General features: G+C 66.2%; 51 protein-coding genes and 1 other RNA gene (2 of these 52 only partly in view). 27 read left to right on the top strand and 25 right to left on the bottom strand.

Features of this window, described 5'->3' with window-relative positions:
- The 3 genes in view from ARC78_RS01955 to ARC78_RS01945 are tightly spaced (each overlapping or abutting the next) and all read right to left on the bottom strand, a layout consistent with a single transcriptional unit that may run on beyond the window.
- A protein-coding gene (locus ARC78_RS01955; RefSeq protein WP_054657071.1) for a type IV pilus inner membrane component PilO crosses the window boundary here: on the bottom strand, positions 1–588 show its 5' portion. 78 nt of this gene lie to the left of the window's left edge; the window shows 588 of its 666 coding nt (coding positions 1–588); it begins with the start codon at positions 586–588; the stop codon falls past the left edge of the window.
- Positions 585–1,313, bottom strand: a complete 729-nt coding sequence (locus tag ARC78_RS01950; protein WP_054657069.1) for a PilN domain-containing protein — start codon at positions 1,311–1,313, stop codon at positions 585–587. Before ARC78_RS01950 ends, ARC78_RS01955 begins: the two co-directional genes overlap by 4 nt.
- Positions 1,313–2,371, bottom strand: coding sequence for a pilus assembly protein PilM (locus tag ARC78_RS01945; RefSeq protein WP_054657067.1), 1,059 nt, complete (start codon positions 2,369–2,371; stop codon positions 1,313–1,315). Before ARC78_RS01945 ends, ARC78_RS01950 begins: the two co-directional genes overlap by 1 nt.
- 217 nt (positions 2,372–2,588) lie before the next feature.
- On the opposite strand from ARC78_RS01945, the gene ARC78_RS01940 reads away from it, so the two are divergent.
- Positions 2,589–5,015 (top strand): penicillin-binding protein 1A, encoded by a 2,427-nt coding sequence (locus tag ARC78_RS01940; RefSeq protein WP_054657065.1) that lies wholly within the window; start codon positions 2,589–2,591, stop codon positions 5,013–5,015.
- An 81-nt stretch (positions 5,016–5,096) separates the two neighbouring features.
- The gene (locus ARC78_RS01935) at positions 5,097–5,717 is read left to right on the top strand and encodes a hypothetical protein (RefSeq protein WP_054657063.1); all 621 of its coding nucleotides are present in this window, start codon (positions 5,097–5,099) and stop codon (positions 5,715–5,717) included.
- A gap of 237 nt (positions 5,718–5,954) precedes the next feature.
- Here the strand turns inward: ARC78_RS01935 and ARC78_RS01930 are convergent, their stop codons facing one another.
- The 9 genes from ARC78_RS01930 to ARC78_RS01890 all read right to left on the bottom strand — a co-directional run bounded on the left by ARC78_RS01930 (position 5,955) and on the right by ARC78_RS01890 (position 16,281).
- Positions 5,955–7,229 (bottom strand): citrate synthase, encoded by a 1,275-nt coding sequence (locus ARC78_RS01930; RefSeq protein ID WP_054657061.1) that lies wholly within the window; start codon positions 7,227–7,229, stop codon positions 5,955–5,957.
- A 274-nt stretch (positions 7,230–7,503) separates the two neighbouring features.
- Entirely contained in the window at positions 7,504–7,746 is a 243-nt protein-coding gene (locus ARC78_RS01925; protein WP_054657059.1) for a type B 50S ribosomal protein L31, read from the bottom strand.
- Positions 7,747–7,834: 88 nt separating this feature from the next.
- A complete protein-coding gene (locus ARC78_RS01920; RefSeq protein ID WP_054657076.1) occupies positions 7,835–8,770 on the bottom strand; it encodes a nucleoside hydrolase in 936 nt (311 codons plus the stop codon).
- 65 nt (positions 8,771–8,835) lie between these two features.
- The gene (gene recG, locus ARC78_RS01915; protein ID WP_054657057.1) at positions 8,836–10,968 is read right to left on the bottom strand and encodes an ATP-dependent DNA helicase RecG; all 2,133 of its coding nucleotides are present in this window, start codon (positions 10,966–10,968) and stop codon (positions 8,836–8,838) included.
- Between the two features lie 435 nt (positions 10,969–11,403).
- Entirely contained in the window at positions 11,404–11,787 is a 384-nt protein-coding gene (locus ARC78_RS01910) for a RidA family protein (RefSeq protein ID WP_054657055.1), read from the bottom strand.
- Positions 11,788–11,983: 196 nt separating this feature from the next.
- Positions 11,984–14,143 (bottom strand): RelA/SpoT family protein, encoded by a 2,160-nt coding sequence (locus ARC78_RS01905; RefSeq protein ID WP_054657053.1) that lies wholly within the window; start codon positions 14,141–14,143, stop codon positions 11,984–11,986.
- A gap of 107 nt (positions 14,144–14,250) precedes the next feature.
- The gene (rpoZ, locus tag ARC78_RS01900) at positions 14,251–14,550 is read right to left on the bottom strand and encodes a DNA-directed RNA polymerase subunit omega (protein WP_054657051.1); all 300 of its coding nucleotides are present in this window, start codon (positions 14,548–14,550) and stop codon (positions 14,251–14,253) included.
- Positions 14,551–14,679: 129 nt separating this feature from the next.
- A complete protein-coding gene (gene gmk, locus ARC78_RS01895; protein ID WP_054657049.1) occupies positions 14,680–15,306 on the bottom strand; it encodes a guanylate kinase in 627 nt (208 codons plus the stop codon).
- A gap of 114 nt (positions 15,307–15,420) precedes the next feature.
- A complete protein-coding gene (locus tag ARC78_RS01890) occupies positions 15,421–16,281 on the bottom strand; it encodes a YicC/YloC family endoribonuclease (RefSeq protein WP_054657047.1) in 861 nt (286 codons plus the stop codon).
- Positions 16,282–16,389: 108 nt separating this feature from the next.
- Here ARC78_RS01890 and rph point away from each other — a divergent pair, with 108 nt between their 5' ends.
- From rph to pepQ, 7 genes are all read left to right on the top strand, one after another.
- A complete protein-coding gene (gene rph / locus ARC78_RS01885) occupies positions 16,390–17,118 on the top strand; it encodes a ribonuclease PH (protein ID WP_057505615.1) in 729 nt (242 codons plus the stop codon).
- Entirely contained in the window at positions 17,115–17,501 is a 387-nt protein-coding gene (locus ARC78_RS01880; RefSeq protein ID WP_054657045.1) for a VOC family protein, read from the top strand. The genes rph and ARC78_RS01880 overlap by 4 nt, the downstream gene beginning before the upstream one ends.
- Positions 17,498–18,100 (top strand): RdgB/HAM1 family non-canonical purine NTP pyrophosphatase, encoded by a 603-nt coding sequence (rdgB, locus tag ARC78_RS01875; protein ID WP_057505614.1) that lies wholly within the window; start codon positions 17,498–17,500, stop codon positions 18,098–18,100. The genes ARC78_RS01880 and rdgB overlap by 4 nt, the downstream gene beginning before the upstream one ends.
- A 13-nt stretch (positions 18,101–18,113) precedes the next feature.
- Positions 18,114–19,319 carry a radical SAM family heme chaperone HemW gene (hemW, locus tag ARC78_RS01870; protein ID WP_057505640.1) on the top strand — a complete coding sequence of 402 codons (1,206 nt, stop codon included), beginning with the start codon at positions 18,114–18,116 and terminating at the stop codon, positions 19,317–19,319.
- Between the two features lie 79 nt (positions 19,320–19,398).
- A complete protein-coding gene (locus tag ARC78_RS01865; RefSeq protein WP_057505613.1) occupies positions 19,399–21,858 on the top strand; it encodes a DUF1631 domain-containing protein in 2,460 nt (819 codons plus the stop codon).
- A complete protein-coding gene (locus ARC78_RS01860) occupies positions 21,855–22,202 on the top strand; it encodes a PilZ domain-containing protein (protein ID WP_054658244.1) in 348 nt (115 codons plus the stop codon). Before ARC78_RS01865 ends, ARC78_RS01860 begins: the two co-directional genes overlap by 4 nt.
- A gap of 83 nt (positions 22,203–22,285) precedes the next feature.
- A complete protein-coding gene (pepQ, locus tag ARC78_RS01855) occupies positions 22,286–23,620 on the top strand; it encodes a Xaa-Pro dipeptidase (RefSeq protein ID WP_054658242.1) in 1,335 nt (444 codons plus the stop codon).
- Between the two features lie 67 nt (positions 23,621–23,687).
- On the opposite strand, the gene ARC78_RS01850 is transcribed toward pepQ, so the two are convergent.
- Together ARC78_RS01850 and ARC78_RS01845 are read right to left on the bottom strand one after the other, a co-directional pair.
- Complete coding sequence (locus ARC78_RS01850) at positions 23,688–25,013, bottom strand: aminopeptidase P N-terminal domain-containing protein (protein WP_057505612.1); 1,326 nt, start codon at positions 25,011–25,013, stop codon at positions 23,688–23,690.
- 8 nt (positions 25,014–25,021) lie between these two features.
- The gene (locus ARC78_RS01845; RefSeq protein WP_054658240.1) at positions 25,022–25,567 is read right to left on the bottom strand and encodes a YecA/YgfB family protein; all 546 of its coding nucleotides are present in this window, start codon (positions 25,565–25,567) and stop codon (positions 25,022–25,024) included.
- Positions 25,568–25,692: 125 nt separating this feature from the next.
- Here ARC78_RS01845 and ARC78_RS01840 point away from each other — a divergent pair, with 125 nt between their 5' ends.
- The 8 genes from ARC78_RS01840 to ARC78_RS01810 all read left to right on the top strand — a co-directional run bounded on the left by ARC78_RS01840 (position 25,693) and on the right by ARC78_RS01810 (position 29,851).
- A complete protein-coding gene (locus ARC78_RS01840; protein WP_054658238.1) occupies positions 25,693–25,914 on the top strand; it encodes a TIGR02449 family protein in 222 nt (73 codons plus the stop codon).
- Complete coding sequence (locus tag ARC78_RS01835; RefSeq protein WP_054658236.1) at positions 25,911–26,210, top strand: cell division protein ZapA; 300 nt, start codon at positions 25,911–25,913, stop codon at positions 26,208–26,210. Before ARC78_RS01840 ends, ARC78_RS01835 begins: the two co-directional genes overlap by 4 nt.
- An 84-nt stretch (positions 26,211–26,294) precedes the next feature.
- Positions 26,295–26,479, top strand: a non-coding RNA gene (gene ssrS, locus ARC78_RS16220) — 6S RNA.
- A gap of 94 nt (positions 26,480–26,573) precedes the next feature.
- Entirely contained in the window at positions 26,574–27,161 is a 588-nt protein-coding gene (locus ARC78_RS01830) for a 5-formyltetrahydrofolate cyclo-ligase (protein ID WP_054658234.1), read from the top strand.
- The gene (locus tag ARC78_RS01825) at positions 27,158–27,640 is read left to right on the top strand and encodes an EVE domain-containing protein (RefSeq protein ID WP_054658232.1); all 483 of its coding nucleotides are present in this window, start codon (positions 27,158–27,160) and stop codon (positions 27,638–27,640) included. Before ARC78_RS01830 ends, ARC78_RS01825 begins: the two co-directional genes overlap by 4 nt.
- Positions 27,641–27,751: 111 nt before the next feature.
- Positions 27,752–28,399, top strand: a complete 648-nt coding sequence (rpiA, locus tag ARC78_RS01820; protein WP_054658230.1) for a ribose-5-phosphate isomerase RpiA — start codon at positions 27,752–27,754, stop codon at positions 28,397–28,399.
- A gap of 84 nt (positions 28,400–28,483) precedes the next feature.
- Entirely contained in the window at positions 28,484–28,936 is a 453-nt protein-coding gene (locus ARC78_RS01815) for a DUF192 domain-containing protein (protein WP_054658228.1), read from the top strand.
- Between the two features lie 66 nt (positions 28,937–29,002).
- Positions 29,003–29,851: a SirB1 family protein gene (locus tag ARC78_RS01810; RefSeq protein WP_054658226.1), complete on the top strand. Its 849-nt coding sequence runs from the start codon at positions 29,003–29,005 to the stop codon at positions 29,849–29,851.
- A gap of 98 nt (positions 29,852–29,949) precedes the next feature.
- On the opposite strand, the gene ARC78_RS01805 is transcribed toward ARC78_RS01810, so the two are convergent.
- Positions 29,950–30,141, bottom strand: coding sequence for a rubredoxin (locus tag ARC78_RS01805; protein WP_054658224.1), 192 nt, complete (start codon positions 30,139–30,141; stop codon positions 29,950–29,952).
- A gap of 69 nt (positions 30,142–30,210) precedes the next feature.
- Between ARC78_RS01805 and thiE the strand changes: the two genes are divergently transcribed.
- Together thiE and hemL are read left to right on the top strand one after the other, a co-directional pair.
- The gene (gene thiE / locus ARC78_RS01800; protein ID WP_057505611.1) at positions 30,211–30,831 is read left to right on the top strand and encodes a thiamine phosphate synthase; all 621 of its coding nucleotides are present in this window, start codon (positions 30,211–30,213) and stop codon (positions 30,829–30,831) included.
- Between the two features lie 35 nt (positions 30,832–30,866).
- Positions 30,867–32,159: a glutamate-1-semialdehyde 2,1-aminomutase gene (hemL, locus tag ARC78_RS01795; RefSeq protein ID WP_057505610.1), complete on the top strand. Its 1,293-nt coding sequence runs from the start codon at positions 30,867–30,869 to the stop codon at positions 32,157–32,159.
- Positions 32,160–32,230: 71 nt separating this feature from the next.
- Here the strand turns inward: hemL and azu are convergent, their stop codons facing one another.
- The gene (gene azu, locus ARC78_RS01790; RefSeq protein ID WP_054660904.1) at positions 32,231–32,680 is read right to left on the bottom strand and encodes an azurin; all 450 of its coding nucleotides are present in this window, start codon (positions 32,678–32,680) and stop codon (positions 32,231–32,233) included.
- A gap of 149 nt (positions 32,681–32,829) precedes the next feature.
- On the opposite strand from azu, the gene ARC78_RS01785 reads away from it, so the two are divergent.
- The gene (locus ARC78_RS01785) at positions 32,830–33,423 is read left to right on the top strand and encodes an HAD-IA family hydrolase (protein WP_057505609.1); all 594 of its coding nucleotides are present in this window, start codon (positions 32,830–32,832) and stop codon (positions 33,421–33,423) included.
- Positions 33,424–33,499: 76 nt separating this feature from the next.
- On the opposite strand, the gene ARC78_RS01780 is transcribed toward ARC78_RS01785, so the two are convergent.
- Positions 33,500–39,400, bottom strand: coding sequence for a fibronectin type III domain-containing protein (locus ARC78_RS01780; protein WP_057505608.1), 5,901 nt, complete (start codon positions 39,398–39,400; stop codon positions 33,500–33,502).
- 732 nt (positions 39,401–40,132) lie between these two features.
- Positions 40,133–41,362 (bottom strand): acetylornithine transaminase, encoded by a 1,230-nt coding sequence (locus ARC78_RS01775; protein WP_057505607.1) that lies wholly within the window; start codon positions 41,360–41,362, stop codon positions 40,133–40,135.
- Between the two features lie 75 nt (positions 41,363–41,437).
- Here ARC78_RS01775 and ARC78_RS01770 point away from each other — a divergent pair, with 75 nt between their 5' ends.
- A complete protein-coding gene (locus tag ARC78_RS01770) occupies positions 41,438–42,310 on the top strand; it encodes an ion transporter (protein ID WP_057505639.1) in 873 nt (290 codons plus the stop codon).
- Between the two features lie 129 nt (positions 42,311–42,439).
- Here the strand turns inward: ARC78_RS01770 and ARC78_RS01765 are convergent, their stop codons facing one another.
- Both ARC78_RS01765 and ARC78_RS01760 read right to left on the bottom strand, forming a co-directional pair.
- Positions 42,440–43,258: an SDR family oxidoreductase gene (locus ARC78_RS01765; RefSeq protein WP_054660728.1), complete on the bottom strand. Its 819-nt coding sequence runs from the start codon at positions 43,256–43,258 to the stop codon at positions 42,440–42,442.
- 87 nt (positions 43,259–43,345) lie between these two features.
- The gene (locus ARC78_RS01760) at positions 43,346–44,008 is read right to left on the bottom strand and encodes a protein kinase family protein (protein WP_057505606.1); all 663 of its coding nucleotides are present in this window, start codon (positions 44,006–44,008) and stop codon (positions 43,346–43,348) included.
- Positions 44,009–44,129: 121 nt separating this feature from the next.
- On the opposite strand from ARC78_RS01760, the gene ARC78_RS01755 reads away from it, so the two are divergent.
- Positions 44,130–46,133 (top strand): bifunctional DedA family/phosphatase PAP2 family protein, encoded by a 2,004-nt coding sequence (locus ARC78_RS01755; RefSeq protein ID WP_057505605.1) that lies wholly within the window; start codon positions 44,130–44,132, stop codon positions 46,131–46,133.
- 149 nt (positions 46,134–46,282) lie between these two features.
- On the opposite strand, the gene ARC78_RS01750 is transcribed toward ARC78_RS01755, so the two are convergent.
- From ARC78_RS01750 to ARC78_RS01740, 3 genes are all read right to left on the bottom strand, one after another.
- Positions 46,283–46,891 carry an LON peptidase substrate-binding domain-containing protein gene (locus ARC78_RS01750; protein ID WP_089153158.1) on the bottom strand — a complete coding sequence of 203 codons (609 nt, stop codon included), beginning with the start codon at positions 46,889–46,891 and terminating at the stop codon, positions 46,283–46,285.
- Between the two features lie 76 nt (positions 46,892–46,967).
- The gene (gene mpl / locus ARC78_RS01745; RefSeq protein WP_241772620.1) at positions 46,968–48,341 is read right to left on the bottom strand and encodes a UDP-N-acetylmuramate:L-alanyl-gamma-D-glutamyl-meso-diaminopimelate ligase; all 1,374 of its coding nucleotides are present in this window, start codon (positions 48,339–48,341) and stop codon (positions 46,968–46,970) included.
- Between the two features lie 288 nt (positions 48,342–48,629).
- Positions 48,630–49,193 (bottom strand): adenylate kinase, encoded by a 564-nt coding sequence (locus tag ARC78_RS01740; protein ID WP_054659115.1) that lies wholly within the window; start codon positions 49,191–49,193, stop codon positions 48,630–48,632.
- Between the two features lie 149 nt (positions 49,194–49,342).
- Between ARC78_RS01740 and ARC78_RS01735 the strand changes: the two genes are divergently transcribed.
- Both ARC78_RS01735 and ARC78_RS01730 read left to right on the top strand, forming a co-directional pair.
- Entirely contained in the window at positions 49,343–50,599 is a 1,257-nt protein-coding gene (locus ARC78_RS01735) for a 6-phosphofructokinase (protein ID WP_054659113.1), read from the top strand.
- A 5-nt stretch (positions 50,600–50,604) separates the two neighbouring features.
- On the top strand, positions 50,605–51,210 hold the full coding sequence (locus ARC78_RS01730) for a YiiX family permuted papain-like enzyme (protein WP_054659111.1): 606 nt from the start codon (positions 50,605–50,607) through the stop codon (positions 51,208–51,210).
- A gap of 47 nt (positions 51,211–51,257) precedes the next feature.
- Here ARC78_RS01730 and ARC78_RS01725 read toward each other — a convergent pair whose 3' ends face one another.
- Positions 51,258–51,767, bottom strand: a complete 510-nt coding sequence (locus tag ARC78_RS01725; RefSeq protein WP_425478335.1) for a hypothetical protein — start codon at positions 51,765–51,767, stop codon at positions 51,258–51,260.
- A 248-nt stretch (positions 51,768–52,015) separates the two neighbouring features.
- Between ARC78_RS01725 and ARC78_RS01720 the strand changes: the two genes are divergently transcribed.
- The 3 genes from ARC78_RS01720 (at position 52,016) to ARC78_RS01710 (ending at position 55,995) form a co-directional block, all read left to right on the top strand.
- A complete protein-coding gene (locus ARC78_RS01720; protein WP_057505604.1) occupies positions 52,016–54,043 on the top strand; it encodes a sodium-translocating pyrophosphatase in 2,028 nt (675 codons plus the stop codon).
- 145 nt (positions 54,044–54,188) lie between these two features.
- On the top strand, positions 54,189–54,734 hold the full coding sequence (ppa, locus tag ARC78_RS01715) for an inorganic diphosphatase (protein WP_054660091.1): 546 nt from the start codon (positions 54,189–54,191) through the stop codon (positions 54,732–54,734).
- Positions 54,735–54,876: 142 nt separating this feature from the next.
- Positions 54,877–55,995, top strand: a complete 1,119-nt coding sequence (locus tag ARC78_RS01710) for an HDOD domain-containing protein (protein WP_057505603.1) — start codon at positions 54,877–54,879, stop codon at positions 55,993–55,995.
- 203 nt (positions 55,996–56,198) lie between these two features.
- Here the strand turns inward: ARC78_RS01710 and ARC78_RS01705 are convergent, their stop codons facing one another.
- Positions 56,199–57,183, bottom strand: partial view of a TonB-dependent receptor gene (locus ARC78_RS01705; RefSeq protein ID WP_057505602.1) — the 3' portion only. It continues 1,856 nt past the right edge of the window; only the last 985 of its 2,841 coding nucleotides appear in the window; the start codon falls outside the window, past its right edge — the gene reads right to left on this strand; it ends in the stop codon at positions 56,199–56,201.

Genomic DNA, 57,183 nt, shown 5'->3' with positions numbered 1-57,183 from the left:
GGTCTTGACCGTACCGGAAAGTTCCAGGGCACCGCTGCGCGCCGAGATTCCGACCTTCGGATCCTTCGGCTTCAAATTGATGTCATGCATCGTCAGGATCACCACGCGAGGCAAGGACGCCACCCCACTGACAAACGCACCGAACTGGTGATAACTGCCCACCAGCCGCAGTGCGATCGGCTTCTCGGCGTAGAACTCCTTGGGAGACTCCGCGCCCGGCTGGAACAATTCGTTGTTCAAGCCACTGGACAAGGCGGTCTGTGAAACGTCGATGATCAGGTCCGGCATTTCGGTCTTGCTGGGCAGCTGCCGCAGCATCTGCTGCAACACCTGCTCCATCTGTGCCAGCTGCTGTTTCAGGGGCTCCAGATTCACCGCTTTTTTCTGTTCGGTTTCAAACTGGGTACGGAGCGTAGACTCCTTGCTCTCCAGCCCCTCCAGCTCCTCCACCTTGCCCCGGATCACCAGCAGATAGGACAGAAGCAGGATCACCAGCGTGAGCAGTGCGCAAAACACCATCTTGGCCTTCTGTGGCCAGTTGCCGATGTTGTTGAAATCGAGCTCTTTGAGATTGACCTTCTGGCTCATGACTTTGCCTCCTTCTGCGGCGCCGCCGCAGCCGGCACGTCAGCAGCTGCCGGGGCCGATGTCGCGGTGTCGGATGCAGCAGGAGTAGCCAGTACAGTCCCGGGGGCGGCATCGGCAACCGGAGCAGCCGAATCTGTCTGCGCATTGGGGTTGTCACCAGGCGCGGGCAGTTTCACCTTCAGCATGAACACATACGGCAAGGACTTGATATCCAGCGCACTGCCGGAGTTGGCCTCCTGCGCTTTGGCCTCGATGATTGACAGCTCCGGATTGGTCATCCAGCCCGAGCTCTCCAGGTTGCGCATGTAGGTACTGACCCGCGCGTTGGATTGGGTTCGCCCCTCGAGCGTCAGGATGTCGCCCTCCTGTTTGAGCGCGGTCAACACCACCCCGTCCGGGATGGTCCGCACCAGCGAGTCGAACAGATGCACCATCTGCGACCGCTTGCCCTGCAATTCTTCAATCACCTTCTTGCGCGCAAGCAGGCGATCCTTCTGGCGGTCAAGGCGCTCGATTTCCTTGTTCTGCTCCTGGACCTTGGCGATTTCGGCCTCAAGGAACGCATTGCGCTCGTTCTGGCCACTGATCTGACGGTCGTAGTAGAACCAGCACAGCAGGGACAGCAACACGCCCGCCACCGCGGCAAAACCCAACATCCCATAGAATTCGCGCTGCCGCTGTTTGCGTCGTTCAGCGCGCCATGGCAATAGATTTATCCGTGCCATCAGTCAAACCCCCGCATGGCCAGGCCGGTTGCGATCATCAGGGCCGGAGCATCCTGGGCCAGCGCATGGGCCTGCACTTTCGGCCCCAGCGTCATCTGCGACAACGGATTGGCAACCGAGGTGGCCACGCCCAGCTGCTCTTCCACCAGCGCCGGCAACCCGGCAAGCGCGGCGCAGCCGCCTGCAAGCACGATGTGATCGACGCGGTTGAATTCGCTGCCGGCGTAGAAGAACTGCAACAGACGACTGATCTGCTGCACGGTCGCTTCCTTGAACGGCTCCAGCACTTCAATTTCGTAGCTGTCCGGGAGCCCCCCCTGACGCTTGGCCAGGCCCGCTTCTTCATAGCTGAGACCATAGCGGCGCATGACTTCGTCGGTGAGCTGTTTGCCGCCGAACACCTGCTCGCGGCTGTAGAGGCTGCGACCGCCGCGAAGCACGTTCAGGGTCGTCATCGTGGCACCGATATCCACCAGCGCCACAACCCCGTCACTGGCCACCGGCAACTCGCTGGCGACAAGCGCGAAGGCGTTCTCGATGGCGAATGCTTCCACGTCCATGACCTTGGCCGTCAATCCGCCCAGCTCCAGCGCGGACTGACGCAGTTCCACGTTCTCGGATCGGGAAGCGGCCAGCAGCACCTGGACCATTTCGGGGTTGTTCGGCACGGGACCCAGCACTTCAAAATCGAGGTTCACTTCCTCGATCGGGTACGGAATGTAGTTGACCGCTTCCAGCTCCACCTGGGCTTCCATATCCGACTCGTCCAGATCGGACGGCATCGGGATCACCTTGGTGATCACGGCGGAGCCGGCAACCGCTGCGGCCGCGTTCTTCGCCTTGCTTCCGGAGCGGGCTACAGCGCGCCGGATGGCTTCGCCCACCGCCTCGACCTCGACGATGTTCTTTTCCACGACCGCGTTCGGCGGGAGTGGTTCCACGGCGTAATGTTCCACACGAAAACGGTTACCGCTGCGGACAAGCTGAAGCAGCTTTACCGCAGTCGAACTGATGTCAACGCCGATAAGCGGCGGCTGACTTTTTGGGATAAGCCCCACGGTTTCTCCCCTGCCGACGGGCACTTGGACGCAAGTGTTGCGCCCGCGCATTAATAATGAATTTTTCGCAATTGGCAACCGCAGTGATACGAAAGGCGACGTGCCCCACAGATCAGCCAACAGATCCCCAACCACTTCTCCCCGGAGGCGGCCCCAGCCGTCCCCCTGCATAATCTATACTCTGCGGCCACGAAATCCGCAATCGGGACTCCCCTAGATGCCACGTTTTCGCCGCTGGCTACGCTGGCTGCTGGCCCTTTTTGTCGCCCTCGCCCTGGTGGGAGCGATTGCCGCAGGCGCCTTGTATTACGTCGTTTCCTCGAAATTGCCCGATGTACAGGCACTGCGCGATGTCGAGCTGCAGGAGCCGATGTACGTATACGCCAGCGATGGTCGTTTGATGGCGGTTTTTGGCGAAACGCGCCGCTATCCCGTACAGATGAAGGACGTGCCCGAGCGCCTGAAGCAGGCCTTTCTGGCCACTGAGGATGCGCGTTTCTACCAGCACGACGGCGTGGACTACAAAGGCGTGGGCCGCGCGGTGTGGCTGCTGGCCACGACCGACGCCAAGCGCGTCCCGGGCGGCTCCACGATCACCCAGCAGGTGGCGCGGCAGTTCTTCCTGAGCTCCGAGTACAGCTATACGCGCAAGCTGGCCGAGATTCTGCTGGCACGGAAGATCGAGAACGAGTTGAGCAAGGACGAGATCTTCGAGCTGTATCTGAACAAGAGCTTCTTCGGCAACCGCGCCTATGGCATTGGCGCGGCCGCCGAGTACTACTACGGCAAGAAGCTGGACCAGCTGAGCCTGGACGAGATGGCCTCGCTGGCCGGCATTCCGAAATTCCCCTCAAGCGGCAATCCGATCAGCAATCCCGAACGGGCCCGCCAGCGCCGCGACAACTACGTGCTGCAGCGCATGGCCGAACTGGGCTTCATCACCCAGGCCGAGGCCGATGCCGCCAAAGCCGTGCCGATGCATGCCGCGCCGCACGAGCCGCCAGTGCAGGTCTACGCGCCGTATGTGGCCGAGCTCGTCCGTCAGGAGATGATCGCCCGATACGGCGGCGACGTGCTCAACAAGGGCTACCACGTCACCACCACCATCAATGGCGAGTTGCAGGAAGCCGCCAACCAGGCGGTGGCCAATGGCCTTCGCGTCTACGACCATCGCCATGGCTGGCACGGCGTGGAACAGCATTTCGATGTCGCCGCCAGCGACGATGCCGCTGCGCTGGCCCGCCATATCAGTGCGATTCCGGCGCAATCGGGCTTGCTGCCGGCCATCGTCTCGGCCACCCATGCCGATGGCGGGGTGAGCGTAGTGCTGGCCGACCGTACCGAGCTGACGCTCCCGGCCTCGGCCACGCGCTGGGCCAACAAGACACCCGCCAAACTGACCACCCGCGGCGACCTCATTCGCGTGCGTGCAGGCGAGAAGGAAGGCGAATGGGTGATCGACCAGATTCCGCGCGGCCAGGCGGCGCTGGTTTCACTGGATGCCGACTCCGGGGCGCTGCGCGCGCTTGTCGGCGGTTTCAGCTTCGCCGGCAACAAGTTCAATCGCGCCACCCAGGCCCGCCGCCAGCCGGGCTCCAGCTTCAAGCCGTTCATCTATGCGGCCGCGTTCGACAAGGGCTTCAACCCGGCCTCGATCGTGCTCGATGCGCCCGTGGTGTTCCGTGATCGCCGCGGCAAAACGTGGCAGCCCCAGAACGATGGCGGCGGTTTCCGCGGCCCGATGCGCCTGCGCGAAGCACTCGTGCAGTCGCGTAACCTGGTTTCGGTGCGCCTGCTGGACAGCATCGGCGTGGACTTCGCGCGCAAGTACATCAGCGAATTCGGCTTCCAGGAAGCCGAACTGCCGCCGAACCTGTCGATGTCACTGGGTACCGCGTCATTGACGCCATTGTCGGTGGCGCGCGGCTATGCGGCATTCGCCAATGGCGGCTCGCGCATCGACACCTGGATCATCGACGAGGTTAAAGATCGCGACGGCACAGTGATCTTCAAGGAAAATCCCGCATTAGCCTGTCGCGGCTGCGGCGGCGCGGGCCCCAGCACGACACCTGCAAGCCAAGTGGTCGATGGCTTCAACTTCGGTGCTGAAGCCGCGCCAGTCGCTGCCACGTCCGATCCGGCCAAGCAGGAATCGACCACGCCTGCCGCGCCGGCCAACCCCGATGCCCGCATCGCACCGCGCGCCATTGATGAGCGCACCGCCTATCAACTCAACTCGATGATGCGCGATGTGGTCCAGCGCGGCACCGGTACCGCGGCCAAGGTCCTGGGTCGCGAGGACGTCGGCGGCAAGACCGGCTCCACCAACGACCATCGCGACGCGTGGTTCTCCGGTTTTGGCGGGCCGCTGGCCACTACCGTGTGGGTGGGCCGTGACGACTTCCGCTCACTGGGCTATCGCGAGTACGGCGGTCGCGCGGCCTTGCCGATCTGGATCGACTACATGCGCGTGGCACTGAAAGACGCCCCGATCGCAAAGAACGACCCGCCATCGGGCATGGTCGAAGCCACGCTCAATGGCGCCACCGAATGGATCAAGGTCGAGGATCTGGATCGCATGCAGGAATTCGACTTTGACCAGCAGGAACAGCAGGCCGACGACGCCGCGTTCGACATCTTCTGATCCCTGTCCGGGGCGGTGGAGCTCTCCGCCGCCCCGAGCGCCTACAATCAGGCAGTCCGTCGCCCATGGGACTGTCCGTTGATGAAGAACCGGCCGCAGCGCAGGCCCCTGCACACCGTCCGCAACCGTGTGCGGATCGCCCAGGAGGCCGCTCGCCTGATCACTGAAAGCGGCATCCATGACTTCGAGCAGGCCCGGCGCAAGGCCGCCGAGCGGCTTGGCATCCACGACGAGACGCTGCTGCCACGTCTGGCCGATGTCGAGCAGGCAGTACGCGAGCATCAGCGGCTGTTTGGCAGCACCACGCAGCCCGGCGCGTTACGCCAGCGCAGGGAATCGGCATTGCAGGCGATGCAGTTTCTCCACGCCTTCCGGCCACGCCTGAGCGGCGCGGTGCTGACCGGCGTGGCCGGCGACAACAGCCCCGTCATCCTGCACCTGCACAGCGACGACACCGAAGCCGTCCAGCATTTCCTGCACGATCAACACATTCCCGCCGAGGCCAGAACCTGGTCACTGCAGCTGGCCGGACAGACTGGACGACGACACTATCCCGGCTGGGAATTCACCGCCGATGGCATCGCCTTCGAGCTGGTGGTGCTGCCCGAGGATGCGCTGCGCCACCCCCCGGCCTCCGCCGACGATGGCAAACCATTGCCACGGGCCACGCTGGCCCAGCTGCGGCAGCTGCTCGCGGAATAGGCCGGATCACCGCAACGCCTCCAGGCAGGCTCTTCGTGTGGGTAGCCGGCAGATCCGGCACTGGTCAAATTTTCATCGCGCCTGGCAGAACCTTGCAGCACATGGCCTGCGCAGCCTTATCCACAACTTGCACAATCACCCTCGCACAGCCTGTGGGGATATCCGGGCAACGAAAAAGCCCCGCCGGAGCGGGGCTTTTCGCGATGATGATGGCGGCGCATCGCTGCGCCGTCAGCATTATTCGTAGTCGCGCACGGCGTGACCGGTGTAGACCTGGCGCGGACGGCCGATCTTCATTTCCGGATCGACCTGCTGTTCCAGCCAATGCGAGACCCAACCAGCGGTGCGGCCCAGGGCGAACATCACAGTGAACATCTCGGTCGGAATCTGCAGCGCCTTGTAGATGATGCCGCTGTAGAAATCGACGTTCGGGTACAGCTTGCGGGCGACGAAATAGTCGTCCTGCAGCGCGGCCTGCTCCAGCTTGACGGCCACGTCCAGCAGCGGATCCTGCACGCCCAGCTGGCCCAGCACCTGCTTGGTCATCTCACCGATGACCTTGGCGCGCGGGTCGAAGTTCTTGTAGACGCGGTGACCGAAGCCCATCAGGCGGAAGCCCGAGGTCTTGTCCTTGGCCTTGAGCACGGCGGACTCGACGTTGTCGGCCGAACCGATCTCTTCCAGCATCTTCAGCACCGCTTCGTTGGCGCCGCCATGTGCTGGGCCCCACAGCGCGGTGACGCCAGCGGCGACCGAGGCGTACGGGTTGGCGCCGGTGGAACCGACCAGACGCACGGTCGAGGTCGAGGCGTTCTGCTCATGGTCGGCATGCAGGATGAACAGCAGGTCCAGCGCCTTTACCACGTCCTTGTTCAGGTCGTACTTGCCATCGGCCGACTCGAAGGTCTGCTTCAGGAAGCGGCTGACGTAATCCAGCGAGGTGTCCGGCGTGTTGGCCGGCAGACCGTTGCCATGACGATAGATCAGCGCCGACAGCGTCGGCACCTTGGCGATCAGGCGCACCGCGGCCTGACGGCGCTGCTCGGCATCGGACAGATCCAGCGAGTCGTGGTAGATCGCCGACAGCTGCGCGATCGAGGCAGCCAGGATCGCCATCGGATGGGCGTCCTTGGCAAAGCTGCCGATCAGCGTGTTGATCGAAGCATCAACGCCAGCTTCCGCACTCAGCTCGGCTTCGAAGGCCTTCAGCTGCTCGGCATTCGGGCGCTCGCCGTTGATCAGCAGGTAGGCGACTTCAACAAAGCTGGACTTCTCGGCCAGCTGTTCAATCGGATAACCGCGATACAGCAGCACACCATTGTCACCATCGATATACGTGATGGCCGACTTGCAGCTGGCGGTGGCGGTGTAACCGGAGTCGTAGGTGAAGAGACCGGTTTCTTTGGTCAGCTTCGAGATATCGACACAGTCATTACCCAGAACGGGTTTGACTACAGGCAGAACAACCGACTTGTCGCCGGCGTTGAGCGTGACCTGATCAAGATCGGACACAGTGTGCGCTCCTCAAGTGGAAGGCGCCTGTCCTGACAGAGAGGAAGCGGGCAGACGCGTGAATGAAGTCCGCGGTTTTCCACCGCGGTTCACGTCATTATCGCACAGCAACATTTGCGGGTTGCGATGACGAAAGTCTTATAGAAAGACCATGGCTGCGACACAGCGTCGCAGTGACGGCCAATCCGACCTCATCGCAATTCAGCCGTACGACAGACAACACAAAACAACGGCCACGCAGAGCGCAGCCGTTGTTTTGGCAACAACAACCAGATTAGCGCGCGTAACGCTTCTGGAACTTGTCGATGCGGCCGCTGGTATCGATGACCTTGTGCTTGCCCGTGTAGAACGGATGCGAAGCAGAGGAAATTTCAACCTTGACCAGCGGATACTCTTCGCCGTCTTCCCACTTGACCGTTTCCTTGGAGGACATGGTCGAACGGGTCAGGAATTTGAAATCGGAAGTGACGTCGTGGAAAACGACGTTGTGGTAATCAGGATGGATATCGGCCTTCATGGGCTCACACCGTGCGGGCTGGTGGTCAAGAGCGGCATTATAGGCTTGGCTTGCGACGATAGGCAAGCCAAGTCCATACAGCCTGGGTTTACAGGCCCAGTGCGGCGCGCACCTGGGCCTCGAAACGCCCCTGCTCGTAGCCGATCAGCAGCGCGGTATTGTCCGGCGCTCCGGTCTGCCGATTCCAGTCCACCACGGTGGCGCCGCGGCTGCGGTTGCCAGTGAGCTCGACCGCCAGCGGACGCTGCTCCACCCGCGTCGCCCCTTCAGGCTGCAAAGCCCACGCCATCGCCAAGGCGTCGGCCGCGTACCAGTACTCACCACGACTGTCCTCGGACCACAACCGCGTCTGCCGCGAGATCAGTTCGTAGAAGCGTGCCTTGTCGGTATCGGCGGCCAACCACTGTTCGACATCACGATGCAGCAGGCCATGGGCGATGGTGGCTTCCCAGTCGGCGACGTCCGTATGCGGGAACATCGAAAACACGATGTGCGCGGCTTCCGGATCAAACGCGATGTTGAACTCAGCCACCGGGGTGATATTGCCATGGCCGTTGATTGCCCCGCCCATCACCACAAAGCGCTTGACGCGCTTTGGCAAGCTCGGATCAAGCTTGAGTGCCAGCGCGATGTTGGTCAGCGGCCCAAGTGCGACCAGCAGCAGCTCGCCGGCATATTCGTGCGACAGACGCAGGATCGCCAATGCCGCGTGTTCCGCCTGCACCTTGCGTGCGGTCAACGGCAGATCCACATCACCGAACCCATCACGCCCATGCACGTGGGCGGCATCTTCTGCCGGATACACGAGCGGATCGGCCGCGCCGGCAAATACCGGCACATCCTCGCGATCGGCCACTTCGCACAGCTTCAATGCATTGCGCACGGTGTAGTCCAGACCGACGTTGCCGGCCGCCACCGTCAGACCGACGACGTCGTGGCGGTCGTCGGCAAACGCCATCAGCAAGGCCAGCGCATCGTCCACGCCGGGATCGGTATCAATCAGCAACGGAATCTTCTTGCTCATCTTGTGCTTCACATCGGATCGATCTTTGAGCATGGCAGTTTGGCCATGACAGGGGAAGCCTGGGTTCAGGCCGCCGCATATCGCGCCGCGCCACCAATCCAGCGCTGCACGACGCGTTCGGCCAGCGCCGGCGACTCGGCCAGCAGGCGATCGGCAAGGTCATGCACGACAGGCAACAGACCCGCATCGCGGGCCAGGTCTGCGACGCGGAATGCGGCAAGACCGGTCTGACGCGTGCCAAGCAGTTCACCGGGGCCGCGCAGCTCCAGGTCCTTCTCCGCGATCAGGAAGCCATCGGCCGTGTGCCGCATGGTTTCCAGTCGCTCCCGCGCCATCGCCGACAACGGGGCCTGGTACATCAACACACAACTGGATGCGGTCGCGCCGCGACCCACCCGCCCCCGCAGCTGGTGCAGCTGCGCCAGCCCCAGCCGCTCGGCATTCTCGATGATCATCAGCGATGCGTTGGGCACATCGACACCGACTTCGATGACGGTGGTGGCCACCAGAAGGTCGACCTCGGCCGATTTGAAAGCGCGCATCGCCGCTTGCTTTTTGGCCGCCTTCATCCGCCCGTGCACCAGCCCGATGCGCAGCTCGGGCAGCTGCGCGGACAATGTCTCGAACGTGGTCTGCGCGGCGGTCGCATCCAGCCGCGCCTGGCCCGGACCACTCCCCTCTTCTTCACTTTCCTCGATCAGCGTGCAGACCCAGTACACCTGGCGCCCCTGCCGACAGGCCACGCGGATACGCTCGACCAGCGCCGGACGGCGTTCGGCGCTGATGACGATCGTTTGCACCGGGGTGCGCCCCGGCGGCAGTTCGTCGATGGCCGAAACATCCAGGTCCGCATACGCGGCCATCGCCAGCGTGCGCGGAATCGGCGTGGCGGTCATCACCAGCTGATGCGGCACCACGCCGGCAGCCGCGCCCTTGTCGCGCAACGCCAGGCGCTGATGCACGCCGAAGCGGTGCTGCTCATCGACGATGGCCAGCGCCAGATCGTTGAACACCACCGCATCCTGCATCAACGCGTGCGTGCCAACCACCACCTGCGCGTGCCCGCTGGCAACGTCTTCGAGCACCTTGCTGCGGGCCTTGCCGGTCACCTTGCCGGCCAGCCAGGCCACGCGAACGCCCAGCGGTTCCAGCCAGCTGCGCAGATTGGTCAGATGCTGTTCGGCCAACAGCTCGGTCGGCGCCGCCAACGCGACCTGCTTGCGGCGCTCCACCGCCAGCATCGCCGCCAGCGCAGCCACAACGGTTTTGCCGGAGCCGACATCGCCCTGCACCAGCCGCAGCATCGGGTGCGCACGCGCAAGATCACGACGGATCTCGTCGAACACCCGTTGCTGCGCGCCGGTAAGACGGAACGGCAATGACGCGAGCAGCGCCTTTACCAGCCCGTCGCCTCCACGCAACGCGGGCGCGCGATGGGCCTGCAGCGCGATCCGCTGGCGGCGCAGACTCAGGTGATGGGCCAGCAGCTCCTCCATCGCCAGTCGCCGCTGTGCCGGGTGGACGCCCGCACCCAGCGCTGCAACATCCGCGTCGACCGGGGGGCGGTGCATGGTCAGCAGCGCCTCCCGCAAGGACGGCAGCCCCAGCCCGGACAGCAGTGCGGGCGGCAGCAGTTCCAGCGTGGCAGCATCGGGCAGCCGGTCGATGGATTGGCCGATCAACTTTCGCAGGCTGGCCGGACCGATGCCCTCGACCACCGGATAGACCGGATCCAGCGCCTGCTCGAGCGCGGCCTGCTCGTCATCGGCGAGCAGCTGGTAGCTGGGATGCACGATCTCCAGCCCCTGCTGACCGGCACGCGGCGTGCCATAGGCACGCAACCGCCGGCCTAGCGCGAACTGGGCCACCTGCGCGGCGCGAAAGTGGAAGAATCGCAGCACCAGCAGGGCGCCGGACCCGTCACTGATCGCCACGCGCAGTACCGGGCGGTAGCGGAAACCGCGCTCCACCGCCTCGACCCTGCCCTCCACCTGGGCCGCCACCCCGGCCTTCAGCGCGCGGATCGGCAGCAGCGTGGTGCGATCCTCGTAGCGCAGCGGCAGGTGCAGCCACAGATCCTGAAGGGTGGTCAGCCCACGCGCCTCCAGCTTGGCCGCCACCCGGGGTCCGACCCCGGCAAGGCGGTCCAGCGGTTCGGTGGACAGATCAAGGGTGGCAAGGTCACGACGCGCAGACATTGCACAAGGATGCCGTCATGCGTCACAAACAGAAACCCCGGCATCCGAAGACGCCGGGGTTTCCCTACGCCCCGCCCCACCGGAACGCCGGGTTGCCCGGGCTCAGCGCCCGCCTGTCGAGCACACCGGCAGCTGCCTTCTTCCCCCACGACACGAGGTGGCCCATCCGCACGCCGGCGGCGCGGCGGGCAATCCCGCTTCAGCCAGGTGCAACACCCGAGCCGCACCAAGCCTGCAGCGGCAGTGGTGCAGGCCCGCGAACCGGCTATCGCCATGACCGGCGATCCACCCGGCCTCAACGATACGTCCCCACTCGGCCGCGCCTTCAAGCGACGGACCAGGCGTATACCCTCCGACATCAGGCTTCCTGCGTCCTGACAGACGAATGCCCGGCAGAACCGGGCATTCGCACATGGACAGGTTGCCGATGACGGATCAGTCGAGAAACATCACCGCGTCGACCTCGAACGCGGCGCCCTTGGGCAGGCCGGACACTTCAATGGTCGAGCGTGCCGGGAACGGCGCCTGGAAATACTCCTGCATCACCGCATTGACCTTGGCGAACTCACCCAGATCGGTCAGATACAGGCCCAGCCGCACCATCTTGTCCAGCGACCCACCCGCTTCTTCGGCCACCGCCTTGAGGTTGTCGAACGCGCGACGGGCCTGCGCGGTCACATCGCCGGCGACGATCTCACCGGTCGCCGGGTCCAGCGGAATCTGGCCGGAAAAATACACGGTGTTGCCGGCACGCACGGCCTGCGAATAAGGGCCGATGGCGGCCGGAGCGTTGGCGGTATTGATGATCTGGCGGGACATGGACAGCTCCACTCTGATAGTAGGTGCCCCATTGTAGCGCCGGCCCTGTCGCCACCCGCACCCCATCGGAATGCGGCAACGAAAGTCTGGTCAAATTTTGACCAGCCCATGGAAACACCTGCCCCATAAGGCCCTGAAGACCTTATCCACAACTTGTCATCGCCGTGTTGCACACCCTCTGTGGAGAACTGCGCAACTACTGCCGACGCACCGCCTGCACCACCGACAGACGCCGCAGGCGCCGCATCACTTCGGCCAGGTGGGTGCGATCGCGCACCTGGATGTTGAAGCACAGCACCGCGGCATTGGGATCGCGATCCAGATAGTCCACGCGCTCGATGTTGGAATGACTCTGCGCGATCGCCGCGGCCAACTGGGCCAGCACGCCGGTGCCATTCTCCACTTCCACGACCAGCGCCGTGTCGTAGTCCCCGACCACACTGGTGTCCCAGCCGATCGGCACCCAGCGCTCGGGCGACTTGCGCAGTTCAGCCAGATTCGGGCAATCCATGCGGTGCACCACGATGCCCTTGCCGGCAGTGTGGTAACCCATGATGTCGTCGCCCGGAATCGGCTGGCAGCAATTGGCGAAGCTGACCACGCCGCGCTCACTGCCATTGATCAGGATCTTCTCCTGCGGCCGCTGCGCCGAATCACCGGCACGAAGCTCGCCATAGGCCATCAACGCCTGTGCCGCCTGGGTCGGCATCCAGTTGCCCAGCGCGACATCGGCCAGGAACGCCTCCAAGCGCGGGAACCGGTACTCGGCCAGGAACGCATCCAGGCGCCCCTTCGGCAGCCGCTCGATCGAACTGTCCATCGCCTCCAGCGCGCGGTCGAGCATGCGATGGCCCAGCTGCACCGCATCCTCGTGTTCCAGCTGTTTGAGCTGGTGGCGGATGGCGGTGCGGGCCTTGGAGCTGACCACGAATTCCAGCCACTGCGGCTTTGGCGTGGCCGACCGTGCGGTGATGATTTCCACGGTCTGGCCGCTGACCAGCCTGGTGCGCAGCGGCACCAGCTTCTTGTCCACCCGCGAGGCCACCGCCCGGTTGCCCACATCGGTGTGCACGGCATAGGCGAAATCCAGCGTGGTGGAGTTGCGCGGCAGCGACAGGATCTTGCCCTTGGGCGTGAACAGATAGACCTCGTCCGGGAACAGGTCGACCTTGACGTTGTCGAGGAACTCGAGCGAAGAGCCGGCCGCCCGCTGCGAATCGATCAGATCGACGATCCACGCGTGGGCACGGCTCTGCGCACTGTTGGGCGAATCACCACCGAACTTGTAGGTCCAGTGCGCAGCCACACCGCGCTCGGCGATCAGGTCCATTTCCTCGGTGCGGATCTGCACTTCGATCGGCGAACCGTATGGCCCGAACAGCACCGTGTGCAGCGACTGGTAGCCGTTGGCCTTGGGGATGGCGATGAAATCGCGGAAGCGGCCATCCAGCGGCTTGAATGTGGCATGCACGGCGCCCAGCGCGTGATAGCAGTTCGGCACGCTGCGCATGACCAGGCGGAAGCCGAACACGTCCATGACCTGGTCGAAGCTTTTGTTCTCGTCGCGCATCTTGTTGTAGATGCTCCACGGCGTCTTGATGCGGCTGATCAGGCGGTGTTCGAGCCCTTCGCGTGCCAGACGCTGCGACAGCTGCACCTCCACCTGCGCCATCGACTCGCGACGGACCACCGGCTGGCTGCGGATGTGCTTTTCGATGATCGCGTGACGCCACGGATACAGCGCGCGGAAGCCCAGATTCTGCAGCTCGGACTTGATCAGACTCATGCCCAGGCGCTGCGCGATCGGCGCGTAGATATCCAGTGTTTCCAGGGCGATGCGGCGGCGTGCCTCGCTGCTCTGCGCGCCCAGCGTGCGCATGTTGTGCAGGCGGTCGGCCAGCTTGATCATGATCACGCGCAGGTCGCGCGACATCGCCAGCAGCATCTTACGGAAGCTCTCCGCGGCCGCTTCCTGGCGGTCACGGAACTTGAGCTTGTCCAGCTTGGTGACCCCGTCGACCAATTCGGCCACGGTCTCGCCGAACTCGGCGGCCAGCTGCTGCCGGGTCAGCGGCGTGTCTTCGATCGTATCGTGCAGGATCGCGGCGATCAGCGCCTCCACGTCCAGTCCCAGCTCCGCGAGAATGCGCGCCACCGCGACCGGATGGGTGATGTAGGGCTCGCCTGATTTGCGCGTCTGGCCCGCGTGCGCGGCCGCGCCCACTTCCCATGCACGCCGCAGCAACGGCACTTGTCCAGCAGGAAGATAGCCGGCAGCACGTTCGAGTTGGAGTACGTAGTCAGGTACCGCCCCGCCCGCTGGCGTGGCGACCTGGGCAGTAGGGCCTGGGTTCATGTCAGAAGACTATGTCAGCAGCGTAATAACGGCAAACCCCACAACGCGAACAGCCCGCATAGAGCGGGCTGTCGGTGCCATCTCACGCGATGATCCGGGCAGCCGGATCAATCGTCGTTCTTGGACATGTCTTCGTCGGCAACCACTTCGGCGGCAGCCCATTCCAGCGCCTCACGCTCGATGCGCTCGCGCTCGGCCTTCTCGACTTCCTCGATCAGGTTGAGGTCGATCTTGCGGGCCGCGATTTCGCGCAGTGCCAGCACGGTCGGCTTGTCCTCGGTCTCGCTGTTATCGATCGTCGCCTGGACACCATTTGCCAACTGGCGGGCGCGCTTGGACGCCATCATGACCAGCTCAAAACGGTTGTTAACGACTTCCAGGCAATCTTCTACGGTAATGCGGGCCATGCGGGCTCCCGGCGACCTGCAACGGCCGCTCGATCGAATGTGGGAAAAGGGGGCGATTGTAGGGGCGAGCCATGGCAAAAATCAAGCCAGCCCCTGAACAGACCCTTGTGAATCAATCGCTTGCTGTTTTTACGGGGTCGATTCCGGGGCCAGCAACGAGTCTATCAGTCCGGCGTGGCGCCGCTGCTGGGCCGCCAGTCGCAGGCGGCTGGCGGCGAAGATGGAGCACATTTCACCCACGGCGATGTCAAAGTCCTCATTGACGATCACATAGTCGAATTCGTCGTAGTGCAGCATTTCCTCGCGGGCGGCGGCCAGCCGCTGGGCGATCACCGCCTCGCTGTCCTGGCCGCGCTTGCGCATGCGCTCGTCCAGCGCCTGGCGCGACGGCGGCAGGATGAACACACTGACCGCACCGGGCACCTTCTCGCGCACCTGGCGCGCACCCTGCCAGTCGATTTCCAGCAGCACGTCCTGGCCGGCGGCCAGCTGCGGCTCCACCGATTGGCGGGCGGTACCCTTCCAGTCGCCGTGCACCAGGGCGTGCTCGAAGAAATCGCCGTCACCGATCATCCGCTCGAACTCGGCCGCGCTGACGAAATGGTAGTGCTTGCCGTTCTCCTCGCCCGGACGCATGGCCCGCGAGGTGAAGGAGATCGAGAGTGAAATCTGCGGATCGCGCGCCAGGGTGGCGTTGACGATGCTGCTTTTGCCTGCGCCGGAAGGGGCGGCAACGATGTAGAGAGTTCCGCGCATGGAACTGGGGCGCCACTTGCAAGGCAGCGCAGAATATCACGCACCGGCCGGCAACCCGAATCCACCGGCCACCAGATCGGTGGTGGCCGGTTCACAGCAACGCCAGGGACGCGGTTATTCGATGTTCTGGACCTGCTCGCGGATCTGGTCGATCAGCACCTTCAGCTCCACCGCGGCATTGGAAGTGCGGCTGTCCACCGACTTGGACCCGGTGGTGTTGGCTTCGCGATTGAATTCCTGCAGCAGGAAGTCCAGGCGACGCCCCACCGGCTCGCGCTGCTTGAGCACCCGGCGGATCTCGGCGATGTGGCTGGACAGACGATCCAGCTCCTCGTCCACGTCAAGCTTCTGCAGCCACAGCACCAGTTCCTGTTCGGCGCGCCCCGGATCCATCGGATGGGGAAGATCGGCCAGTCGTGCGGCCAGCTTGGCGCGCTGCCCTTCGCGGATGGCTGGAATCAGCTCACGCACTTCCGCGGCGATACGCTCGACCCCGTCCACACGCTCGCTGATGGCTTCGGCCAGCTTCTGGCCCTCGCGCTCACGCGCCTGCACGAAGCTGTCGATGGTTTGATCCAGCAGCGCCAGCGCTTCGGCCTGCAGGGCGGCCGCGTCGGTGGATTCGGCGCGCAGCACCCCCGGGTATTGCAGCAATTCGGTGAAACCCACCTGCATGGAGGGAAAACTTGCCTGCAGACGTGCCGCCAGATCGCCCAGCTGTTCCACCAGCACTTCATTGACCGCCAGCGAGGTGGTCGCCTCGGGCGCACGCAGGCGCATCACCAGATCCAGCTTGCCGCGACTGACCCGTGCGGACACGCGCTCCCGCAGCTGTGGCTCCAGCGAACGCAGGTCTTCCGGCAGCCGCACCCCTACTTCGAGAAAGCGGTGATTGACCGAGCGCAGTTCGCAGCCCAAGGTGCCCCAGGGCGTCACGCGCTCACCACCGGCGTAGGCGGTCATGCTCCGAATCATGTGTTTTCCGATGAATTTCAAAGGGCGAATGGTACCCTAGCCAGCCCCGGACGCCGGTGTATTGACCGCCCGGACGCCCCATCGAAGCCTTCGCAATCCGGACTTTTCATGACCTTTTCCCGTCCCAGCGGCCGCCAGGCCGATCAGCTGCGCACCGTTACCCTTGAACGCGCCTTCACATGCCACGCCGAAGGCTCGGTTCTGGTGAGCTTTGGCAATACCCGCGTGCTGTGCACGGCCAGTGTCGAGAACCGCGTTCCCGGCTTCCTGCGCGGCAAGGGCGAAGGCTGGGTGACAGCTGAATACGGCATGCTGCCGCGCGCCACCCATACCCGTTCCGACCGCGAAGCCGCGCGTGGCAAGCAGGGCGGCCGCACCTTGGAAATCCAGCGCCTGATCGGCCGCACGCTGCGCGCCTGCATCGACCGCAATGCGCTGGGCGAGCGCACCATCACCCTGGATTGCGACGTGCTGCAGGCCGACGGCGGCACCCGCACCGCCGCCATCACCGGCGCCTACGTGGCACTGGTCGACGCGGTGAACGTGCTGCTCAAGCGCGGCGACATCAAGCGCAATCCGGTCTTCGGCGCCGTCGCCGCGGTGTCGGTCGGCGTCTACAAAGGCGTACCGGTGCTGGATCTGGACTACGTCGAGGACAGCGACTGCGACACCGACATGAACGTGGTGATGAACGACGGCGGCGGCTTCATCGAGCTGCAGGGCACCGCTGAAGGCCACGCCTTCCGTCGTGACGAGCTGGACGCGCTGCTGGTGCTGGCTGAAAAGGGTATCCGCGAGCTGTTCGACGCGCAGCAGGCGGCACTGGCGCAGGCATGAGCCGGTATCTGGCCCTGGTGACGGTGGTCGTCGCCGATTACGACGAGGCCATCGCCTGGTACACCGGCGCGCTGGGCTTCCGCCTGCTGGAGGACCTGGATCAGGGCCACAAGCGCTGGGTCGTGGTCGGCCCGGCCAATGGCAACGCCGCATCGCTGTTGCTGGCGCGCGCCAGTGACCAAGCGCAGCGCGCGCATATCGGCAACCAGACCGGCGGCCGTGTCGGCTTCTTCCTGTACACCGACGACTTCTGGCGCGACTACGAGGCCATGCAGGCCTTCGGTGTGGAATTCACCGAAGCGCCCCGCAACGAGAGCTATGCCACCGTCGTGGTGTTCCGCGACCTGTATGGCAATACCTGGGACCTGCTGGAACCCAAATGATGAAACTGGTACTGGCCAGCGGCAACGCCGGCAAACTGGAAGAGCTGCAGACCCTGCTGGGCGGGTTGCCGCTGCAGATCGTGCCGCAGCGCGAGCTGGGCGTGGGCGATGTGCCGGAAACCGGCCTGACCTTCGTCGAGAACGCGCTGATCAAGGCGCGCCACGCCTGCGAAGTCACCGGCCTGTCGGCGCTGGCCGATGACTCCGGCCTGATCGTCGATGCACTGGACGGTGCGCCCGGCCTGTACAGCGCGCGCTACGCCGGCAGCCCCACCGACGATGCCGCCAACAACGCCAAGCTGCTCGAAGCGCTGCGCGATGTGCCCGCCCAGCGCCGCACTGCGCGTTTCTACGCGGTGATCGTGCTGCTGCGCCACGCCAATGATCCGCAGCCGCTGATCTGCGAAGGCAGCTGGGAAGGCCGCATCATCGATGAACTGCGCGGCAGCAACGGCTTCGGCTACAACCCGGTATTCCTGGATGAAGAACTTGGCCTGACCGCCGCGCAGATGGAGCCGGCGCAGAAGAATGGCCGCAGCCATCGCGCCAAGGCGCTGCAGTTGCTGGTACAGCAGCTGTCCACCCAGCTGGCGCGCTGAGGTCGGCATGCATATGGACCTCCACACCCATGACGACGCCTGCGGCTGTGATGCCCCGGGCCCGGTGCAACTGGTACCACCGCCGTTGTCGCTGTATGTGCACCTGCCATGGTGCGTGCGCAAATGCCCGTACTGCGATTTCAACTCGCACGCGGGCAAGGGTGCGCTGCCGTTCGATGCGTATATCGATGCGCTCATCCGCGATCTGGACCAGGATCTGCCACTGGTCTGGGGCCGGGTGGTGAACAGCGTGTTCTTCGGCGGCGGCACTCCCAGCCTGTTCCCGCCCGAGGCGATCGACCGCTTCCTGCAGGCAGCCAGCGCGCGCCTGCGCTTTGCGCCGAATCTGGAAGTGACGCTGGAGACCAACCCGGGCACCGCCGAACACGGCCGCTTCGACCGCTACCGGGCGGCGGGCGTGAACCGCATCAGCTTCGGCATCCAGACCTTCAACGATGAAGCATTGCAGCGCCTGGGCCGTATCCACGACAGCCGCGAGGCCGAACGCGCGGTCAAGCTGGCGCAGGACGCCGGCTACAACAACTTCAATATCGATCTGATGTACGCGCTGCCGCAGCAGACGCTGGCCCAGGCAGAGCATGATCTTGAGCGGGCCTTCGCACTCGATCCCACGCATATCTCGCACTACCAGCTGACGCTGGAGCCGAACACGGTGTTCTTCGCCAAGCCGCCGCAGGGCATTCCCGACGAGGACAGCGCCTGGGACATCCAGGAGCATTGCCAGGCCTTGCTCGCCGAGCACGGCTATGGCCAGTACGAGGTCAGCGCCTATGCCCGCGAGGGCTGGCAATGCCAGCACAACCTCAACTACTGGCGCTTCGGCGACTACCTGGGGATCGGTGCCGGCGCCCACGGCAAGATCAGCTCCGGCGCCGAGCAGCAGGTGCTGCGCCGCTGGAAGCACAAGCACCCGCAGACCTTCATGGACACCGCAGGCACGCCCGCCGCCATCGGCGGCGATGACGTGGTCGGCGCAGAACGCCTGCCGTTCGAGTACATGCTCAATCTGCTGCGCCTGCACGAAGGCTTCCCGCTGGCCGATTTCGAGGCCCGCACCGGACTGGAGCGCAGCGTGCTGCGACCGGCACTGGATACCGCACAGGCGCGCGGCTGGCTGATCTGTGACGGTGCCAGAGCCACGCCCACCGAGCTGGGCCGGCGCTTCACCAATGACGTGGTGGAGCTGTTCCTGCGCTGAGCGCACGCGACGGAAGTGGCTACTCCGTCACCAAAATGGTAGAAAACGTCCCATACAAGGGGCGCGGAACGTACATCGGATGTCAGGGAACGCATCAACCACCGCCAGCCATGCGCCGGCTCGAATCGCTGGCGCCGCGCTGCCACCCCGTGTGCGGATGTTGCTGGAGCAGATCCACGCGCTGGCCGTGGAAGTGCTGGAGCAGCCACTGAAGCTGACCATGCTCGGACTGGACCGCGAGCTGTTCCAGCATGCGGAAAAAGCCCGCAGCAGCCAGCTCCAATCGGACATCTACGCGCAGATGCGCCAGCTGCGCGAGTGCAGCGACCAGTTCCCGGCACGCTTTTTCGACGCGCTGGAGCAGCAACTGGTCCAGTTCAAGGATGCCCGCCATACCGCGGCCGCGCGGACAAGGGACGCCTCGCTCAAGACCATGACGCTGGTCGAAGACACCGACATCGACCGCGACATCGTGCTGCATGAAATGGCCCGGCGCGAAAGCAACCGCTCGCCCAGTCCGTTGCAACTGCTGGGGCAGCGTTTTGGCGTGCTCGCCGCGCAACCGGCCATCGAGATCGAACGGCTGCCGATCGGCCCCTATGCGCTGTGCCGCGCGTTGCGCGACTGCGGCGAGCAGCTGCAGCTGAGCCTGGAAACGCAGCTGTTGCTGTATCAGGTGTTCGAGCGCCAGGCGATGGAACGCCACAGCGAGTTGATCGATCGCGCCAACATCCTGCTCGCCCGCGAAGGCGTGCTGCCCGGGCTGGTCTACCGCCCCTACCTGGTGCGCCCTTCCGCCCCGCGCGGCGGCGGCCAGAACGGGCCTTCGACCGCCAACGCCAACGCCGCAAATGGCGAGCGCACGGCGGCCAACCGGCCCCTGACCGGCTGGCAGGGACAGGCGCCCGCGGCGTCGTGGGCGGTTCTGCCTGTTGAGGGCGCCACGGCTGGATTCCCTGCCGCCGTTGCCGCTGCAGGATCAGCAGCCCCCTCCGCCCCCTCCTTCTCGGCCGGCGCGGGCAGCACTGGCGCTGTCCCCGGCGCCATGCCCGCCGGCAGCGAAAGCGGTATCTCCGCCCCCGGCATGTCCGCCCTGCACAGCCTGCTGGACGCCGCCCGCCATCCCCAGCCACGTGGCAACGTGGCAGCCAGTGCCGCCACGGCCACCACCGACGACCCGCACACCGCTGCAGCGCCACCGGCAGGCGACGCCCCCCGACCGGTTCCCAGCCAGGCCGTGATGGAGGTGCTCGGCCGCCTGCAGGCGCAGGCCGCCTCGCCAGGCACGCGGCGCAGCATTGGCGACATCCGCAATGCGCTGCTCGGTCAGATCAAGGCCGACCACGGACCAGCGGCCTCACTCGCCCCACAGGATGCCGACACCCTCGACCTGCTGGGGATGCTGTACACGCAGATCCAGCGCGAAGTCCGCACCGAAGGCGCGGCCGCGGACCTGCTGACCCAGCTGCAGGTACCGGTGGTGCGGGCGGCGATCCACGACGAGGCGTTCTTCGTCCGTGACCAGCACCCCGCGCGCGAGCTGCTCAACGCGGTGGCCGAATCCGGCGCCACCTGGCTGGGCGATGACGATGGCGATCCGGTGCTGCTGCAGAAGCTCGGTGAGGCGGTCAACAAGGTCGTCACCGACTACGACGGCAACGAAGCCGTCTTCACCGAGGCCAACCAGCAGATCCAGAACCACCTGCGGACGGCCGCCCGCAAGGCCGAAGTCACCGAGCGCCGGCATGTGGAGGCGGCACGCGGCAAGGAGCGGCTGGAGGCTGCCAAGCAGCTGGCCACGCGTACCATCGACCAGCAATGTCGCAACGGCGCGGCGCCCAAATTCGTGCAGACCCTGCTGCGCCAGGCCTGGGCCGACGTATTGACCCTGACCCTGCTGCGCCAGGGCGACAACTCCGAGGAATGGCAACAGCGCCAGGTCGCCACCGCCCGCATCAGCGAAGTCACCGCCAGCCCCGCTGGCGGCGAGCCGGACGTGGTGCTGGGCAAGCAGATCGAAGAATCACTGCTGCAGGTCGGCTACCACCGCGACGAGGCTGGCGCGATCGCCCGGCGCCTGTCCACCCCGGGCGGGGAAGACGACACCACCTCCAAGACCGAGCTCAGCGCCAAACTCAAAGCCCGCGCCCGTCTGGGTGAGGGCAGCGAGCGCGACGAAGAAGAAGATCCGCGCCGCAAGCCGGTAGCCAACCGCAGCCCGGAAGAGGAAACGCATTACCGGCAGTTGCGCACGATGCCGTTCGGCACGTGGTTCGAATTCACCGTCAACCAGCAGGGTGATTCGCAGCGCCAGCGCCTGTCCTGGTACAGCCTGATCACCGACAACGTACTGTTCGTCAATCAGCGCGGGCAGAAGGTGGCCGAGCATTCGCTCGACGCCCTCGCCCGGCTGATGGCCAAGGGCCAGGTGCAGGTGGTCACCGAAGACCGCGGCCGCCTGATCGACCGCGCCTGGCAGGCAACCCTGCGCACGTTGCGCTCACTTGCCGGCGGCAGTTCCGCTGCGGAGTCCGCATGATCACCAACACCCGGCGGGCGCCGCGCCTGCAGATTCCAGCACTGATCCCGGTCTGGGACCGGATGACCGACAGCGTGATCGGCCGCCTGAGCAACGTGTCCGAAACCGGCATGCTGGTCATCGCCTCCGAACCCCTGCTGGAAGATGCCCTGTACCAGCTGCAGTTCCCCATTCCCGACGGCCGGGGCGGCGAGATCGACATCGACGTCGGCGTGCATCTGCTGTGGCGTACCCCGGCCCACACCCCGAACCACTGCTGGGCCGGCTTCCGTTTCCTGACCCTGGACAGACCCCACCGCGAACAGCTGGCGCGGTGGATCGAGGGCAACCTTCCTGCGGACTGACTGCCGAAAACGGCACAGCAGCTCGCGCGTGATTGCGGCAGAATCGTAGGCCTGTATTCCGCACCGTCGAGCGAGCCACCGCGATGAAACAGCAAGATCCAGGCGTCCTGTATTCCCACCATCTGGGCGAGCTCTCCCGCCGCGCCGATGCGGCGCTGGCACGCGGCGGTTTCGATCACCTGGTCATTCCCAGCGGTACCCTGCACTACCAGGCCTTCGACGACCGCGATTACCCGTACGCGGTCAACCCGCAGTTCAAGGCCTGGCTGCCGCTGACCCGGCTGCCCAACAGCTGGCTGATCCACACCCCCGGGAAACGCCCGACGCTGGTGTTCTATCAGCCGTTCGACTATTGGCACGCGGTTCCGGCCGCACCCAGCGGCTGGTGGGTGGAGCATTTCGATATCCACATCATCCGCAAGCCGGACCAGGCGCTGGCCTTGCTGCCCGGGGACCCGGCGCGCTGCGCCATTGTCGGTGAGCCGCAGAGCGCGCTGGGCAACTTCGTACCGAACAATCCGGAAGCGGTGATCAACCATCTGGACTGGCACCGCGGCTACAAGACCCCCTATGAAATCGCACTGATGCGCCAGGCGCAGGTGCTGGGCGTGCGTGGCCATCGTGCCGCCGAGGCCGCGTTCCGGGCCGGTGCCAGCGAGTTCGAGATCCACATGGCCTACTGCCAAGCGGTCGGCCAGGACGCCAACGACCTGCCCTACGGCAACATCATCGCGCTCAACGAACATGCCGCGGTGCTGCACTACACCGACCTGGGCCGCAGCGCACCGCAGCCGCTGCGCAGCTTCCTGATCGACGCCGGCGCTTCGGCCTGCGGCTATGCCAGCGATATCACCCGTACCTACGCGGCCGCCGGCCACGGTGAATTCCAGGCGCTGGTCGATGCGGTGGACGCGGCGCAGATCAAGATGTGCGAAGCGGTCCGCGCCGGCTTCGACTACAAGCAGCTGCATATCGATGCCCACCTGTCGCTGATGGGCATCCTCAAGGACTTCGGTGTGATCACCGTATCGCCGGAGGCTGCGCTGGCCACCGGGGTGAGCGCGGCATTCTTCCCGCACGGCATCGGCCACCTGATCGGTGCGCAGGTGCACGATGTGGCCGGCTTCGCCGCCGGCGAGCACGGCGGCCGGATCGAACGCCCGGCAGGACATCCCTACCTGCGTCTGACCCGCGTGCTGGAACCGGGCATGGTGGTGACCATCGAGCCGGGCCTGTACTTCATCGACATGCTGCTGGAAGAAGTGAAGAAAGCCGGCAACGCCGCCAGCATCAACTGGGGGCGCGTGGATTTCTTCCGTCCCTACGGCGGCGTCCGTATCGAAGACGAAGTGCTGTGTACCGAAGGCCAGGCCGACAACCTCACCCGTCCGGCATTTGCCGCCGCAGCCACGGACTGACCGGCCCGGGCCATGCAACAGAAAAGGGCGCCGATCGGCGCCCTTTTCCTTTTTCCGGCACTCGGACTCAGCGCGCCGCCATGAACGCCTCGATCTCCTCGGCACTGCGCTCCAGCGCGCCGGTGAGCACGCGATGGCCGTCACCGGTGATCAGCACATCGTCCTCGATGCGGATACCGATGCCGCGCCAGCGCGCCTCCACGCTGCGATCGTCGCTGGCAATGTAGAGCCCGGGCTCGATGGTGAACACCATGCCCGGCTCCAGCAGGCGCGACTCGCCAGCCACCCGGTAATCGCCCACGTCGTGCACATCCAGCCCCAGCCAGTGCCCGGTCTTGTGCCGGTAGAAGCGCTGGTAGTGGCGTTCGATGAGGTTCTCTTCCAGATCCCCTTTCAGCAGCCCCAGCCGCAGCAGGCCCTCGGTCAATACCTCAACCGCGGCCAGGTGCCCCTCCTCGTAGGCGATACCCGGCTGCGCCTGCTCCAGCGCGGCGGTCTGCGCCGCCAGTACCAGATCATGCAGCGCGCGCTGCTCGGGGCTGAAGCGGCCATTGAGCGGGAAAGTGCGGGTGATGTCGCTGGCATAGCCGTGGTATTCGGCGCCGGCATCGATCAGCACCAGGTCGCCGTCACGACTGCCGCTGCTGTTGTCACGGTAATGCAGCACACAGGCGTTGCCGCCGGCGCCGACGATGCTGCTGTAGGCCGGACAGGCGCCATGCGCGCGGAACTCGCGCTCCAGCTCGGCCTGCAACTCGTACTCGTGGATACCCGCGCGCGCCGCCCGCATGGCCGCGCGATGGCCACGCACGCTGATGTCCGCCGCCATCTGCATCAACGCGATTTCATCGGCCGACTTGTACAGCCGCTGCTCGTGCAGCAGGTGACCCAGCTCCAGGAACTCGTGCGGCGGCTGCGCACCGTGCCGGACCTGCGAGCGCACCCGGTTGACCCAGCCGATCAGCTTCAGATCGAAGTCCGCATCACGACCGAAGTGGTAGTACACCCGCGAACGCCCTTCCAGCAGACCGGGCAGGATCTCATCCAGGTCATCGATCGGATACGCGTCATCCATGCCGTAGCGCGCCACTGCGCCCTCCTGGCCCTCGCGCGGACCATCCCAGGCCTCGCGGTCCGGGTCGCGCTCGCGGCAGAACAGGATCGTCTCGCCGTGGCGCCTGCCCGGAATCAGCACCAGCACCGACTCCGGCTCCTGGAAACCGCACAGGTACCAGAAATCCGAATCCTGACGGTACGGATGGAACGTGTCGTGGCTGCGCACCCGTTCCGGCGCGGCAGGCAATACCAGAATGGCGTCATCGCCGGCCGCCTCCATCAACTGGCGACGGCGGCGGGCGTACTCGGCGGGGGTGATCCCGGAAAGTCGCTTCATGCCGCAGCTCAGTTCAGACGCTGGCGGTGACGCGACCCCATCACGCAGTCGCCATGCAGCAGCAGCGCGGCCACGCGCACGAACTCCTCGATTTCCGCCAGCGCGTCCTCGTCTTCCTCACCGGCATCGAATTCGTCACTGGACGCCTGGGCCAGTTTGGCCAGATCCTGCAGCGCCTCTTCCCCCTCCTCGCTCAGCGCCGGGCGCTTGCCCGAGGCCAGACCGAAACCGCCCAGGAAGGCGCGGCACCACTCGAACAGCGCATCGGTACGCGCCTGCAGCGGCGCAGCGGTATCGGCCAGCACCAGTTCGAAGGCGAAATCCCGGTCTTCCAGCTGCGCCACCGTGGCCAACCGCAGCTGATCGAGCACGCTGTCCGGCTCGGGCACCGGCAAGCTGGCATCGGCCAGCACCTGGCCTAGCCACGCCGGCAGATCGGCCCCGCCGGCGGCCAGCCAGCCGCACAGCCCTCCGTGCAGTTCGGCAGGAGAGGCGCCCAGACCCAGACTCTGGCTGGCTTTGAGGATGTCGTTGACGGCAGGAAGTTCGGTCATGTCACAGGTCTGGAAAACGGATGGGGCCACGTCGCGGCAAACAACGACAGCGGCCGCACAGTGTACCAACCGCACCCCCATCACCACCTTGACCGCCCCTCACCGGCATGCCTATCGTGCACGCCATGGATTCCTTCGACCCCGCTGCCCAGTTGCAGGCCCTTGCCGTCCGCATCGAACTGCTGTTCGAGCGCAACCAGCGGCTGGCCGATGAGAATCGCAGCCTGCGCCAGCAGCAGGAACAGCTGATGACCGAACGCTCGCAGCTGTTGGCCAAGAACGAACAGGCGCGCTCGCGCGTGGAAGCGATGATCACCCGCCTCAAGTCGCTGGAGCAGCACACGTGAGCCAGAACGAACCGGTCAGTGTCCGTATTCTCGATCGCGACTACACCGTCGGCGTGGAACCGGGCGAGCGCGACAGCCTCACCGCCGCCGCGCATATGCTCGATGCGCGGATGCGCGAGATCCGCGGCAGCAACCGCATGGCCGCGGTGGATCGCGTGGCGGTGCTGGCCGCATTGAATCTGGCGCATGAAATGCAGCTGATGCGCGACGAGCTGGCCAAACAGCAGCAGCGTTTCCAGAGCACGTTGAATGATCTGAACCGTCGTCTGGACACCGCCATCGACAACGCGCGTTGATCCAGCTGAGCGGCTCAGGCAGCTGAATCCGCGACGGCTGGAAAAGGCTGCATTTGCGCCCGCAACCTCGCTATACTGGCCCTGCGTTCTCTGCCGTGAACGACGGCGTGTGCAAACATTCGCCTTGTCCCTTAATTACGACCACGGGGGCGCGACGGCGCCGGGTGTGCAAGTCCGCCTTGTAGCGGGAAGCCCGATGGTTCCCCAGCGTTCCCACTTGAACCCCGGGTTCAAGGTCGTTTCGCACGCATCGTCATGGCGGAGAATGCAATATTCCGCGGGAGCGGCATCTTCGGGTGCCGTTCCCGCTTTTCGTTGTGCCGCCCGCAACACATTTCCACTCCGCAACGGTCCCCGCCTGTCATGACAGAGCTTCGCCAGAAGCTGCGCCAGCAACTGCGCCAGCATCGCCGCGATATTCCCGCCGCCATGCGCATCGCCGCCGCCGAACGTCTGGCCGCGCGCCTGCTGTCCCTTCCATTCGCCGATGTCAGCGGCCCGGTGGCCGGCTACTGGGCAATGGATGGCGAGATCGCGCTGCACCGCTGGCAGATGCAGCTGCCAGCCCAACAGACCTATTGCCTGCCGGTGCTGCATGGCAAGCTGCTGCGCTTCGCGCCGTGGCGGCCGGGGCAGCCGCTGGTCAGCAACCGTTACGGCATTCCCGAACCGGATGTAGACCCGGCGCAGGCGCTGCCGCCGGAAGAGATGGCGCTGGTGGTGGCGCCGCTGGTCGGCTTCGACGACACGGGCCGGCGGCTGGGCATGGGGGGCGGCTGGTATGATCGCAGCTTCGCATTCCGGCAGCGCCAGGCCGCGCCGCCGTGGCTGGTGGGTGTGGGGTTTTCCGCCCAGCAGGTGCCGTCATTGCCGGTCGAGGACTGGGATGTGGCGGTGGATGCCATCTGTACCGAGCAGGCCACTCTCTACCCGGAACCGTTGAACGCATGACCGCCCGCAAGCGCTACTGGCTGATGAAGTCCGAACCGGACGCCTTTTCCATCGACGACCTGCAGCGCGTGGGCACCGAGCCGTGGAATGGCGTGCGCAACTACCAGGCGCGCAACTTCATGCGCGATGGCATGAAGGTCGGCGACGGCATCCTGTTCTACCACTCCAACACCAAGGTACCGGGCATCGTCGGCATCGCCACGGTGGCCAGCGAGGCCTACCCGGATGACACCCAGTTCGATCCCGAATCCGACTACTGCGACCCCAAGAGCACGCGCGAGCAGCCGCGCTGGATGCTGGTCGATGTCGCGTTCGAGCGCAAACTGGCGCAGGTGATCGCGCTGGACGAGATCAAGCTGCATGCCGAGGAACTGGGCGAAGGTTTTCCGCTGACCGCCAAGGGCAATCGCCTGTCGGTGTTCCCGGTCACCGCCGCACAGTGGAAGCTGCTGCTGTCGCTGGAAAAGAAGCCGGCCTGACATCCCATTGCCCGTAGGAGCGACGTCAGTCGCGATGGGACTTTCCCGGCAAAGCGCCGGTCGCGCCTGCCATCGCTCCTACCCTCCCTTTCCCCATCCACCGAGCCCACCATGTCCGAAGCCAAGCGCCTGGCCGCCGAAAAAGCCATTGAATACGTCGAAAAGGGAATGATCGTCGGAGTCGGCACCGGCTCCACCGTCGCCTATTTCATCGAGGCGCTGGCGCGCATCAAGGACCAGATCGAAGGTGCAGTCTCCAGCTCCGAGCAGAGCACCGCGCTGCTCAAGGGCCACGGCATCGAGGTGCTGGACCTGAACCACACCGGCGGTCTGTCGCTGTACGTGGACGGCGCCGACGAGTGCGACGGCAACAAGAACCTGATCAAGGGCGGTGGGGCCGCGCTGACCCGCGAGAAGATCATCGCCGAGGCCAGCAAGCAGTTCGTCTGCATCATCGACCCGAGCAAGCAGGTCAAGGTGCTGGGCAAGTTCCCGCTGCCGGTGGAAGTCATTCCGATGGCGCGCAGCCTGGTCGCCCGCGAAATCCTGGCGCTGACCGGCGGCCAGCCGGTGTGGCGCGATGGCGTGGTCACCGACAATGGCAACCTGATCCTGGACGTGCACAACCTGTCCATCACCGACCCGGTGAAGCTGGAACAGCAGCTCAACCAGATTCCCGGCGTGGTCACCGTCGGCCTGTTCGCACGGCGTCCGGCCGATGTGGTGATCATCGGCGGTGAACCGCCCCAGGTGCTGTAAGCCTGCCCACTGCCTCTGACGGCATGCAGTCGCGTGCCGTCCCGCCGCCCCACCGACTCCTCATCCCCTTCCCGGTCCCTGCCCATGTGCCTGTTACGTCTATTGCTCGCCAGCTCCCTGCTCGCTCTTGCCAGTTGCGCCAGCGCCGGAGGCACGCACTGGGTGGAGCTGGCCGGGGCCCGCTACCAGGTGGAAGTGGCCCAGGACGATGAAAGCCGCGCACGCGGGCTGATGTTCCGTGACCAGATGGATGCCGATCACGGCATGCTGTTCATCCATGACCGCGAGGAACCACAGGCGTACTGGATGAAGAACACCAAGCTGGCGCTGGACATCCTGTACTTCGACAGCGCGCGCCGGCTTGTCAGCCAGCAGCGCGATGTGCCGCCGTGCTCGGCCGGCAACGCCTGCCCGCCGTATCCAAGCTTCAAGCCGGCCCGCTACGTGCTCGAACTCAACGCCGGGCAGGCGGCCAGGCTGAAACTGGAAGACGGTGCCGAGCTGACCTTCGGTCCCGGCATCGTCCAGCCCGATTGAACCACCGCTGCATGGAAGACGGCACCACGCTTGAACCGGCGGCGCTTTGTCGCCAGTCTTGCAGCCATGTCTGAACCCCGTATCACCCTGCCGCAGTGGGACGAGCTTGCCAATCTGGGCGATGAGCTACTGCCCCTGCTGCCGACCGCGCTGCTGATCGCGCTCGACGAATACCCGCAGCTCGATGCTGCCCGGTACGACCGCATGTTGCAGGCCCATGCAGACCATCTGCACACGGAAGTGGGCGCAATCAGCGAGTGGCCGCTGAAAGTGGCGGCGATCAACCACCACCTGTTCAACGAGCTGGGCTACAGCGGCAACCACGACGAGTACTACGATCCGCGCAACAGCTATCTCAACGAGGTGGTCGCGCGCCGGCTGGGCAATCCGATCTCGCTGGCGCTGGTGCAGATCGACGTCTCGCGGCGGCTGGGCTTGCCTCTGCAAGGCATTTCCTTCCCCGGGCACTTCCTGGTGCGGCTGCCGGTGGAAGAAGGTGTGCTGATCATGGATCCCTTCAATGGCGGCCGGCCATTGAGCGTGGAGGAGCTGCGTGAGCGCGCCCGCGCCAACCTGGGCGGGGAAGTCCCGGACGATCAGGTGCTGGCGCAGATTCTGGACCCGGCACCGCACCGCGCCATATTGATGCGGATGCTGCGCAACCTGCATGGCGTGTATGTGGAGCGCCAAGAGTGGGACCGCGCCGCGCGCAGTGCCGACCGCATCCTGAAACTGGCACCGCAACAGGCCGATGCGGTCCGCGACCGCGGCCTCGCCTACCTGCAGCTGGAACACCTGGCCGGCGCCCGCACCGATCTGGCGCGCTATCTGAAGATGGAACCCGAGGCCGGCGATGCGGCCGCGATCCGCGAACGTCTGATCGATATCGGCGGCGAACGTCCGCGGCTGCACTGAAGCCACGCCGGCGGCCCGACGCAGCTGCAGCCACGCCAGGCAAGTGGGGTGGCGATCAGGCCTGGCGCATACTGCCGCCTACCGCAGGTGCCGGCCGTTCAGTCCAGCTCGACCATCTCGAAGTCGTCCTTGGTCACGCCACAATCCGGACAGGTCCAGGTATCGGGCACCTCGTCCCAGCGCGTGCCCGGCGCGATGCCCTCTTCCGGCAAGCCGTCCGCCTCGCGGTAGATGAAACCGCAGACGATACACATCCAGTCGCGCAGGGTGGAGGCCGTGGCATCGGACATCGGGGATAATCGCCGCATAGAGAAACGGCGTTGATTGTCACATTCCCTTCGCCGTACCGGTAGCCATCCATGACCCAGCTTGCCGACGCCCGTGGCGTCTACCTGATCACCCCCGACGAAACCGACAGCACGCGTCTGCTGGAGCGGGTCCGCCCGCTGCTGGCCGGCATCACCTGGCTGCAGTACCGCAACAAGGCCGTCGATGCCCCTTCCCGCCTGGCCCAGGCCACTGCGCTGCAGGCGCTGTGCGCGGCCGCCGGCGTACCGCTGATCATCAACGACGATGCCGCATTGGCCGCCCGGGTAGGCGCCGCCGGCGTGCATCTGGGCGAGGACGACGGTGACATCGCCGCCGCCCGGACGATGCTTGGCCCGCAGGCGATCATCGGCGCCTCCTGCTATGACGAACTGGCACGGGCCGAGCGCGCGGTGGCGGCCGGCGCCAACTACGTCGCCTTCGGCGCCTTTTTCCCCAGCCGCAGCAAGCTGACCCCGCGCCGGGCAACGCCGGAACTGCTGCGACAAAGCGCCGCACTGGGCGTACCGCGGGTGGCCATTGGCGGTTTGACGCCGGACAATGCACCGCCCGTGGTGGACGCCGGCGCCGACCTGATCGCGGTCATCAGCGGTGTGTTCGCCGAACCCGATCCGCTGGACGCACTGCAGGCCTACCGCCGCTGCTTTGCCTGATGGCAACCGCTTTTACCGTTCCCAGGAGTTCCCAGATGAACCACGCCCAATCCCACGCCCTGTTCGCGCGCGCGCAGACGCTGCTGCCCGGCGGCGTCAACTCGCCGGTGCGCGCGTTCAAGTCGGTCGGCGGCGAGCCGTTCTTCGTGCAGCGCGCCGATGGCCCGTACCTGTACGACGTCGACAACAACCGCTACATCGACTACGTCGGCTCCTGGGGCCCGATGATCGTCGGCCACAACCATCCGGCGGTGCGTGAAGCGGTGCAGCAGGCGATCGGCAACGGCCTGTCGTTCGGTGCCCCGTGCGCGGCCGAGGTGACCATGGCCGAGACCATCACCGCGCTGGTGCCCTCCTGCGAGATGGTGCGCATGGTCAACTCCGGCACCGAGGCCACGCTGTCGGCGATCCGTCTGGCCCGTGGCGCCACCGGGCGGATGAAGATCGTCAAGTTCGAGGGCTGCTACCACGGCCACGGCGACTCGTTCCTGGTCAAGGCCGGCAGCGGCATGCTGACCCTGGGCGTGCCAACCTCGCCGGGCGTGCCGGCCGGCCTGTCCGAGCTGACCCTGACCCTGCCCTACAACGACTTCGATGCCGCCACGGCGCTGTTCGAGCAGCAGGGCAGCGAGATTGCCGGGCTGATCATCGAGCCGGTGGTCGGCAACGCCAACTGCATCCCGCCGCGTGAGGGCTACCTGCAGCATCTGCGGGCGCTGTGCACGCAGTACGGCGCGCTGCTGATCTTCGACGAGGTGATGACCGGCTTCCGCGTCGCCCTGGGCGGTGCGCAGGCGCATTACGGCATCACCCCGGACCTGACCACCTTCGGCAAGATCATCGGCGGCGGCATGCCGGTGGGCGCCTACGGTGGCCGTGCCGAACTGATGAACCAGATCGCCCCGGCCGGCCCGATCTACCAGGCCGGCACCCTCTCCGGCAACCCGGTGGCGATGGCCGCCGGCCTGGCGATGCTGGAGCTGGTCAGTGCCCCGGGCTTCCATGAGCGTCTGGCCGCCACCACCGCACGCCTGTGCGCCGGGCTGGAAGCGGCCGCGGCGCAGGCCGGGGTGGCGGTGACCACCAACCAGGTCGGCGCGATGTTCGGGTTGTTCTTCACCCGCGAGAAGGTGGAGACTTACGCCCAGGCCACGGCTTGTGACATCAAGGCCTTCAACGTGTTCTTCCACGCCATGCTCGAGCGCGGTGTGTTCCTGGCGCCGTCGGCCTATGAAGCCGGCTTCCTGTCCAGCGCGCACGACGAGGCGGTGATCGAAGCCACGCTGGCTGCAGCGCGTGAGGCGTTCAACGTGGTCGCGGCGGGCTGATCCCGCCACGTGGTGGCAATACGGAAAAGGCCGGCATCATGCCGGCCTTTTTCTTTGCCCCGTACAAGGGCTCAAGCGAAGACCAGCTTGCCCTTCATCATCCCCCAGTGGCCAGGGAACGAGCAGAAGAAGGTGTAGTCGCCACCACGGACCAGCTTGCTGGTCGCAAAGCGCACGCGCGCTGTCTGCCCACCTCCGATCACCGGGGTGAACGCGATCACCCGCGCATCGCCCTTGGGCAGGTAGCTGTCGGCCAGCGTCGAACGCATTCCCAAGGTGGCGACCGGCTGGAAATCGGCCGTGCGCGTGAGCACCCAGTTGTGGCCCATCACGTTGGCGGCCATCTTGCCGGTGTGCTTGAGCGTAAGGTCGACCTGGGTGCAGTCGGCCGCCACCGTGATCTGCGGCAACGAAAACTGCATACGGTCATTGCTTTCGATGGTGACCGCGCAGGTGCGGGCCAGCACCGGAGCGGCGGGCAACAGGCCGGCAAGGGCCAACAGCAACACAGGAATGCGCATCGAACAGGACTCCAGACTTCCAGGGAAAACAATGCAACCGCCCTATTCTAGGAACAACGCCCCGCTCCGCCCCGCGACGCAATGTCGCAGGGCTGCGCTGTTTCGCCGCAGGCACGATACTGCCGGTCACGCTTTGAACCTGCCGCCCGATGCCTGCCCTGCACGCCCTGCTGCTCGATTTCGATGGCCTGCTGGCCGACTACGACCACCGCATCCATCTGCACCAGCTGGCCGAGGCCGCGCAGTGTTCCTCCACACAGGTGGATACGGCGCTGCGCGGGGAAGGGCTGGAGCTGGCGCATGCGCGCGGCGAACTCGATGGCCTGCAACTGCTTGCCGCCCTCAACCAGCGCCTGGGCAGCCGCCTGCAGGCGCAGCACTGGCACGCGGCCCGACATGCCGCCACCCGCGTGCGACGTGACAGCGTGGCGCTGCTCAGGCAGCTGCGACCCGGCGTGCAGGTGGCCGTCCTCACCAACAACGGCCCGCTCACCCGGCCGGTGATCGAACAGCTGCTGCCCGGCACTACCGTGCTGTGCAGCGCGGCACTGGGCGTGCGCAAACCCGATCCGGCCGCCTACATCGCCGCCTGTACGACCCTGCGCTGTGCCCCGGCTTGCACCCTGTTCGTCGATCATCTGTTCCGCAACGTGCAAGGTGCACGCGCCGCCGGCCTGCTGGCCGACACCGCCCACCACACCCAGTCGCTGCGCAAGCTGCTGAAGCGCCACCAGCTGCTGTAGGCAAACCAACGCCCTGGCACTGCACGGTGGGCTGCGATGAAACAACAACGCCGGCTTTCGCCGGCGTTGTTGTCGATCACCTGGGCTGAGCACCCGGTGGGGCGTTACAGCGCATGGAAGAACCGCCACAGGAACGCGCAGAACCGCCGACCGGTTGCGCGCCAGGCGCATCGCTGTACATCGGCGCGTTAGCCCCCTGCTGCCCGTAGCGCACCTGCAAGCCGATGCTGTTGCTGCGCATCGCATTGCGGCCCTGCTCATGCCCCAGCAGCAGCGAGAACAGCCAGCCGCTGTCCAGCTGCAGGTCCATCCCGGCACCCAGCGAGAGCAGGTCATCGTTGTAGCTGCGCAGGTCCAGCACGTAGTCGCTGGCCGCCGGCCGCATCACGTAATTGATCGTGGCCTGGCCGCGGTTGTCCAGCGCGCTGCGGTATTCCACGGTCCAGTGTGGACGCAGGCTGCCCCAGTCACGGGTGAGCTGGAAGCTGCCCTGCACGCCCAGGGCCAGTGCGTTGTTGACCACGCGCTGGCGGCCGTAGACCAGGTCGAATGCCCCCAGCCCGCTTTCGCTGTAGCCATCCAGGGTGGCGCGGTGCCAGTCGTAACGGCCGTAGCTGGTCAGTGCCATGCCAGCCGGATTGTGGCGTTCATGGCCGAAGGTCAACGAACCGAACCACTGCTGGCCACTGCGCTGGCCCTGGGCACTGCCCTGGGCCAGGTCGTTCCAGCGCACGCTGTCAAAGTCCAGCCAGCCATTGGCCAGCATGCCGTCAACGAACAGGTTGCCGCCGACCCGCCACAGGCCATACACCGCCAGCGAGCGCTGGTCGGCATCCAGCCGCGAGGAGCTGCTGTCCAGGTCGGTGTCCTGGCGCGCCCAGCTGCCGGCCATGCCCAGCAGCACCTGCTCGTGCACGGCATGGTCAATGCCCACGGTGAGGCCACGGCTGCTGAAGTCTGCGCCACCGCCAGCCAGGCCTGTGCGTCCGCTCCTGCCGAAGCTGGCGCTGCCGGCCACCCACATACCCCAGCCCTCGGGCAGGCGCGGCATTACCGAATCGGCCGCGGCCTTGGGCAGGGTCAGCCCGGGCACGCCCTGGCCACCGGCCTGGGTGAGCGCAAAGCGGAAGTCGTTGCTGACAGAACCGCCACGCACCTGACGCAGGCGGTCACGGATGTTGCCCGACTGGATCTGGGCAAACTGCACGCTGGCATCGACCTGCGCCTGCAGGCCACTGGCCACGCGCGGATCAGCGGCCGGGTTCGGGCGGGCACTGACCAGCAGCCGCACCTGGATCGCGGCAGCGGTGTAATTGGCCGTCGCCGCCTGGGTCGCCGTCAGCACGGTGACACCTTCGCCGACCAGGGTGACGGTACGGCCGCTGACCGTGGCCACCGCCGGATCGGAACTGCTGAAGCTGAAGGTCCCCGGGCTGCTGCTCTGCGGCTCGGGCAGCTCGAAGGCATCCTCGCCGTAGACCTTGCTGATGTCATCGATCCAGCCCAGTTCCGGGGTTGCCAGCGCGATGGCGACATCCAGCCGCACCTGGGCAGCGGCCTGGTAGGTCGCATTGCCGGCCTGGTCGGCGCTCAGGCTGCACTGCCCGGCCGTCAGCATCGTCACCGTGCTGCCCTGCACCTGGCAGACGGTCGGGGTGAGGCTGGCAAACACCACCGGATTGCCCGAGGCACCACCGCTGGCGCTGAGGGCGAAGGTGCCACCCGGTGCAAACACGGGTGCCTCCGGGGTGGCCACAAACGCCTGGATCAGCTGGCTGCCGGCATCGACCACCTGGGTGAACGCCTGGGTCGTGGTGAAGCCATTGGCATCGGCGACCTGCAACGAGAACTCGTAGCTGCCGGCGGCGGTCGGAACGCCGCTGACTTCGCCGCTGGCCGACAGCACCAGCCCCGGTGGCAGCGTGCCGCCCCCAACGCTGAAGGCGTAGGGGGCGGCACCGCCCTGCGCGCTGAGCTGCACCCGATACGCCTGCCCGCCGGTGGCAACGGGCAAAGGATCCACGGTCAGCACCGGGGCACCCACCACCAGCACATAGCCCTGGGTGGCAGTGAACGGCCCGGTTCCGGTACTGCTGTCGGTGACGGTGATCGCAAAGGCAAAACTGCCAGCCAGGGTCGGCGTACCGCCGAGCGAGCCATCACTGGCCAGTACCAGCCCCGGCGGCAAGGCACCACTGCTGACGGCATAGCGGTACGGTGCACTGCCGCCACTGGCTGCCAGCGTCTGCGCATAGGCCGCACTGCCGGTTGCAGCCGGCAAGGTGGACGTGGTCAACGACAGCGACGGCGCACTGACGGTGATGCTCACCGTCGCAGGGGCGGTGGTGGTGTAGGCATCACTGGCGGTGTAGCTGAAGCTGTCCGGGCCGGCATGGCCTGGCGCCGGGGTGTAGGTGATGGTGGTGCCGCTGGCCACTGCACTGCCATGGGCCGGGGCCGAGACCACGGTCACCGAGGAGGCCACGCCGGTGATGGCCAGGCTGACCGGGCTGGGGCCTGCGCCGTAGCCGATGGTGGCACTCACCGGCGCCACCGCCAGCAGCGGCGCATCCACCTGCAGGCTGTAGCTGCGTGTGGCCGAGAACGGCCCGGTACCGGTGCTGCTGTCGGTGCTGGTGACATCGAAGGCGAAGGTGCCGGTGGCCGTCGGCGTACCCGACAGTGTGCCGCTGGCCGACAGGCTCAGGCCCGCCGGCAGGGTGCCGCTGCTGAGTGCATAGCGGTAAGGCGAGGCGCCGCCACTGCTGCTCAGGATCTGCGTATACGCACTGTCTGCCGTGGCCACGGCCAGGCTGGCGGTATCGATCACCACGGTCGGTGCACTGACGGTGATGCTCACCGTCGCCGCGGCGGTGGTGGTGTAGGCATCACTGGCGGTGTAGCTGAAGCTGTCGCTGCCGGCATGGCCGGGCGCCGGGGTGTAGGTGATGGTGGTGCCGCTGGCCACCGCAGTGCCATGGGCCGGTGCCGTGGCCACCGCCACCGAGGAGGCCGCGCCAGTGATGGCCAGGCTGATCGGACTGGCCGTCCCATAGGCCACGGTGGCGCTCACCGGCGCCACCGCCAGTGGCGGCACCGGCGTGACCGCATTGGACGGGGCCGAGGCCGCACCGGTGCCGTTGGCATTGGTGGCGGTGACCACAAAGGTATAGCTCGTCCCCGGCGTCAGCCCGGTCACGGTGATCGGCGAGCCAGCGCCGGTGGCGGTGAAGCCGCCCGGGCTGGAAATGACGGTGTAGCCAGTGATGGCCGCACCACCATCGAACAGCGGGGCGCTGAAGCCCACGCTCACCGCGCTGGCACCGGCGACCGTGGCCGTACCGATGGTCGGCGCGCCGGGAACCACCCCGTTGACGCTGAAGGTCCGGCTGACCCGGGGGGCAGGCAGGTAGCTGGCATTGCCCGGCTGGTCGGCATGGATGGTGCAGCTGCCGGTACTGGCGAACCCGAGCAGGCCACCACTGGTGATCGTGCACACCGCGGGGGTTGCCGAGCTGAAGCTCACCGGCAGGTTGGAATCAGCGCTGGCCGTCAGGGTCGGGGTGGTGCCGAAGTTCTGCGCGCCGGGGTTGGTGAAGGTGATGACCTGCGGCGCGGCCGGCGTCACCGCGTTGGAAGCGGCCGAAGCCGGACCGGTGCCGGCCACATTGCTGGCGGTCACCGTGAAGGTATAGGCCTGCCCGTTGCTCAGCCCGCTGACCAGCAGCGGCGAAGCGGCACCGCTGGCCGTGGCACCGCCGGGATTGGCGGTAACGGTATAACCGGTGATGCTGCTGCCCCCGGTATTGGCCGGCGCGCTGAAGCTCACGCTGGCCTGGGTATCACCGCCGGTGGCCGTACCAATCGTCGGAGCTCCCGGCACGACCGGATTGACGGTGAAGCTGCGACTGACCTGGCTGGCCGCCAGCCAGGCCGCATTGCCGGCCTGGTCGGCGTTGATGGTGCAGTTGCCGGCGGTGATGAACGTCAGGCTGCCGCCGCTGGTGATGGTGCATACCGCGGTGGTGGCCGAGCTGAAGCTCACCGGCAGGTTGGAATCAGCGCTGGCCGTCAGGGTCGGGGTGGTGCCGAAGTTCTGCGCGCCGGGGTTGGCGAAGGTGATGACCTGCGGCGCGGCCGGCGTCACCGCGTTGGAAGCGGCCGAGGCCGGACCGGTACCGGCCACATTGCTGGCAGTCACCGTGAAGGTGTAGGCCTGCCCGTTGCTCAGCCCGCTGACCAGCAGCGGCGAAGCGGCACCGCTGGCCGTGGCACCGCCGGGATTGGCGGTAACGGTATAACCGGTGATGCTGCTGCCCCCGGTATTGGCCGGCGCGCTGAAGCTCACGCTGGCTTGGGTATTGCCCGCTGTAGCGGTGCCGATCACAGGTGCCCCAGGTGCTACCGCATTGACCAGGAACGATTGGCTGATGGTCGTGGCGGCATTGGTCGCGGCATTGCCGGCCTGGTCGGCATTGATGGTGCAGCTGCCGGCGGTGATGAAGGTCAGGCTGCCGCCGCTGGTGATGGTGCATACCCCGGTGGTGGCCGAGCTGAAGCTCACCGGCAGGCTGGAGGAGGCAGTGGCAGTCAGCGTTGGCGTGGTGCCGAAGTTCTGCGCGCCGGGGTTGGTGAAGGTGATGGTCTGGTTGGCCTTCGGCGTCACGCTGTTGCTCGCGGCCGACGCCGTACTGGTCCCAACCGCGTTGGTCGCGGTCACCGTGAAGGTGTAGGCAGTGCCATTGCTCAGGCCGCTCAGGGTGATGGGCGAGGTGGTGAAACCGTTGCCACCAGCGGTGATGCCCCCCGGATTGGAGGTGACCGTATAGCCCGTGATCGCCGAGCCGCCATTGCTGGCCGGAGCTGTGAAGGTCACCGAGGCCTGCGCATCACCGGCCGTGGCCGTGCCGATGGTCGGAGCGCCTGGCGCCGTTGCAATGGCTACGGTATGTGTCGTGCCGGCGGTGAAAGCGGCCAGGCCGCTGTTGCCAGCCGTATCGCTGATATTGGTGGACGCGTTGAGGTTGAGCTTGAGCGTACCGTTGCCGGTGATGCCATTGACGGTGACGGTGTAGCTGCTGCCGCTGCCGGAAGCGCTGGCGATGCTGCCTGTTGCGCTGCCGGTCCCGACCAGGGTGAAATCGTCGGTGGAAACACCGGTCACCCCCTCACTGAAGCTGGCCGTGAAATTCACCGTGGTATTGCTGGCCGAGGCCCCGCTCGCTGGGGCGATGCTGACGACAGTGGGCACAACGCTGTCCACCGTGGCGTTGCTGGTGTCGGCCCGGGTGGTGCTGCCAGTGCTGTTGCTGGCGGTGATGCTGACATTGCGGTTGCTGGCGGTGATGCCGGCGGCGACCGCCCAGAAGGCGGTCCAGGTGCCGGCATTGTTTGTCGCCGCCACGGCGGCCCCGCCGCCGAACTGGCTGAAGTCCACCGTCACGCCGGTGATGCCGGCGTTGTTGTCGCCGCTGGCGGTGTTGTTCCAGCTGGCAGTGACGGTATCACCGCGCCGGAAGACACCGCCGTTGCCGGTGGCGCCGGCAATGCTGATCCTGGCGTCGGTGACATTCGGCGGCGGCATCGTGCAGGTGATGGTGATGTCGATGCTCTGGCCATCGGCCAGGTACTGGAAATTGGAGTGGCTCAGCGGGCTGGTGGTGCAGCCTATGGCCTGGTACGCCCCGCTGTCGTTGTAGACGACCCTGAACCAGCCCGGTGTGTTGCCCAGGTTGACTGGCAGGTTGCTGACATTGCCGTTGAGCTCCTGCCATGCCACCCCGACCGCGTTGTTCTGGTCGCCATCGGCCGGGCTGCGCAGGAACACCAGCGTACCCGGCGCCGGGTTGCCGTTGGCGAGGTACGCGGCATGGGTCTGGTAGGTAACGCGCGCGGTGATCGCCGCCTGCGCCGAAGCCACCACCAGCAGCGGGAACAGGGCAAAAGCGAGGATCAGGAACCTGCGGAGGAACGGCATGCATGCATCTCCAGAACACGACAACAGGAATAGAAGAAAACGGATCACCACCCGGCCAAAAGGCGACCCCAAGGCGGAGAAACAACCTGCAACAGCGCAGTTGCACAGCACGCGGAGATGCAGGCGAGGTGGGTCCACACGGGCAGCACCTGATAGACCGGTGCCCTGTTACGGGCGCATGGCTGGACCGGCAGAGCCAGACGAACAGCCAGCCAGTTCTTCAGGCGCGCAGGAGCGCCTGACGCAACTGCCTGCCATGCCAGTGAATGGCGCGAGAAACCCCAAGCAACACGCCAATGGCAAGCAGATAACGCCATAACGGCGCAACCAGTAGACATTGGAAATGTGACCCCGCGCGGATTCTAATCGTATTTATCAAAGCCACGCCAGTACCGACGGAGGCATTCCCTGTTGCCACGACAGCGGCACCGTGCCCGAGGTTTCCACCCGGCCCAGCTACGGCGGTGAGGCGGTGAGTGTCTCGGCCAAGCCTAGGAGATGGTTGTCGCGCACGGTCCTGCGTTCCTCCCAGCGCCCTATCTTCGATAGGTAGGCATGGCATCACTCATCCCGACTGATGGCTGGAAATACCTAGCACCCGCGCCACCAAACCGGTGGCAGGCGCTGCTCACCGCCCCCGGTTACTGCGCAGGGTGCCGCAGTACCGGGCACACACAGAAAAGGCCGCCTGCATACAGCGGCGGCCTCTTCCTTGGACGGCAATGACCGCGATCAGCGCGAAGCCATGTAAGCCGCAATCGCCTCGCGTACGCGTTTGAGGCCTTCGGCCACTTCCTCGTCGGTGATGTTCAACGCCGGCACGAAGCGCAGCACGCTGGTGCCGGCCTGCAGGATCAGCACCTGCTTCTCGGCGGCCAGATCCAGCAGCGCGCCGATGTCGGCCCGGTAGTCCGGCTTGAGCACTGCGCCGAGCATCAGGCCCATGCCACGCACCTGCTCGAACACGCCGAACTCTTCGCCGATGGCTTCCAGTCCAGCCTTCAACGCGGCCGACTGGCGCAGCACGTTGGCCTTGATCTCGTCCGATGCCAGCTTGCGCAGCGCCACGCGGGCGACGGCGGCGGCCAGCGGGTTGCCGCCGAAGGTGCTGCCGTGCGCGCCCACGCCCATGATGTCGGCCACCTTCGGTCCGGCCAGCATCGCGCCGATCGGGAAACCGCAGCCCAAGGCCTTGGCCAGGGTCACGATGTCCGGGGTCACCCCCCAATGCCAGTGTGCGAACAGCTCGCCGCTGCGGCCCATGCCGACCTGGATCTCGTCCAGCACCAGCAGTGCGTCGTGCTGGTCGCACAGTTCGCGGGCACGGCGCATGAACTCCGCGCTGGCCGGCATCACTCCGCCCTCGCCCTGCACCGGCTCGAACATCACCGCGGCCACGTCGCCAGCGGCCATCGCCTCCTCCAGCTGGGCGACGTCGTTGAAGTCCACATAACGGAAGCCACCGGGCAGCGGCTCGTAGCCTTCCTGGTACTTGGGCTGGGCGGTGGCGGTGACCGTAGCCAGGGTGCGGCCGTGGAAGCTGCCGCGGAAGGTGACGATGTAGCGCTTGGCTGCGTCGCGCCCCTGGGCGCTGGCCCACTTGCGCACCAACTTGATCGCCACTTCGTTGGCCTCGGCGCCGGAATTGCACAGGAACACCCGCTTGGCGAAACGCGAGGCCTCCACCAGCTCCTGCGCCAGGTGCAGCGGCGGCTCGCTGTAGAACATGTTGCTGGTGTGCCAGAGTTTGTCGGCCTGCGCGAACAGCGCGGCCTTCAGCTCGGCGTTGTTGTGGCCCAGGCTGCACACGGCGATGCCGGCGGCCAGATCGATGAACTCACGGCCCTGCGTGTCCCACAGACGCGCCCCCTGGCCTCGCTCCAGCACCAGCTGGCGCGGCTTGTAGACCGGCAGGTAGTAGTTGGACAGGGACAACAGCGCATCGGCATTGGCAGCGGTCATGACGGTATCGGGGTATCGGCGGCGGATTGGTCGCCCATTCTCCCCCATTCCAACAGCTGCGGCACAATGCAGGGCATGCGCCCGTTCTCCGCTCCCCAGCTCAATCCCGCCACCGAATCGGGCTGGCGTCGCCACTGGTTCGACATCATCTACCGGCACGACACCCGCCCCTCGCGCAACTTCGACCTGCTGCTGGTCTACGCCATCATCGCCAGCGTGCTGGTGGTGATGTTCGACAGCGTGCAACGCTTCCACGCCGCCCATGCCAGCTGGCTGTATGTGGTCGAGTGGGGCTTCACCCTGCTGTTCACCGCCGAGTATCTCCTGCGGCTGGCGGTGGTGCGGCGGCCACTGCGCTACGCGGTCAGCATCTGGGGCATCATCGATCTGGCCGCGATCCTGCCCACCTACCTGTCGCTGTTCATTCCCGGCGCGCAGAGCCTGCTGGTGGTGCGGGCGCTGCGCATCCTGCGCGTGTTCCGCATCCTCAAGCTGACCCGCTACGTCGAGGAGAGCGGCATCCTGATGCTGTCGCTGTGGCGCAGCCGGCGCAAGGTGCTGCTGTTCCTGTTCACCGTGGTCACCATCACCATCATCGCCGGCGCGCTGATGTACGTGATCGAAGGGCCCAATCACGGCTTCACCAGCATCCCCAGCAGCATGTACTGGGCGGTGGTGACAATGACCACCGTCGGCTTCGGCGACATCGTGCCGCAGACCGTGCTGGGCCGTTTCGTCACCTCGGTGCTGATCCTGATCGGCTACAGCATCATCGCCGTGCCCACCGGCATCTATACCGCCGAGCTGGCCAGCACCATGCGCGAGGCCGACGCGGCCGCGCGCCGCGACGCCCGCGGCTGCCCGCACTGCGGGCTGGAGGGGCACGAAGCCGACGCCCGTCACTGCCGCCGTTGCGGCAGCGTCTTGCCGGAGCCATTCAACCAGTGACGTGAGATCACAGCGCCACGGTCCGATCGACAACGCCGGCAGGTTGCCCGGTGAGGTTCCGGGGCGGGAAAGCACATCCCACCTCGCCGACCGAGGCCGTAAACCGGCGCGGGCGGCCTGCCGGGTGACTCAGTCCAGGAACAGGTCCGGCAGCAGCGGCCGCGACGGGTCCACCGCATAGCCGGAAAGGTCACTGATGCCGGCCTGCGCCAGCACCTCGTCATCGATCAGGAACTGGCCGCTGAAGCCGGCCGCCGGCCGGGTCAGCACCGCGTGCGCGGCGTCGGCCATGATCTGCGGCGTGCGGCAGCCGGCCACATCCACGCCGGGAATCATGTTGATCGCATCGGTGGCGATCACCGTGCGCGGCCACAGCGCATTGACCGCCACGCCCTGCGGACCGAACTCCGCCGCCAGTCCCAGGGTGACAAAGCTCATGCCCATCTTGGCCAGGGTGTAGCCGGTATGCGGGGCCCACCACTTCGGGTCCAGGCTTGGCGGCGGCGCCAGCGTCAGGATGTGCGGATTGGGCGCGGCCAGCAGGTGCGGCAGGCAGGCCTGCGCGCACAGGAAGCTGCCCCGCGCGTTGACCTGCTGCATCAGGTCGAAGCGCTTCATCGGCGTGTCCAGGGTGCCGCGCAACCAGATCGCCGAGGCGTTGTTGACCAGGATGTCGATCCCGCCAAAGGTGTCCACCGTGGCCGCGACCGCCGCCCGTACCTGGTCTTCCTCGCGGATGTCGCACTTCAGCGCCAGCCCCTGGCCGCCGGCGGCGTTGACCGCCTCGGCGGCACTGTGGATCGTGCCCGGCAGCTTGGGATTGGGCACCGCCGACTTGGCCGCGATGGCCACATTGGCGCCATCGCGCGCGGCGCGCAGCGCGATGGCCAGGCCGATGCCGCGCGAGGCGCCGGTGATGAACAGGGTTTTGCCTTGCAACGATGACATGCCGACTCCGGAAACACGCTGACGGGAACCGCGATTATGCCCCGCACCGGCCATTCCATACGCCCACGCACTGATGCCGCCGCAAACTCAGGGCTTGGGGCCCTGCCCTTCGTTGTCTTCCCAGTGCAGGATGCGGCGGGTGACGAAACGGTAGACCGGCTTGCCGGTGACAAACCACAGCTCGCGGATCCACGAGCGGCGCTTGAGCAGGCGCCGTTCCACCGGGGTCAGCGCGTGTCGGCAGTACATCCGCTTGTGCTTGAGCAGGTGGCGCAGGTCTTCGCGCGCCAGCAGCCGCATCCAGCGCGAGCGCGGGTTGCCGCGCACCGCCAGCTGGAAATCGATCAGCGCCGGCGAGCCGTCCTCGCGCACGAGCCAGTTGGCCTCCTTGGCCAGATCGTTGTGGGCGATGCCATGGCGGTGCACCCGTTGCAGCAGCCGCCGCGCCGCACGGAAGTAGGACAGATCACCGTGCGGTGGGCGCTGGTACATCGCCGCGCCCTCCATATAGCTGCGATCCAGCCAGTGGCCGTTCCAGCCCAGCAACCGCGGCGTGGCCTCCATGCCGTCAAGCGCGGCCAGCGCGCGGGCCTCACGCCGGGCCAGCCACCAGGCCGGCAACCGCAGCCACAGCGGCGTGGCGCCCAGGTCCCGGCGCACGAAACGGCCATCGGGGCCCTCCACCAGCAGAATCCTGCCGAAGCTGTCTGATTTGAGCGCCTGCACGCGCGCGTCGGGAAGTTCTGCCATCGCGACATTCTAGTCGGCGGCGTCCGTTCCGGGCCCGGACAGGTGAACCACAGGCAGGCGCACGGCGGGAACCCCGCGCCAGAACGCCGGTCTGACGGGGTCCGCCCCCTATAATCGGCCGATGAATTCTTCCTGGATCGACGCCACGCTCGCGTGGATCGCCGCCCACCCGGTGCTGGCCGGCGCTGCGATATTTGCCATTGCCTTCTGCGACGCGGTGATCATCCTCGGTGCGATCGTGCCGGCGCTGCCGTTGATGATCGCCGTGGGCGTGCTGATCGGCATGGGCGAGCTGTCCGGTCCGTACGCGGTGGCCTGCGCGACGCTGGGTGCCTTTGCCGGCGACGGCATCAGCTACTGGGTCGGCCGCCGCTGGGGCGACCGCCTGCGCGGGGTTTGGCCGTTCAGCCGTTATCCGCAGCTGCTGGATCGCGGCGAAGTGCTGTTCCGGCGCAACGCCTTCAAGAGCCTTCTGATCGCCCGCTACGTCGGCGCCATCCGGCCGTTCGTACCGGCAATCGCCGGCATGGCCAGCATGCCGTTCAGCCGCTACCTCAAGGCCAGCGGTATCGCCTGCGTGTCCTGGGCGATCCTGTTCCTGCTGCCCGGCTGGGCGCTGGGCCAGGCCTACGACGCGGTGGCCGCCGTGGCCGGGCGCCTGTTCGTGGTGCTGGCCCTGCTCGGGGCGATGCTCGGGCTGGTGTGGGCGATCGTGCTGTACAGCTACCGCTGGTCGGCCACCCGCATGGACGGCTGGCTGGCACGGCTGCTGCACTGGTCGCAGCGCCACCCGCAGCTGCTGGGGCGCTCGCTGACCGATCTGTTCGACCCGCACCGGCGCGAATCGGTGCCGCTGGCGATGCTTGCGCTGATGCTGCTGCTGCTGGGCTGGGGCTGGTTCGTACTGCTGATGGTGGTGGTCGGCCACGGCGAACCGCTGGCGCTGGACCTGGCCGTACACCGGCTGATGCTGGCGCTGCGCAACCCGCTGGCCGATTACCCGATGGCCGCGCTGGCCTCGCTCGGCGACTGGCAGGTGCTGCTGCCGGCCATCGCCGTGGGCATGGGCTATCTGGCCTGGCGCCGGCGCTGGATGGCCGCCGCCCACTGGCTGGCGGCACTGGCCTTCGGCCTGGCGCTGACCAAGCTGCTGGGTGCCACCGTCGATGTGGTGCGTCCGCCGGCAGCCAGCAGCGGCTTCGGTTTCCCGTCGGTGGCGGTGACGATGGCGACCATCACCTTCGGCTTCTTCGCGGTGCTGATCGGCCGCGAACTGCCGGGGCGCGCGCGCGTGTGGCCCTATCTGGTCTCGGGCATCGTCGTCACCGTGATCGGCTTTGCGCGCATCTACCTCGGCGCGCACTGGCTCAGTGACGTGATCGGCGGAATGCTGTTCGGCATGTTCTGGCTGCTGGTGCTGGGCGTGGCCTACCGGCGCCGGTTCAACCGCTCGTTCTGGGTCAAACCGGTGGGCTGGCTGTTCTATGGCACGTTCATCCTGGCCGGGCTGTGGTACGCGCCGCGCAATGTGCCGGCCAAGCTGGCCAAGTTCGAGCCGGTCGCCGAGGCGCCCCGGCTGATCGCCGCCGGCCACTGGTGGCAGGACGGCTGGCGCGAACTGCCCGCCCGTCGCAACGAGTTCGATGACGACCAGCGCTGGCCGCTGGATGTGCAGGTCGCCGGCCCGCTGGCGCCGCTGCAGCAGCAACTGGAACGCAACGGCTGGACCCTGCAGCCGCAGGCCGGCTGGCAGCAGGCGCTGCTGATGCTGGACCAGAAGGCCAGCCCGCGCGAGGTGCCGGTGCTGCCGGCAACGCTGGACACCAATGTCGAGGCGCTGCTGATGCTGCGCCCGGGCACGCGGCCGGACGAGATCTACGCGCTGCGGCTGTGGCCGTCCCACGTGCAGCTGCAGCCCGGCAACACGCCGGTGTGGCTGGGCAGCGCACAGACCCTGCGTTTCCAGCGCCACCTGAAACTGTTCGGGATGTGGCGGCCGCTGCGCGGGGTGGACCCGGCGCTGGACGCGCTCAAGCAGTCGCTGGACGGACTGGAAAGCCGGCAGCAGACCCAGGACGACAGCAACCTGCCGTTGCTGATGATCCGCAGCGAACCGGCGCCGTAACGCCCGTCACGGGCAAGCGCTGCGGCGGGTGGAATCCACTGACGCAGGTGGCCATGACCCCGTCACCACCGCTGGCCGTCACGCGTGACGGCGCCGTATCGCCCAGCGCGATCGGAGGGACGGTTGCCCGGCGACGGCCTGGATTGCGGTTACAACGGCTCCTCGATCGGCACGTCGAAGCCCGGTATCCATTCCAGCAGACGGTCCAGGCGCTGGTGCGGATCGTGCTCTTGCAACAGCTGCAGCCGCTGCTGCTCGGCCAGCGGCAACAGTTCGGCCAGCCGCCAGCCGACCCAGGCGGCCTGATCCAGCTGCGCCGGACCGATACCGGTGAACTGCCCGCCGGCCTGTTCAAGGATGTGTTCCAGCAAGGTGCCCAGCAGCCCGTGCTCGGGGCGCAACTCGTCGTCGCTGTCGCGGTCGCACCAGTGGACTTCGGCCACCACCAGGCCGTTGTCGCGCACCCGTGTGCCGGTCGCATGGAAACGACGGCCACCGCGCAGGCGCAACACCAGCACGCCATCGGCACCGACGTCGAAATCCTCGATCTGCGCCTCCACGCCCCATGCCGCGGGCACAGCCGGCGCGCCGACTTCCTTGCCCTGCAGAATCAGACAGATACCGAAGCTGCCGCCGCTGCGGCCGCATTCGCGCACCAGATCCAGATAGCGTGCCTCGAACACGCGCAGGCCCAGCGCGGCGCCGGGCAGCAGCACCGCGTGCAGGGGAAACAGGGGAAGCGTCTGCGGTAACATCATCGATCAGCGGGAAAAGTCGTATGGCCCCGGAATGGTACGCCCTGGCGTGGGCCTGACCATCGTCCGGGCAGCATTCTCAGCCGCCCTGCAGCTTTTTGAGGAAGCGGCGCGGCGCGCCATCAAAGCCGCCATTGGACATGAACACTACATGGTCACCGCCGCGCGCGAGCTCACCCAGACGCTGCAGCAGCGCATCGGTATCGGCCACCGCCTGGGCATCGCCGCGCACGGCCTCGATCACCTTGACCGCGTCCCACGGCAGTTCCGGACGCGCCAGGAACACCACCGCATCGGCGATATCCAATGACGGCGCCAGCGCATCGGAATGCGCACCCAGCCGCATCGAATTGCTGCGCGGCTCCATCGCCACCACGATGCGCGCTTCACCCACCTTGGCCCGCAGGCCTTGCAGCGTGGTGTGGATGGCGGTGGGGTGATGGGCGAAATCGTCGTAGACGGTGATGTCATTGGCGGTGCCGATGACCTCCATCCGCCGCTTGACGCTATGGAAGCGGGCCAGGGCCGGCGCCACGGCCGCCACATCCACGCCCACCGCCTGCGCGGCGGCCAGCGCGGCCAAGCCGTTGAGCACGTTGTGCCGGCCGAGCAACGGCCACTGCACGGTCGCGATCTCGACCCCGCGATGCAGTACTGCGAACGCACTGCCATCGTCGTGGATCAGTCGCGCACTCCATTCCAGCGACGGCGCGAAGCCGAAGCGTTCCACCGGCGTCCAGCATCCCATCGCCAGCACCCGTTCCAGGTGCGCGTCCTCGCCATTGACGATCAGCCGGCCGCGCGCCGGCACCGTGCGCACCAGGTGGTGGAACTGCCGCTCGATCGCTTCCACATCCGGGAAGATGTCGGCGTGGTCGTACTCCAGATTGTTGAGGATCGCCACCAGTGGCCGGTAATGGACGAACTTGCTGCGCTTGTCGAAGAACGCGGTGTCGTACTCATCGGCCTCGACCACGAATTCGCGGCCCTGCCCGATCCGCGCCGAGACACCGAAGTCCTCGGCCACGCCGCCGATCAGGAACCCCGGCTCGCGGCCGGCGGCCTGCAGCAGGTAGGCCAGGATCGTGGTGGTGGTGGTCTTGCCGTGGGTCCCGGCCACGGCCAGGGTGTCGCGCCCGGGCAGCACCTGCTCGGACAGCCACTGCGCGCCGGAGGTGTAGCGCCGGCCGGCGTCCAGCACCGCCTCCACCGCCGGATTGCCGCGCGAGAGCGCGTTGCCGACCACCACCTCATCGCAATCAGCGCTGATATTGCTGGGCAGATAGCCTTGCGACAGCGTGATCCCCAGTGTTTCCAGCTGGGTGGACATCGGCGGATACACCGCCTGGTCGCTGCCTTCGACCTGGTGACCGAGCTCGCGGGCCAAGGCGGCCACACCGCCCATGAAAGTACCGGCAATGCCGAGGATATGGATCTTGCTCATGCCGGCGATTGTCGCCGATGCGTTCACGCCCGGGTACCGCCCTTCCGGAATACCTACCCGTATGTAGGGGATTACCTGATACCGCGTTCAGCCAATCGGACCCAGAATGCGCTACGCCAGCCGCAGTATCCCTCAGGTCCTACTCCCCAAGAGGCCATCCCCAGGGAGCTCATGCTGCGGGGCTCTGAGCAAGCCCATCTGCTGGCCTCTACAAATGCAAACGCCCGGATCCAACACTGGATCCGGGCGTTTGCGTCTGGGCGGTCGTGACCGTTGCCCGCCACAGCCGCCAGCGGATCAGCGCTTGATCGCGGCCAGGATGCGGGCCAGCACTTCGTCCAGCGCACCGACGCCATCGACGCGGGCCAGGGTGCCCTTGGCGGCGTAGAAATCGATCACCGGTGCGGTCGAATCGTTGTAGACCTGCAGACGCTGGCGCACCGATTCCGGGTTGTCATCGGCGCGGCCCTGCTCCTGGGCGCGGCCGGCGATGCGCTCGACCAGCAGCTCGGTCGGCACATCCAGCTGCACGATCGCATCCAGCGGCTGGCCCAGCTTGGCCAGCAGTTCGCCCAGCGCGTTGGCCTGGGCCACGTTGCGCGGGTAACCGTCGAGGATGAAACCCTTGGCGGTGTCGGCCTGCGACAGGCGCGATTCGAGCATGCCCAGCAGGATGTCGTCGGACACCAGGTTGCCGGCGTCCATCACCGCCTTGGCCTGCTTGCCCAGTTCGGTGCCGGCGGCCACTTCGGCGCGCAGCAGATCACCGGTGGAGATGTGCGGAACCTGCAGTTGTTCCTTCAGGCTCGTCGCCTGCGTGCCCTTGCCCGAACCGGGCGGTCCCAACAGAACCAATCGCATTCCTGACTCCCATATGTTTGAGGATGATGTCTTTCAGGGACGGACAGCGGCGTTAGACTCAGGGGCCGATTCACGCTGCACCGCAATATGCGCAGCTTACCGCATCCGGCCAATGTCCCGGAATGTCCCCCGCCCGGAGAGTTTTACCCATGTCCCAAGGCACCCTGCTGTACGCCCAGTCCGGTGGCGTGACCGCCGTCATCAACGCGACCGCCTCGGCCGTCATCACTGAAGCAAGGTCTAAGAAAATCAAGGTATTGGCCGCGCGGAACGGCATCCTGGGTGCGCTGCGCGAGGAACTGATCGACACCTCGAAGGAGTCGGCCGCCAGTATTGCCGCGCTCGCCCACACGCCGGGCGGCGCCTTCGGCTCGTGCCGCTACAAGCTCAAATCGCTGGATGCGGACCGGGCCAAATACGAGCGCCTGCTGGAGGTGTTCAAGGCCCATGACGTGCGCTGGTTCCTCTACAACGGCGGCAACGATTCGGCCGACACCGCGCTGAAGGTCTCGCAGCTGGCCAAGGAGTACGGCTACCCGCTGACCTGCGTGGGCGTGCCCAAGACCATCGACAACGACCTGGCGGTGACCGACACCTGCCCCGGCTTCGGCTCGGCCGCCAAGTACACCGCCATCTCGGTGCGTGAGGCCGCGCTGGATGTGGCCGCCATGGCCGAAACCTCCACCCGCGTGTTCATCTACGAGGCGATGGGCCGCCACGCCGGCTGGCTGGCCGCAGCCGCCGGACTGGCCGGCGAGAACGCCGAGGATGCGCCGCAGATCATCCTGCTGCCCGAGCGCGCCTATGACGAGGCGAAGTTCCTGGCCAAGGTGAAGCAGGTGGTGGCCAAGGTCGGTTTCTGCGTGGTGGTGGCCAGCGAGGGCATCCAGACCGCCGACGGCCAGTTCGTCGCCGATGCCGGGGGCGCCACCGATTCGTTCGGCCACACCCAGCTCGGCGGCGTCGCCTCGTACCTGGCCGGCAAGGTCAAGGCCGAACTCGGCTACAAGGTGCACTGGACCCTGCCCGACTACCTGCAGCGCTCGGCCCGCCATGTCGCGTCCAAGACCGACTGGGAACAGGCGCAGGCCGTGGGCAAGGCAGCCGTGCAGTTCGCACTGAAGGGACACAACGCGGTGATGCCGGTGATCGTGCGCAGCTCGGATGCACCTTACCACTGGAAGATCGAAGCAGCGCCGTTGTCGAAGATCGCCAATCACGAAAAGAAGATGCCGGCCGGCTTCATCCGCAAGGACGGTTTCGGCATCACCGAGAAGGCCCGCCGCTACCTGCAGCCGCTGATCCGCGGCGAGGCGCCCCTGCCATATGGGCGCGACGGCTTGCCCAAGTACGTGACGCTGAAGAATGTGGCGGTGACCAAGAAGCTGCCGGCGTGGGAAGGCTGAGCACGATGTATCCGCGCGTTGGCCTTTGGGCGTTGCTGATGCTGCTGGTGTGCTGGACGCTACCGGCATCGGCTTACACGCCACAGGACGGCGACATCGTGTTCCACACCTCGACCTCCAGCCAGAGCGTGGCGGTGCAGGCCGCCACGCATTCGCCCTACAGCCACATGGGCATCGTGCTGCTGCGCGGCGGTGTCCCCCACGTGCTGGAAGCCGTGCAACCGGTGCGCTACACGCCACTGCAGGCCTGGCTCGACCGTGGCAGGCAAGGCCGCTATGTGATCAAACGGCCCGCAACGCCGCTGGATGCCAACGCCAAGGCACGCCTGCAGCGCGCGGCCACGCCCTACCTCGGCAAACCCTACGACCTGACCTTCGAGTGGTCCGACCAGCGCATCTACTGCTCCGAACTGGTGTGGAAGCTGTACCGCGATGCCACCGGCATCCGCCTGGCACCGCTGGCGCGGCTGGACAGCTTCGACCTGCAGGCACCGACCGTGCGGGCCAAACTGCGCGAGCGCTATGGCGCGAACATCCCACGGGACGAACCGGTGATTTCGCCGGCGGCCATCTTCGCCTCACCCATGCTGGTCACCGTGGACCAGCGCTGAGGCCCGAGTGTCCGGCCCGTTGAAACGGGCGGACACCTTTCACGCGTTCAACGGGTGCAGGCGGCGCCTTCCACCGACAACCGGGCCGAGTACGCCGGCAGCGCTGCCAGCTTGCCGGCAGCGGCCTGCGTCTTGGCATCGCCCAGATAGACCCGGCTCTGGCCCTGACCATCCAGCGCGACCTGCTGTCCAGCCGGCTTGCGCCACACCTCCACCTGCGCCTGTCGTGAGCGGCAGGCGGCCGATGGAATACGCACGACTTCATTGAGCTTCCAGCCGGCCGCTTCGCTGGGCGTGACCCTGGCGAAATCCAGAAACACCGCACGCGGCTGGCATTGCGCACTGGTGCGTACCAGCTGCATGTCATAGGGACTGGCCGCGTCTCCGGTAAAACGCCCTTCGATACGGGTGCAGGCCTCGGGAATCTGCCGCACGGTGTGCACCGCACCATCGGCTTGCGCACTTCCCGCGGGGCGTTCGATCTCCGGTTTGGCGCTGGCGGCAAGCACCGGCAACGGCAGCGCGGTGAGCAGGATCAGGACAGCGGCGGCTTTCATCATTGTCGGTTCCGTATCGGCAAGGGGCCGACGCTGCCAGCGTGGTGCTGAACCCCAGGGCAAGGACGGGGCCGGCTGGCGGTGCAGACAGCTGCCAGTCATACTCGGACCGCTCCAGGATTGTTTGAACACCGCGACACGTACCACAGCCGCCTGCGGCCCCGGTCTGTTCCAGTGCTTCGTTCTGCCCGGCGTGTCCCCGCTTCATCCACTGCTGGATGGCATCCATCAACGTTGTTGGAGGGGTCATGCTCGAACAGTACGGTCTTGTGCTTTCGCTGGTCTGCGCCGCGGTCGCCATCGTCTACGGCATCATTTCGGCCCAATGGGTCCTACGCCAACCTGCCGGCAACACCCGCATGCAGGAAATCGCCGCCGCCATCCAGGAAGGCGCGCGGGCCTATCTCAACCGCCAGTACCTGACCATCGCCATCGCCGGCGTGGTGCTGTTCGTGCTGGTCGGTTTCTTCCTCAGCTGGTACACCGCGATTGGTTTTGCGATCGGCGCGGTGCTGTCCGGCGCGGCCGGCTACATCGGCATGAACGTCTCGGTGCGGGCCAATGTGCGCACCGCCGAGGCCGCCCGCAACGGCCTGCGCGCGGCGATGGATGTGGCGTTCCGCGGCGGTGCGATCACCGGCATGCTGGTGGTCGGGCTGGGCCTGCTGGGCGTGGCCGGCTACTACCTGGTGTTGCAGAAGTTGGGGCTGAGCCTGGCCGACAACCTGCACGCGCTGGTCGGGCTGGCCTTCGGCAGCTCGCTGATCTCGATCTTCGCGCGACTGGGCGGCGGCATCTTCACCAAGGGGGCGGATGTGGGCGCGGACCTGGTCGGCAAGGTCGAGGCCGGAATTCCCGAGGACGACCCGCGCAACCCGGCGGTGATCGCCGACAATGTGGGGGACAACGTCGGCGATTGCGCCGGCATGGCCGCCGATCTGTTCGAAACCTATGCGGTGACGGTGATCGCCACCATGCTGCTGGGCGGCATGATGATGGCCGAGGTCGGCCGCAACGCGGTCCTGTTTCCGCTGGTGCTGGGCGGGGTGTCGATCATCGCCTCGATCATCGGCGCCTTCTTCGTCAAGGTGAAGCCGGGCGGCTCGATCATGGGCGCGCTGTACAAAGGCGTGATCGTCTCGGCGGTGCTGGCCGCGATCGCGTTCTGGCCGGTCACCACCCAGCTGATGGCCGATTCACCCTATGGCGCGATGAATCTGTACATCTGCGCACTGATCGGACTGGCGCTCACCGGCCTGATCGTGTGGATCACCGAGTACTACACCGGCACCCAGTACAAGCCGGTGCAGCACGTGGCGCAGGCCTCGACCACCGGCCATGGCACCAACATCATCGCCGGGCTCGGGGTGTCGATGAAGTCCACCGCGCTGCCGGTGGTGGCCGTGTGCGCCGCAATCTGGTTTTCCCACCTGCATGGCGGCCTGTACGGCATCGCCATCGCCGCCACCGCGATGCTGTCGATGGCCGGCATGATCGTGGCGCTGGACGCTTACGGCCCGATCACCGACAACGCCGGCGGTATCGCCGAGATGGCCGAACTGCCGCCCGAAATCCGCGAGATCACCGATCCGCTCGATGCGGTCGGCAACACCACCAAGGCGGTGACCAAGGGCTATGCGATCGGCTCGGCGGCGCTGGCCGCGCTGGTGCTGTTTGCCGATTACACGCACAACTTGCAGCTGGCCAACCCGGGCACGGTCTTCGCCTTCGACCTGTCCGACCACACCGTGATCATCGGCCTGCTGATCGGCGGCCTGATCCCCTACCTGTTCGGGGCGATGGCGATGGAAGCGGTCGGCCGTGCCGCCGGCGCGGTGGTGGAGGAAGTGCGCCACCAGTTCCGCGACATCCCCGGCATCATGCAGGGCACCGGCAAACCGGACTACTCGCGCGCGGTGGACATGCTGACCCGCTCGGCGATCCGGGAAATGATCGTGCCCTCGCTGCTGCCGGTGGCGGTGCCGGTGGTGGTCGGCCTGCTCCTGGGACCGAAAGCCCTGGGCGGTCTGCTGATCGGCACCATCGTCACCGGCCTGTTCGTGGCGATCTCGATGACCACCGGTGGCGGTGCCTGGGACAACGCCAAGAAGTACATCGAGGACGGCCACTTCGGCGGCAAGGGCAGCGATGCCCACAAGGCGGCGGTGACCGGCGATACGGTGGGCGACCCGTACAAGGACACCGCCGGCCCGGCGATCAACCCCTTGATCAAGATCATCAACATCGTCGCGCTGCTGCTGGTGCCGTTGCTGTAGAGACTCCGCAAGCCATTGTTTATGAAGGACAGGACACCCCGCTCCGGCGGGGTGTCCTGTTTCCAGGGGCGGGCGTGATGCAGTGCAATAGGCGCCAGCGTAGAATGGGCGTTTTCCCCAAACATCACGATTCGGAGTCAGCGCAATGAGCCTGAAACTTGTCTCGCCGGGCAAGAACCCGCCGGAAGAAATCAACGTCATCGTCGAGATTCCGAAGGATTCGGAGCCGGTAAAGTACGAAATGGACAAGGAAAGCGGCGCGATCTTCGTTGACCGCATCCTCTCCACGCCGATGCGCTACCCCTGCAACTACGGTTTCGTGCCGCAGACCCTGTGTGGCGACGGCGACCCGGCCGACGTGCTGGTGGTGCTGCCGCTGCCGCTGGTACCGGGCTCGGTCGTGCGCTGCCGTCCGGTGGGCGTGCTGAAAATGAGTGATGAAGCCGGCAGCGATGAGAAAATCCTGGCCGTGCCGGTGGCCAAGATCTTCAACGGCTATGCCCATGTGGAAGACATCCAACAGGTCTCCAGCCACTGGCTGGAGCGCATCGGTCACTTCTTCGAGCACTACAAGGATCTGGAGAAGGGCAAGTGGGTCAAGATCGAAGGCTGGGGCGACGCCGCCGAAGCCAAGAAGATCCTGGTGGAAGCCCACCAGACCTTCCTGGCCCAGCAGGAACAGCAAGGCTGATCCTGCCGCCTGCAGCGACAGTGATCACGTTTCATATCTGTAGCGCATGACCCTGTTACGGGGTTCGGCTACATTGACAGGCCGGTTTTCCCGGCCTGTTTCCGTTGTGGCCAAGTAACTGTATTTTTCTGGGGAAAGTGTCTTGCGTATCCTGCTTGTCGGCGATGAAGCCAGTCTGTCGAACGAACTTTTCGAGTACGTCAGCGATCTTGGAGAGGATTGGCAGCTGCAGACCGCCCCGGATGGCAATGCCGCCATCGCCGCAGTGGCGACCTCGGCCGTGGACGCCGTCATCGTGGCCCCGGTGCTGGCCGATCTCACCCCGGCGACCTTACTGGGTCAGATCCGCACGCTGCGCCCGGAAACCATCCGTATCGCGCTGATCGACACCGACAGCAGCCAGCGCTCCCCCTCGGCCCGCATCATCGGCGTGGCCCATCGTTTTCTGCCATTGCCGTTGGCGCCGGAAGTGTTGCTGGAGGCCCTCACCAGCCTGGAAGAGCTGCGCGAACTGCTCGACAGCCCGCGTCTGCGCACTTCCATCGGCCGCATCGAGAAGCTGCCCTCCCCGCCCCATCTCTACCTGAGCCTGATGCAGGCGCTGGAAGAGAACGAAGACAGTGATGCCAGCGAGATCGCCAAGCTGGTGGCGGCCGATCCGGCCATCGCCGCCAAGGTGCTGCAGCTGTCCAATTCGGCCTTCTTCAACAATGGCCGCGCCATTTCCGACCTGCGTGGCGCGGTGACCCGGCTGGGGCTGTCGACGCTGCGCGACCTGGTGCTGGCCAGTGAGGTTTTCTCGCTGGCCGCCATTTCAGCCGCCGAACGCAACGCCCTGCAGTCCCGGGCGCTGCTGGCCTCACGGCTGGCCGCAAAGATGCTGCCCGCCTCCAGTGCCGAGCTGGGCGCCACCGCCGCACTGCTGGCCGACATCGGCCTGCTGCTGCCCGGTGTACGCAACGAGCGCAGCGAGGCTCCGGCCGACGGCGACGACCGCCCGGGCCATGCCGAAGCCGGCGCCTATCTGCTTGGTCTGTGGGGCCTGCCGATGCCGATCATCGAAGCCGTCGCCTTCCACCTTCAACCCCAGCGCTCGACCGTGCGCAGTTTCTGGGTGAGCGGTGCGGTGCATGTGGCCACCGCACTGGCCGGCGGCACGGCGGTCGACGAGCAGTACCTGACCCGCACCGGCGTGATTTCCAAGCTGGAAGGCTGGCGCGAGCTGGCGGCCGATCTGGCCGGACTCAGCGTCGAGGCCTGACTCCCCGTCCGGCAGCACAGCGAAACGGCCGCCCCTGGGCGGCCTTTTTTGTATGTGCCTGCGCCCCCTCCAGCCACCGGGATAGCCGTTCAAGTCCGGTCGGGAGGTGGCACGCAGGCGCTGTTGCATCCGGGACAGGTCCATAGAAAAGGGGTGGGCCTTGCGGCCCACCCCTTGGTCTTGCGTCACAGAAATCCGATGGATCAGAACTTCTGGGTGTACTTCAGGTACAGGAAGCGACCGATGTCGAAGCCGCCGTAGTACGCGAAGGCGCTGTTCGGCGCCGAGTACTGCAGCGCGCCACGGTGGTTGAACAGGTTGTTCGCACCGATGGCAACGGTGGCATTCCACGGCGCCTTGTAGCTGACCTGCAGGTCGTGGAAGGTGTTCGAACCGGTGGTACGCAGCGGCTCCCATTCGCCATTGGCATAACGGTCAGCCAGATCACACCAGCCAGCGTCGGTGGTGATGCAGCCTTCCTTCATGCCCGAGAAGTAACGCGCGGTGTAGTTCACACCGAAGTCGCCGTACTCCCAGTTCACGCCCAGGTTCGAGCGCACGCGGAAGATACCCGGCGAACCGACGTTGCCGATGATGATCTTGTCACCATCCTTGTTCTGGCCGACTTCGTCGTACTTGGCGGTGTAGGTGGTCTGCCAATCCAGCGAGATCTGGCCGATGGCCAGTTCCGGCAGACGGTACTTCACACCCAGGTCGTAGCCTTCGGTTTCCATCTGACCCAGGTTGGCCAGGCCGTAGAACATGTCGCTGATATGGCCATCGGCGGCGCGCACGATACCGTCGCAACGGCTGGCGTTACCCAGCACATAGCAGTCACGCAGGATGCGGTTGACGCTGTCGGAGATGATCATGTCCTTGATCTGGTAGTTGTACCAGTCAAGCGAGATGTCCAGACCCTGCACCCAGCGCGGGCTCCACACCAGACCCACGGTCTTGCTGGTGGAGGTTTCCGGCTTCAGGTTCGGGTTGGAACCGGAAATGAACTGGTCCGGGGTAGCGCACGGCCAGGAGGTGCAGGGCACGTAACCCTGACCCAGCTGTACGTAGTCCGGGGCCACACCAGCCGCGGTGCAGGCGGCATTGCCGGCAACACTGCCAGCCACGCCGACCGAGCACGGATCGGTGTAACGCTCGAAGCTCGCACCGACACCACCGTACATGTTGTCG

The organism is Stenotrophomonas pictorum JCM 9942, from assembly GCF_001431585.1.
Classification (GTDB): Bacteria; Pseudomonadota; Gammaproteobacteria; order Xanthomonadales; family Xanthomonadaceae; genus Stenotrophomonas; species Stenotrophomonas pictorum.
Note: the sequence above shows the minus strand (reverse complement) of the source record. Positions and strands in the feature narration are given on the sequence as shown.

Bases quoted from the DNA above. Each gene is read 5' to 3' on its own strand.
- azu (WP_054660904.1), bottom strand. From the start codon at position 32,680: ATGCGCATTCCTGTGTTGCTGTTGGCCCTTGCCGGCCTGTTGCCCGCC.
- recG (WP_054657057.1), bottom strand. From the start codon at position 10,968: ATGTCTGCGCGTCGTGACCTTGCCACCCTTGATCTGTCCACCGAACCG.
- ARC78_RS01880 (WP_054657045.1), top strand. From the start codon at position 17,115: ATGAGCCGGTATCTGGCCCTGGTGACGGTGGTCGTCGCCGATTACGAC.
- ARC78_RS01905 (WP_054657053.1), bottom strand. From the start codon at position 14,143: ATGAACCCAGGCCCTACTGCCCAGGTCGCCACGCCAGCGGGCGGGGCG.
- ARC78_RS01780 (WP_057505608.1), bottom strand. From the start codon at position 39,400: ATGCCGTTCCTCCGCAGGTTCCTGATCCTCGCTTTTGCCCTGTTCCCG.
- ARC78_RS01770 (WP_057505639.1), top strand. From the start codon at position 41,438: ATGCGCCCGTTCTCCGCTCCCCAGCTCAATCCCGCCACCGAATCGGGC.
- ARC78_RS01950 (WP_054657069.1), bottom strand. From the start codon at position 1,313: ATGGCACGGATAAATCTATTGCCATGGCGCGCTGAACGACGCAAACAG.
- ARC78_RS01785 (WP_057505609.1), top strand. From the start codon at position 32,830: ATGCCTGCCCTGCACGCCCTGCTGCTCGATTTCGATGGCCTGCTGGCC.
- rpiA (WP_054658230.1), top strand. From the start codon at position 27,752: ATGTCCGAAGCCAAGCGCCTGGCCGCCGAAAAAGCCATTGAATACGTC.
- ARC78_RS01815 (WP_054658228.1), top strand. From the start codon at position 28,484: ATGTGCCTGTTACGTCTATTGCTCGCCAGCTCCCTGCTCGCTCTTGCC.
- ARC78_RS01810 (WP_054658226.1), top strand. From the start codon at position 29,003: ATGTCTGAACCCCGTATCACCCTGCCGCAGTGGGACGAGCTTGCCAAT.
- ARC78_RS01840 (WP_054658238.1), top strand. From the start codon at position 25,693: ATGGATTCCTTCGACCCCGCTGCCCAGTTGCAGGCCCTTGCCGTCCGC.
- ARC78_RS01805 (WP_054658224.1), bottom strand. From the start codon at position 30,141: ATGTCCGATGCCACGGCCTCCACCCTGCGCGACTGGATGTGTATCGTC.
- ARC78_RS01920 (WP_054657076.1), bottom strand. From the start codon at position 8,770: ATGAGCAAGAAGATTCCGTTGCTGATTGATACCGATCCCGGCGTGGAC.
- ARC78_RS01830 (WP_054658234.1), top strand. From the start codon at position 26,574: ATGACAGAGCTTCGCCAGAAGCTGCGCCAGCAACTGCGCCAGCATCGC.
- ARC78_RS01910 (WP_054657055.1), bottom strand. From the start codon at position 11,787: ATGTCCCGCCAGATCATCAATACCGCCAACGCTCCGGCCGCCATCGGC.
- ARC78_RS01755 (WP_057505605.1), top strand. From the start codon at position 44,130: ATGAATTCTTCCTGGATCGACGCCACGCTCGCGTGGATCGCCGCCCAC.
- ARC78_RS01765 (WP_054660728.1), bottom strand. From the start codon at position 43,258: ATGTCATCGTTGCAAGGCAAAACCCTGTTCATCACCGGCGCCTCGCGC.
- ARC78_RS01750 (WP_089153158.1), bottom strand. From the start codon at position 46,891: ATGATGTTACCGCAGACGCTTCCCCTGTTTCCCCTGCACGCGGTGCTG.
- ARC78_RS01825 (WP_054658232.1), top strand. From the start codon at position 27,158: ATGACCGCCCGCAAGCGCTACTGGCTGATGAAGTCCGAACCGGACGCC.
- thiE (WP_057505611.1), top strand. From the start codon at position 30,211: ATGACCCAGCTTGCCGACGCCCGTGGCGTCTACCTGATCACCCCCGAC.
- ARC78_RS01890 (WP_054657047.1), bottom strand. From the start codon at position 16,281: ATGATTCGGAGCATGACCGCCTACGCCGGTGGTGAGCGCGTGACGCCC.
- ARC78_RS01775 (WP_057505607.1), bottom strand. From the start codon at position 41,362: ATGACCGCTGCCAATGCCGATGCGCTGTTGTCCCTGTCCAACTACTAC.
- ARC78_RS01735 (WP_054659113.1), top strand. From the start codon at position 49,343: ATGTCCCAAGGCACCCTGCTGTACGCCCAGTCCGGTGGCGTGACCGCC.
- ARC78_RS01865 (WP_057505613.1), top strand. From the start codon at position 19,399: ATGTCAGGGAACGCATCAACCACCGCCAGCCATGCGCCGGCTCGAATC.
- hemW (WP_057505640.1), top strand. From the start codon at position 18,114: ATGGACCTCCACACCCATGACGACGCCTGCGGCTGTGATGCCCCGGGC.
- ARC78_RS01925 (WP_054657059.1), bottom strand. From the start codon at position 7,746: ATGAAGGCCGATATCCATCCTGATTACCACAACGTCGTTTTCCACGAC.
- rpoZ (WP_054657051.1), bottom strand. From the start codon at position 14,550: ATGGCCCGCATTACCGTAGAAGATTGCCTGGAAGTCGTTAACAACCGT.
- ARC78_RS01860 (WP_054658244.1), top strand. From the start codon at position 21,855: ATGATCACCAACACCCGGCGGGCGCCGCGCCTGCAGATTCCAGCACTG.
- gmk (WP_054657049.1), bottom strand. From the start codon at position 15,306: ATGCGCGGAACTCTCTACATCGTTGCCGCCCCTTCCGGCGCAGGCAAA.
- pepQ (WP_054658242.1), top strand. From the start codon at position 22,286: ATGAAACAGCAAGATCCAGGCGTCCTGTATTCCCACCATCTGGGCGAG.
- ARC78_RS01730 (WP_054659111.1), top strand. From the start codon at position 50,605: ATGTATCCGCGCGTTGGCCTTTGGGCGTTGCTGATGCTGCTGGTGTGC.
- ARC78_RS01940 (WP_054657065.1), top strand. From the start codon at position 2,589: ATGCCACGTTTTCGCCGCTGGCTACGCTGGCTGCTGGCCCTTTTTGTC.
- ARC78_RS01725 (WP_425478335.1), bottom strand. From the start codon at position 51,767: ATGAAAGCCGCCGCTGTCCTGATCCTGCTCACCGCGCTGCCGTTGCCG.
- rdgB (WP_057505614.1), top strand. From the start codon at position 17,498: ATGATGAAACTGGTACTGGCCAGCGGCAACGCCGGCAAACTGGAAGAG.
- ARC78_RS01850 (WP_057505612.1), bottom strand. From the start codon at position 25,013: ATGAAGCGACTTTCCGGGATCACCCCCGCCGAGTACGCCCGCCGCCGT.
- ARC78_RS01760 (WP_057505606.1), bottom strand. From the start codon at position 44,008: ATGGCAGAACTTCCCGACGCGCGCGTGCAGGCGCTCAAATCAGACAGC.
- ARC78_RS01740 (WP_054659115.1), bottom strand. From the start codon at position 49,193: ATGCGATTGGTTCTGTTGGGACCGCCCGGTTCGGGCAAGGGCACGCAG.
- rph (WP_057505615.1), top strand. From the start codon at position 16,390: ATGACCTTTTCCCGTCCCAGCGGCCGCCAGGCCGATCAGCTGCGCACC.
- ppa (WP_054660091.1), top strand. From the start codon at position 54,189: ATGAGCCTGAAACTTGTCTCGCCGGGCAAGAACCCGCCGGAAGAAATC.
- ARC78_RS01720 (WP_057505604.1), top strand. From the start codon at position 52,016: ATGCTCGAACAGTACGGTCTTGTGCTTTCGCTGGTCTGCGCCGCGGTC.
- hemL (WP_057505610.1), top strand. From the start codon at position 30,867: ATGAACCACGCCCAATCCCACGCCCTGTTCGCGCGCGCGCAGACGCTG.
- ARC78_RS01845 (WP_054658240.1), bottom strand. From the start codon at position 25,567: ATGACCGAACTTCCTGCCGTCAACGACATCCTCAAAGCCAGCCAGAGT.
- ARC78_RS01935 (WP_054657063.1), top strand. From the start codon at position 5,097: ATGAAGAACCGGCCGCAGCGCAGGCCCCTGCACACCGTCCGCAACCGT.